This is a genomic window from Acinetobacter brisouii, assembly GCF_008993995.1.
Classification (GTDB): Bacteria; Pseudomonadota; Gammaproteobacteria; order Pseudomonadales; family Moraxellaceae; genus Acinetobacter; species Acinetobacter brisouii_A.
The window spans coordinates 1-45,615 of record NZ_BKNN01000018.1 but is presented as its reverse complement, the minus strand read 5'-3'; the positions used below and the strand labels follow the sequence as shown (position 1 = coordinate 45,615).

The 45,615-nt window shown below is 47.0% G+C and carries 41 protein-coding genes and 1 pseudogene; 32 read left to right on the top strand and 10 right to left on the bottom strand.

The annotated features are described in order from the left end of the window. Positions 1-547 (top strand): annotated as a pseudogene (locus GBN19_RS06800) (IS3 family transposase); the annotation flags it as partial. Between the two features lie 166 nt (positions 548-713). Beyond that, positions 714-1,679 (top strand): oxidoreductase, encoded by a 966-nt coding sequence (locus GBN19_RS06795; RefSeq protein WP_308469260.1) that lies wholly within the window; start codon positions 714-716, stop codon positions 1,677-1,679. A gap of 60 nt (positions 1,680-1,739) precedes the next feature. Here the strand turns inward: GBN19_RS06795 and GBN19_RS06790 are convergent, their stop codons facing one another. The 3 genes from GBN19_RS06790 to GBN19_RS06780 form a co-directional block, all read right to left on the bottom strand. Then, positions 1,740-2,687, bottom strand: coding sequence for a LysR family transcriptional regulator (locus GBN19_RS06790; RefSeq protein ID WP_151777613.1), 948 nt, complete (start codon positions 2,685-2,687; stop codon positions 1,740-1,742). Between the two features lie 184 nt (positions 2,688-2,871). Continuing rightward, a complete protein-coding gene (locus tag GBN19_RS06785) occupies positions 2,872-3,849 on the bottom strand; it encodes an ABC transporter substrate-binding protein (RefSeq protein ID WP_151777610.1) in 978 nt (325 codons plus the stop codon). A gap of 4 nt (positions 3,850-3,853) precedes the next feature. Then, positions 3,854-4,447 carry an ANTAR domain-containing response regulator gene (locus tag GBN19_RS06780; RefSeq protein WP_151708978.1) on the bottom strand — a complete coding sequence of 198 codons (594 nt, stop codon included), beginning with the start codon at positions 4,445-4,447 and terminating at the stop codon, positions 3,854-3,856. Between the two features lie 490 nt (positions 4,448-4,937). On the opposite strand from GBN19_RS06780, the gene GBN19_RS06775 reads away from it, so the two are divergent. The 13 genes from GBN19_RS06775 (at position 4,938) to GBN19_RS06715 (ending at position 20,154) form a co-directional block, all read left to right on the top strand. Then, positions 4,938-6,278 carry an MFS transporter gene (locus GBN19_RS06775; RefSeq protein WP_151708979.1) on the top strand — a complete coding sequence of 447 codons (1,341 nt, stop codon included), beginning with the start codon at positions 4,938-4,940 and terminating at the stop codon, positions 6,276-6,278. Positions 6,279-6,316: 38 nt separating this feature from the next. Next, a complete protein-coding gene (gene nirB, locus GBN19_RS06770; protein ID WP_151777612.1) occupies positions 6,317-8,863 on the top strand; it encodes a nitrite reductase large subunit NirB in 2,547 nt (848 codons plus the stop codon). An 11-nt stretch (positions 8,864-8,874) separates the two neighbouring features. Further along, entirely contained in the window at positions 8,875-10,485 is a 1,611-nt protein-coding gene (nirD, locus tag GBN19_RS06765) for a nitrite reductase small subunit NirD (protein ID WP_151777609.1), read from the top strand. A 120-nt stretch (positions 10,486-10,605) separates the two neighbouring features. Beyond that, positions 10,606-13,383 (top strand): nitrate reductase, encoded by a 2,778-nt coding sequence (locus GBN19_RS06760; RefSeq protein WP_151777608.1) that lies wholly within the window; start codon positions 10,606-10,608, stop codon positions 13,381-13,383. Continuing rightward, positions 13,376-13,990 carry an NTP transferase domain-containing protein gene (locus GBN19_RS06755; RefSeq protein ID WP_151777607.1) on the top strand — a complete coding sequence of 205 codons (615 nt, stop codon included), beginning with the start codon at positions 13,376-13,378 and terminating at the stop codon, positions 13,988-13,990. Before GBN19_RS06760 ends, GBN19_RS06755 begins: the two co-directional genes overlap by 8 nt. Positions 13,991-14,092: 102 nt before the next feature. After that, positions 14,093-15,100, top strand: a complete 1,008-nt coding sequence (gene moaA, locus GBN19_RS06750; protein WP_151777606.1) for a GTP 3',8-cyclase MoaA — start codon at positions 14,093-14,095, stop codon at positions 15,098-15,100. Position 15,101: 1 nt separating this feature from the next. Continuing rightward, positions 15,102-15,353: a MoaD/ThiS family protein gene (locus tag GBN19_RS06745; RefSeq protein WP_151777605.1), complete on the top strand. Its 252-nt coding sequence runs from the start codon at positions 15,102-15,104 to the stop codon at positions 15,351-15,353. A 2-nt stretch (positions 15,354-15,355) separates the two neighbouring features. Next, positions 15,356-15,859, top strand: a complete 504-nt coding sequence (locus tag GBN19_RS06740) for a molybdenum cofactor biosynthesis protein MoaE (RefSeq protein ID WP_151777604.1) — start codon at positions 15,356-15,358, stop codon at positions 15,857-15,859. Positions 15,860-15,883: 24 nt separating this feature from the next. Continuing rightward, the gene (gene moaCB, locus GBN19_RS06735; RefSeq protein ID WP_151777603.1) at positions 15,884-16,807 is read left to right on the top strand and encodes a bifunctional molybdenum cofactor biosynthesis protein MoaC/MoaB; all 924 of its coding nucleotides are present in this window, start codon (positions 15,884-15,886) and stop codon (positions 16,805-16,807) included. Beyond that, entirely contained in the window at positions 16,804-18,033 is a 1,230-nt protein-coding gene (locus GBN19_RS06730) for a molybdopterin molybdotransferase MoeA (RefSeq protein ID WP_151777602.1), read from the top strand. Before moaCB ends, GBN19_RS06730 begins: the two co-directional genes overlap by 4 nt. A 10-nt stretch (positions 18,034-18,043) precedes the next feature. Beyond that, positions 18,044-18,811 (top strand): molybdate ABC transporter substrate-binding protein, encoded by a 768-nt coding sequence (gene modA / locus GBN19_RS06725; RefSeq protein ID WP_151777601.1) that lies wholly within the window; start codon positions 18,044-18,046, stop codon positions 18,809-18,811. 11 nt (positions 18,812-18,822) lie between these two features. Then, positions 18,823-19,509: a molybdate ABC transporter permease subunit gene (gene modB, locus GBN19_RS06720; protein ID WP_151777600.1), complete on the top strand. Its 687-nt coding sequence runs from the start codon at positions 18,823-18,825 to the stop codon at positions 19,507-19,509. Then, the gene (locus GBN19_RS06715; RefSeq protein WP_151777599.1) at positions 19,510-20,154 is read left to right on the top strand and encodes an ATP-binding cassette domain-containing protein; all 645 of its coding nucleotides are present in this window, start codon (positions 19,510-19,512) and stop codon (positions 20,152-20,154) included. Here GBN19_RS06715 and GBN19_RS06710 read toward each other — a convergent pair. After that, positions 20,145-21,365 carry an MFS transporter gene (locus tag GBN19_RS06710; protein WP_151777598.1) on the bottom strand — a complete coding sequence of 407 codons (1,221 nt, stop codon included), beginning with the start codon at positions 21,363-21,365 and terminating at the stop codon, positions 20,145-20,147. The genes GBN19_RS06715 and GBN19_RS06710 overlap by 10 nt on opposite strands. Before the next feature lie 117 nt (positions 21,366-21,482). Here GBN19_RS06710 and GBN19_RS06705 point away from each other — a divergent pair, with 117 nt between their 5' ends. The 17 genes from GBN19_RS06705 (at position 21,483) to GBN19_RS06625 (ending at position 40,821) form a co-directional block, all read left to right on the top strand. Further along, a complete protein-coding gene (locus GBN19_RS06705; RefSeq protein ID WP_151777597.1) occupies positions 21,483-22,412 on the top strand; it encodes a LysR family transcriptional regulator in 930 nt (309 codons plus the stop codon). Positions 22,413-22,559: 147 nt separating this feature from the next. Continuing rightward, positions 22,560-23,330 carry a histidine utilization repressor gene (gene hutC / locus GBN19_RS06700; RefSeq protein ID WP_111894093.1) on the top strand — a complete coding sequence of 257 codons (771 nt, stop codon included), beginning with the start codon at positions 22,560-22,562 and terminating at the stop codon, positions 23,328-23,330. Between the two features lie 443 nt (positions 23,331-23,773). Next, the gene (locus tag GBN19_RS06695) at positions 23,774-25,006 is read left to right on the top strand and encodes a Glu/Leu/Phe/Val family dehydrogenase (protein WP_375707861.1); all 1,233 of its coding nucleotides are present in this window, start codon (positions 23,774-23,776) and stop codon (positions 25,004-25,006) included. Between the two features lie 231 nt (positions 25,007-25,237). Further along, positions 25,238-26,452, top strand: coding sequence for an aspartate aminotransferase family protein (locus GBN19_RS06690; RefSeq protein WP_151708991.1), 1,215 nt, complete (start codon positions 25,238-25,240; stop codon positions 26,450-26,452). Positions 26,453-26,464: 12 nt separating this feature from the next. Next, positions 26,465-27,496, top strand: a complete 1,032-nt coding sequence (gene astA, locus GBN19_RS06685; protein WP_151777596.1) for an arginine N-succinyltransferase — start codon at positions 26,465-26,467, stop codon at positions 27,494-27,496. Position 27,497: 1 nt separating this feature from the next. Next, a complete protein-coding gene (gene astD / locus GBN19_RS06680; protein WP_151777595.1) occupies positions 27,498-28,970 on the top strand; it encodes a succinylglutamate-semialdehyde dehydrogenase in 1,473 nt (490 codons plus the stop codon). A gap of 22 nt (positions 28,971-28,992) precedes the next feature. Beyond that, positions 28,993-30,336, top strand: a complete 1,344-nt coding sequence (gene astB, locus GBN19_RS06675) for an N-succinylarginine dihydrolase (protein WP_151708994.1) — start codon at positions 28,993-28,995, stop codon at positions 30,334-30,336. A gap of 11 nt (positions 30,337-30,347) precedes the next feature. After that, a complete protein-coding gene (astE, locus tag GBN19_RS06670) occupies positions 30,348-31,322 on the top strand; it encodes a succinylglutamate desuccinylase (RefSeq protein ID WP_151708995.1) in 975 nt (324 codons plus the stop codon). 88 nt (positions 31,323-31,410) lie between these two features. Beyond that, positions 31,411-32,889 carry an amino acid permease gene (locus tag GBN19_RS06665; protein ID WP_151777594.1) on the top strand — a complete coding sequence of 493 codons (1,479 nt, stop codon included), beginning with the start codon at positions 31,411-31,413 and terminating at the stop codon, positions 32,887-32,889. Between the two features lie 167 nt (positions 32,890-33,056). Further along, positions 33,057-34,289 (top strand): alanine racemase, encoded by a 1,233-nt coding sequence (gene alr / locus GBN19_RS06660; RefSeq protein WP_151777593.1) that lies wholly within the window; start codon positions 33,057-33,059, stop codon positions 34,287-34,289. 240 nt (positions 34,290-34,529) lie between these two features. Next, positions 34,530-35,810 (top strand): TerD family protein, encoded by a 1,281-nt coding sequence (locus GBN19_RS06655; protein ID WP_151777592.1) that lies wholly within the window; start codon positions 34,530-34,532, stop codon positions 35,808-35,810. A 23-nt stretch (positions 35,811-35,833) separates the two neighbouring features. After that, on the top strand, positions 35,834-36,409 hold the full coding sequence (locus GBN19_RS06650; RefSeq protein WP_151708998.1) for a TerD family protein: 576 nt from the start codon (positions 35,834-35,836) through the stop codon (positions 36,407-36,409). A 13-nt stretch (positions 36,410-36,422) separates the two neighbouring features. Then, the gene (locus tag GBN19_RS06645) at positions 36,423-37,502 is read left to right on the top strand and encodes a DUF475 domain-containing protein (RefSeq protein WP_151777591.1); all 1,080 of its coding nucleotides are present in this window, start codon (positions 36,423-36,425) and stop codon (positions 37,500-37,502) included. A 33-nt stretch (positions 37,503-37,535) separates the two neighbouring features. After that, positions 37,536-38,114, top strand: coding sequence for a TerD family protein (locus GBN19_RS06640; protein WP_151777590.1), 579 nt, complete (start codon positions 37,536-37,538; stop codon positions 38,112-38,114). 94 nt (positions 38,115-38,208) lie between these two features. Beyond that, the gene (locus tag GBN19_RS06635) at positions 38,209-39,492 is read left to right on the top strand and encodes a VWA domain-containing protein (protein ID WP_151777589.1); all 1,284 of its coding nucleotides are present in this window, start codon (positions 38,209-38,211) and stop codon (positions 39,490-39,492) included. Positions 39,493-39,504: 12 nt separating this feature from the next. Next, positions 39,505-40,218 carry a TIGR00266 family protein gene (locus GBN19_RS06630; RefSeq protein WP_151777588.1) on the top strand — a complete coding sequence of 238 codons (714 nt, stop codon included), beginning with the start codon at positions 39,505-39,507 and terminating at the stop codon, positions 40,216-40,218. Positions 40,219-40,236: 18 nt separating this feature from the next. Next, positions 40,237-40,821 (top strand): TerD family protein, encoded by a 585-nt coding sequence (locus GBN19_RS06625; protein WP_151777587.1) that lies wholly within the window; start codon positions 40,237-40,239, stop codon positions 40,819-40,821. 58 nt (positions 40,822-40,879) lie between these two features. Here the strand turns inward: GBN19_RS06625 and GBN19_RS06620 are convergent, their stop codons facing one another. The 6 genes from GBN19_RS06620 to GBN19_RS06595 all read right to left on the bottom strand — a co-directional run. Then, positions 40,880-41,809 (bottom strand): HpcH/HpaI aldolase/citrate lyase family protein, encoded by a 930-nt coding sequence (locus GBN19_RS06620; protein WP_151777586.1) that lies wholly within the window; start codon positions 41,807-41,809, stop codon positions 40,880-40,882. Then, entirely contained in the window at positions 41,806-42,933 is a 1,128-nt protein-coding gene (locus tag GBN19_RS06615) for a cysteine protease StiP domain-containing protein (protein ID WP_151777585.1), read from the bottom strand. The genes GBN19_RS06620 and GBN19_RS06615 overlap by 4 nt, the downstream gene beginning before the upstream one ends. Continuing rightward, on the bottom strand, positions 42,926-43,708 hold the full coding sequence (locus GBN19_RS06610; protein WP_151777584.1) for an HAD family hydrolase: 783 nt from the start codon (positions 43,706-43,708) through the stop codon (positions 42,926-42,928). Before GBN19_RS06610 ends, GBN19_RS06615 begins: the two co-directional genes overlap by 8 nt. Beyond that, entirely contained in the window at positions 43,698-44,819 is a 1,122-nt protein-coding gene (locus GBN19_RS06605) for a phosphoribosyltransferase domain-containing protein (protein ID WP_151777583.1), read from the bottom strand. The genes GBN19_RS06610 and GBN19_RS06605 overlap by 11 nt, the downstream gene beginning before the upstream one ends. 5 nt (positions 44,820-44,824) lie before the next feature. Then, positions 44,825-45,208 carry an ATP-grasp domain-containing protein gene (locus GBN19_RS06600; RefSeq protein ID WP_151777582.1) on the bottom strand — a complete coding sequence of 128 codons (384 nt, stop codon included), beginning with the start codon at positions 45,206-45,208 and terminating at the stop codon, positions 44,825-44,827. Between the two features lie 99 nt (positions 45,209-45,307). Beyond that, a partial coding sequence (locus GBN19_RS06595; RefSeq protein ID WP_151777581.1) for a transposase family protein occupies positions 45,308-45,615 on the bottom strand: 308 nt, incomplete at its 5' end.

The window sequence follows — 45,615 nt, the reverse complement described above, 5'->3', positions numbered from 1 at the left end:
GTATTTTCCCATATCTGTTGAAAAACATGGTCATCGATCACTCTAATCAAGTCTGGTGTACAGATATCACGTATATTCCTATGGCTAAAGGCTTTGTCTATCTGTGTGCAATTATAGATTGGCATAGCCGTAAAGTACTGGCTCATCGAGTATCGATCAGTATGGAAACAGACTTTTGCATAGATGCGTTGCAAGAAGCAATTGTGAAATATGGTTGTCCTGAGGTGTTTAATACAGACCAAGGCAGTCAATTCACAAGCGAGGCATTTTTGAATGAGTTAAAATTGCGAAATATCCGTATCAGTATGGATGGGAAACTTGCGCAGTATACTGCTCATAGATGGATAATGTGATGATTGAGCGTTTATGGCGCAGCGTGAAGCATGAGGAAGTCTATTTGAAGGCTTACGATACAGTAAAACAAGCGAAACAATCCATTGCTGAGTATTTGGATTTTTATAACATGATACGTCCTCATTCAAGTTTGAATAAGGCCACACCGAATGAATTTTATGATCAACATTTACTAAAAGTAATGGCAGCATAATTTAAATATTTAGAGCGGATTTATCACTTATAAAACTGAATTGAGTGGTCTAATTAACGGAACCACATTACCTTTTCAACTTAAAGATGTGACTTTACGCAACCGTATAGCTGTGCCACCGATGTGTTAGTACAGTGCGGTTGAGGGCAAAGTCACCGACTGGCATTTGGCACATTACACCGGTATGGCACGCGGTGGTGCAGGTCTGGTGATTGTCGAAGCGACAGGTGTATCGCCTGAAGGGCGGATTACTCCCGCCTGTTTGGGTTTGTGGAGCGATGAACACATTGAAGGTTTGGCACAGATTGCTCAGGCGATTAAAGCCGCTGGGGCAGTACCAGGCATTCAGATTGCACATGCAGGGCGTAAAGCCAGTGCCAATAGTCCGTGGGAAGGCGATGACCATATTGCCGAAGGTGATCCGCGTGGCTGGCAGCCAATCGGAGCATCGGCGATTGCTTATGGTGAAAACTTGTCGCGTGTACCACAGGAAATGAGCCTTGAAGATATTCAACGGGTTCAGGCAGATTTTGCTGCTGCAGCACGCCGTGCAAAACAGGCAGGTTTTGAATGGTTAGAATTACATTTTGCACATGGTTATTTAGCGCAAAGCTTTTTTTCTAAGCACAGCAATCTACGTCAAGACGAGTATGGCGGTGATTTTGCAGGGCGAAGCCGCTTTTTGCGTGAAACCTTTAGCGCAGTCCGTGCAGTTTGGCCTGAGCGTTTACCCTTAACCGCACGTTTTGGCATGATCGAGTACGATGGGCATGATGAAGAAACCCTGAGCGAGTCAATTGAACTGGTCAAACAATGGCGTACAGATGGGCTAGATTTACTCAATGTCAGTATTGGTTTTAATACGCCTAAAGCCAAAGTGCCTTGGGCTGAGCCTGCATTTTTAGCACCCATTTCTGAGCGTGTACGCCGTGAAGCCAATTTGCCTGTTGCCTCTTCATGGGGAATGGATAAACCTGAAGTCGCGAACCGTTTGGTGGAACAGCAGCAAATGGACTTGGTGATGATCGGGCGTGCTTTCTTGGCAAATCCACACTATGCGCTGCAAGCTGCCAAAGCATTGCAACTGGAAAACCGACGCAGGTATTGCCTACACCGTATGCACACTGGTTAGAGCGTTATTCATCGTAAAGTGATTTATTTTCATTGAAAAGTCAGCCTTGAGCTGGCTTTTTTATGTTGTAACCAATGGATTGTACAGCGCACAGTTATCTGCAAACTGCTCCTCATGCTGACAGGTTTTCAGTATTAACTGACGCAACCAGCGATAACGTGGGTCGTGCTCAGTGCGTTCATGCCACAAGGCAACTTTACTAAAACTTGGAATCTCCAGTGGGGGTTGCACAATCGCTAAATCTTGACGTTTACATACCAGACGTTTCGGCACAGTCGCCACCAGATCACTATTTTGCAAAATCTCAGGCAACAGTAAGAAACTCGACACCGACAGGGTGACACGACGTTGTCGTCCCAGTTGTTGTAATTGCTGATCGGTAATGCCTGAGAAGCTGCCCTGAAAGGACACCAAGGCATGATCCAACTCACAAAAACGATCCAGACTCAGGGGGTGTTGCAATGCAGGATGTCCCAAGCGCATTACGCTGACATAGCATTCATCAAACAGATGCAAATGATGCAACTCACTGCCGCAACTATGTTCAGGTGTAGACAGTGCCAGATCAATTTCACCCTGTTCCAGACGTTGTAGTTCTTTATCGGTCGATGGCAACAGTGCAATCTGCACATGCGGCGCTTGCTGTTTGAGCGCTGCCAAAAAGGGCACCAAAATCACCTGATGGGCATAGTCGGTTGCGGCAATACGCACGGTAAAATCCACTGTGGCAGGGTTAAACTCCAGTGGTTGTAGCAGTAGATCAATTTGCCCCAAAATCTGTTTGATTGGGCAGATCAGTTCCAATGCACGCGGGGTCGGCACAATACCGCGCTGCGAACGGACAAACAGCGGATCATCAAAACTTTCACGCAGACGTGCCAAAATACTGCTCATGGCAGGCTGGGTAATAAACAGGCGTTCCGCGGCGCGGGTTACGCTGCGTTCTTCCAGTAAAATATCCATGGCTTTAAGCAGGTTAAAGTCCAGATGACGCAAGTTTTTGACCATCATTCTCCCCGAAGAGGCAACGTTTTATCTCATGATAACCTGTTCTTAATTGGCGGGGGAATGTCGGGCGAAGCTGAGTGAGTAAAGTGAAGGTTTTTCCCAAAAGTTTTGTCGATAGAACAGCAAATTTTGGGCAGGAAATTGTATGGCGAGCCTAAAGCTCACACATACAGTTTAATGGGAATTAAATGATACAGGCCTGACTAATCTGTTGTACTTCAGTTTCGGTGAGTCCTAACTGATCCCACTGATTCATTTGATTGGTCAGCCAAACAAAATCGGAAAGTTTTGGTGCAGCTGAGTGGGTAACATAATTTTTAATAATGTTGACAATGGCATGGTAACGTTCAACATGCGTGTCGGGTGAACAAGAAAATTGCACAATTTCATAGTGAATCAGCATTTGCCACAGTTCAGAAAAATCCTTGAGTTGCTCAATATCTTGCTGTGCTAAACGCAGTGCCGTTCCTAAAGTCAATAATGTTTCAGGATAGCGTTTTGCCCATTCTGCGGTTACCGCCAAGACTTTATCTGCCACACTGGGCACAACGTCGAGACCTGAAGCGACAATTTGGCTTTTACCCAAAACTTCGCCTTGGGTATTCCATGGTTCACCCACACAAAAGCCATCGATTAAACCACTAGAAATGGCTTCAACCATATAAGGGGGTGGCAGCGTTAGTAATTTAATTTTTTTGGCAAGTGTACTGTCAGCGAGCGCTAACCATTCTCTTAAACAATAATGATGGAGTGAATGTCCAAAGACCTGTGCTAGACGAATCGGCTTATGGTTAAAGCTTGACACCAGTTTTTCAGCAGTCTGAACGGCTGAATCAGTGCTATGGATCTCGAGTTCATAACACAGTTTTTGACTTAAACTGATAAATGCTGAGTTTTGACTGAGTACCAGTGCGGTTTTAAAGGGAATACCCACTTGATCTGTGCCTGCCTGAGAAGCGGGCAACATTGCAGAGAGACAGTGCGCCCCATCTAAAATGCCAAACGCCAAACGATCTCGTAAACTTGCCCATGAGGCTTCTTTGACCAAAGTGACATCAAGCCCAACTCGTTCAAAAAAACCTTTATGTTTGGCCCATAAAATGGCAACTGCATCAAGGAGTGGAATATAGCCAATATTCAGCTGAGTCTTTTCATTCTTCATATCATTAATCCTTGAAAGTCTGATTGAGCAGTTGCTGAGCTTGAATCAGCTGACGCGCCAAATCCCCCATGGAAATCCGAGCGTTCATGGCATTTTTACGTAACAGGCGAAATGCTTCTTCTTCTGAAAGTTGTTGTAATTGCATTATCATGGTTTTTGCTTTTTCAATGTCTTTACGATCTGCTAAGCGTAGTTTAGTTTCTTTTAGATCACTTTCAAGCTGCTGATGCTTTTTATATTGCTCAATGGCAATTTCAAGCACGCTATCTAGACGAGCAGGATCAACCCCATCGACAATATAGGCAGTGACGCCTGCCTGAATCGCTTGTTTAATTGTGTCACGGTTATTATTTTTGGTAAACAGCACAGTGGGCAAATTAAAATGGTTCACAAATGCTTCAATAATGTCACGTTGTGGATGATCCATATCCAGTAAAATCACATCGGCATGCAGTTCTTGTAAATCGTGTGGGGCAATCTCCTGAATGAGCACACAAGCCACGACCTCAAAATCATGTTCAGTCAGGCACTGCTGTAAATAGCTAGCACGCGATTCGTCATCGTCAATCAAGGCGATTTTGAGTTTGGAGGTCAACATAGTGGCTGGCTCAAGGTTAAGGTGGTTTCACTTTCTATTGCAAAGCAAAATGAGTGCCACGTAAAGCGTCTAAATCACAGCATCTGTTGCAATATATGCGGGGCTGTTCTACGGCTTTAGTCGAATATTTTTGAAAAAAACTGAAAAAACAAAAGAGTAAATTGAACAGTGCATCAAAGTGATCGATGCTACTGTTGTGCAATTTGATTTAAATTGCCTAAATTTAGTGCAGTTTTGGCTCAATTTTAGAGATTGTGCAAAAACAGCGCAGTATGAGAAAGTTAAGAAAATGGTCATTTTTTAACTAAGTTGATAAAAAATAATTTATTTTTAGAGTTGGCATGTACTTTGCATTATTCAAAGCAGATCAAAGGCGATCACCTTATATACCAAATATAACGGCCAACGATGTCCGTTCTGATGAATTCTGCTGCTGCATGGGGTTTGCTGTAGTAGGAACGTAATTAACGTATCAGTGCGAGGATTGGCCATGTCTACCAATTTAGATGATCAAAAAGCGACAAAAATAAGCCTATTTAGTTTTTCTACACCTGCAATGCGCGCTTTCCACATGAGCTGGCTGGCATTCTTTGTCTGTTTCTTCGCTTGGTTTGCCTGCGCACCACTCATGCCAGTGATTTCAGGTGAATTCCATCTCACTAAAGACCAAATTGCCAACATTAACATTGCCGCAGTGGCGATTACCATTTTGGTTCGCCTCATCGTTGGTCCATTGTGTGACAAATATGGTCCACGCAAAACTTATACTGCATTGTTATTTTTAGGCAGCATTCCTGTATTTGGGGTTGCCGCAGCCAACAGCTATGAATCATTCCTGTTCTTCCGCCTGTTGATTGGTGCAATTGGCGCAAGCTTCGTCATCACGCAATACCACACCAGTGTCATGTTTGCACCAAACGTGGTGGGAACTGCCAATGCTGCTACTGCAGGTTGGGGAAATGCGGGTGGTGGTGCAACTCAAGTCCTCATGCCATTGCTATTGTCTGCAATCGTGATGTATGGCGTTGAGCAAAGCATGGGCTGGCGTGCAGCATTGATCGTTCCTGGTTTTATGATGCTCATCGTGGGCTGCTTATACTGGAAATTTACCCAAGACTGCCCAGCAGGCAACTATAAGCAACTTCGTGAACAAGGCATTGAAGTTGAAGGCGGTAAAAAAGGCGGTTGGGCGATTATTAAAGAAGCGTCTCGTAACTACCGTGTTTGGATTCTATTTGTTAGCTATGCAGCATGCTTCGGGATCGAAATTTTCATGCACAACGTAGTGACCATGTACTACGTACAAAAATTTAACTTCGGTCTTAAAGAAGCAGGTATGGCTGCGGGGATCTTTGGTTTACTCGCACTGTTTGCTCGTGCATTTGGTGGGATTATCTCTGACAAAGTGGCACTAAAACGTGGTCTAGATGCACGTACTGAAATTTTATTTATGATGATTTTGGGCGAAGGTCTGTTCTTGATGTTGTTCTCGCAAATGAATACGCCTGTTATGGCTATCTTGAGCATGACGTTATTCGGTTTATTCACACACATGGCTTGTGGTGCGACGTATGCGCTGGTGCCATTCATTGACCGTAAAGCATTAGGTGGTGTTGCGGGGATTATCGGGGCAGGCGGTAACGTGGGTGCGGTGGCAGCAGGCTTTATCTTTAAGAGCATGCCTGACCTACAAACTTGCTTATTGAGCCTTGGCATTATGGTGGTGGTGATTGGTTGTGTGGTGTTGTTCATCCGCTTCTCACCAGAACACAAAGCCCGTGAGAAAAAGCTCTTCGAAAAAGCGCTACTTGAACGCAACGAAGCTGTTTAATCCAAATCTCCCAAGAAATTACTTTAAGGATGCCGATGATGAAACTCGTTATGATTGGTCATGGAATGGTTGGGCACAAATTTATTGAAAGTGTCCTCGAACATAACAATGACGACCTCGAAATCACCATTATTGCTGAAGAACCACGTTTAGCGTATGACCGCGTACATTTGACCGAATACTTCTCTGGACGCAGTGCCAAAGATTTATCGCTTGCACGTGCAGACTTTGCAGATGCTTATGGCATTGATTTACATCTCAATACCAAAGCCATTGCCATTGACCGTCATAACCAGACCGTGACCACGGCAACGGGTCAAATCATCGGCTATGACAAACTGATTTTAGCCACAGGTTCTTATGCTTTTGTTCCACCGATTCCGGGCAATGAGCGTCAAAACTGCTTTGTGTATCGCACCATTGAAGACCTTGATGCAATTCGTGCAGCGAGTTTGAATGCGAAATCGGGTGTGGTGATTGGCGGTGGCTTGCTCGGTCTTGAAGCAGCAAAAGCACTGCGTGACCTCAACCTGCAAACTCATGTAGTGGAGTTTGCACCGCGTTTGATGGCAGTCCAGATTGATGATTTGGGCGGTAAAGTACTGCGCCGTAAAATCGAAAACTTGGGTGTGCAAGTGCATACCCAAAAAGCCACCCAAGCCATTGAAGATGGTGAACATGCCGTACATGTGATGAAGTTTGCCGATGGCTCACATCTTGAAACTGACATTGTGCTATTTTCGGCAGGGATTCGCCCACGTGATGAACTGGCACGTAGCAGCGGTTTGGCGGTGGGTGAGCGCGGCGGAATCGTGATTAACGACTATTGCCAAACCTCAGATGACCACATTTACGCGATTGGTGAATGTGCGCTGTGGCAGAACAAAATTTTTGGTCTAGTTGCACCGGGCTATGACATGGCACGTATTGCGGCGAAACATGTCCAACAACAAAACACCGCATTGTTTGCGGGTGCGGACATGAGTACCAAACTCAAACTGATGGGGGTTGATGTTGCTTCGGTCGGTGATGCACATGCCATGACGCCAGATGCCGTTAGCTATTTCTATGCTGACGAAGATGCCTTGATCTATAAAAAACTGGTGGTGGATCAAGCCAAAACGAAAGTTTTGGGTGCGGTGTTGGTCGGTGATGCAACCGAGTACAGCGAATTGCTGCAAATGATGCTCAACGGTTTGCCACTGCCTGAACAACCTGAAAGCTTGATCATGCCGGGCTTTAGCCAAGGTGCAGCCAAAGCAGGCGGCAGCGGTGTGGACTTGCTGCCAGATAGCGCGACCATCTGTTCATGTAACAACGTTTCTAAAGCTGACATTTGCCAAGCGATTGGTGATGGTGCAACTTCACTTGGCGCTTTGAAAAAATGCACCAAAGCGGCAACCGCGTGTGGCGGCTGTGCGCCATTGGTGACTCAAGTCTTGAAAGCGGAGTTGCAACGCCAAGGCGTGACCGTGAATAACCATATTTGCGAGCACTTTGCTTATTCACGCCAAGAGCTGTATCACTTGGTACGCGTGCATGAAATCAAAACCTTCGATGCTTTGATTCAACAATTCGGACAAGGTTTGGGTTGTGACATCTGTAAACCGACTACTGCCAACATTTTAGCGTCTTGCTGGAATGACTTTGTGTTGAAACCAAGCCATGCAGGCTTGCAGGACAGCAACGACTACTACTTGGGCAACATCCAAAAAGATGGTTCTTACTCGGTTGTACCGCGTATGGCAGGTGGTGAAGTCACTCCAGATGGCTTGATTGCTGTGGGTCAGATCGCTAAAAAATATAACCTCTACACCAAAATTACAGGTGGTCAGCGTGTCGATATGTTCGGGGCGCAGTTACATGAATTACCTTTGATTTGGGAAGAATTGATTGCCGCAGGTTTTGAGTCTGGACATGCCTACGGCAAATCATTACGTACCGTGAAATCTTGTGTTGGTAGCACATGGTGCCGTTATGGTGTAGATGATTCGGTGGGATTGGCAATTCAACTGGAAAACCGCTACAAGGGTTTACGCTCACCACATAAACTGAAAATGGCAGTGTCTGGCTGTACCCGTGAATGTGCCGAAGCACAAGGCAAAGATGTGGGCGTGATTGCCACTGAAAAAGGCTGGAACCTTTATGTCTGTGGTAACGGTGGCATGAAACCACGCCATGCTGAATTGCTGGCATCTGATTTAGATACTGAAACTTTGGTGCGTTATATCGACCGTTTCTTCATGTTCTACATTCAAACCGCAGACCGTTTACAACGCACCAGCGTATGGCGTGACAACATGGAAGGTGGCTTAGATTACCTCAAAGCGGTGATCGTGGAAGATTCACTTGGCTTGGCAGAAGAACTGGAACGCCGTATGGCGCATGTGATCGGTACTTATCAGGATGAATGGCGCACTGCTGTGGAAGATCCAACGGTTCGCAAACGCTTCAAAACTTTCATTAATGCCGATGAACAACGTGATCCACATATTCAATTTACTCAAGAGCGTGGACAGATTCGTCCATTGAAAATGGCAGAACGTGATCAAGACCGAATCGCGATGGTTGAAGCACAGGTTTAAGGAGAACAGAGATGACCAATCAGCAAATGCAAGAAATGGACTGGATTGAAATCTGCGACCTTGACGATGTGACAGCCAATACGGGTGTGGGGGCTTTAATCGCAGGTCAACCGATTGCGCTGTTTCGTGTGGGCGATGAAGCGCGCGTGTATGCCTTGAGCGCACGTGACCCGTTCAGCCAAGCCAATGTCATGGCACGTGGCATCTTGGGGGATATTCAGGGTGAACGCGTGGTGGCATCCCCCTTGTATAAACAGCATTTTAGCTTGGCGACAGGGCGTTGCCTTGAAGACAGCACCCAGCATTTGGCGGTGTATCCGAGCAAGGTTGAAGATGGTCGAGTGTTTGTCTGTAGCCAGCCGATGAAAACCTATTTGACCAGCAACGGTCAGCAAGTCGAGAAACAGGCGTTGGTGTTAGTGGGCAATGGTTTGGCAGGCATGCGCTGTCTGGAAGACTTGCTGGATATGGAGCCTGAACGCTACGAGATTACCGTGATTGGTGAGGAGCCATGGGGCAACTATAACCGCATCATGCTCTCGCCAGTGTTGTCGGGTGATAAAAAAATCGAAGACATTATGCTGCATCCGCCTGCATGGTATGCCGAAAAAAATATCCGTTTTATTGCCGATGATCCTGCGGTGGAAATTGACCGTAATCACAAAACCGTGACTACGCAAAAAGGTGAGGTGGTGAGCTATGACCGCCTGATTTTGGCGACAGGCTCGAAGCCGTTTATTCCCCCTGTTGAAGGCAAAGATTTACAAGGCGTGTTGAGCTTCCGTGACATTTACGATGTCAATCAGATGATCGAAAGCAGTCAAAACAAACATCATGCGGTGGTGATTGGTGGTGGTCTGCTCGGTCTTGAAGCGGCCTATGGTTTAAAACGCCGTGGCATGAATGTGACCGTGCTGCATCTGACCTCGCACATTATGGATCGCCAGCTGGATGCCTGTGCTAGTGCCATGCTCAAAGCCAGCATTGAAGCCAAAGGCATTCGGGTGATCACCTCCGCCGTTACCCAGCGTTTGGCGGGCAATGAACACGGTCAAGTCACCCAAGTCGAATTGCAAGATGGCACGATTATTCCTGCTGATCTGGTGGTGTTCGCTGTTGGGATTCGCCCGAATATTGCCTTGGCTCAACAAGCAGGTTTGCGCTGCAACCGTGGCGTGTTGGTCAATGACACCATGCAGACCTTTGATCCAAGCATTTATGCAGTCGGTGAATGTATCGAGCATCGTGGCAGTACTTTCGGACTGGTTGAACCACTTTGGGGACAAGCCTTTATTTGTGCATCGCATTTGGCAGAACATGGCAGCCTGACTTTTGCAGCGCAGCCTGTACCGACACAGCTTAAAGTCAGTGGTTGTGACGTGTTTTCCGCAGGTAACTTTGCCCCTGAAGATGCCTTTGAAGAAATCGTATTACATGACGACAAACGTCAGATTTATAAACGCATTATTATTCAGGACAACAAAGTCGTCGGTGCGGTGTTGTTTGGCGACACCGAAGATGGCGTGTGGTATGCCGAACTGATTGCAGATCAGACACCAATTCATCCGTTTAGAAATAAACTGCTTTTTGGTAAAGATTTTGCATTAAAACAAGCAAGTTAATCGTTAAAACAAAGCTTCTTCATCGCTATTTACACCCTCTTTATATTTCTCCCAGATAGAGAAAAAAGGGATTGATGAAAGAAGCTTATAGAAGTTGAATTCGGCAGCGTGGAACAAGGTATGAACAGCATTCCAATGGTGGAACAGACTCGCCACACCGACAGCACAGTCACTACTGCAAGCACATGCCCGTATTGTGGCGTGGGCTGTGGGGTTGAGGTCAGTGTGACTCAAACGGCACACGGGGCACAAATTGCCGTGCGTGGCGATGCACAGCATCCGTCCAATTTTGGTCGTCTGTGCATCAAAGGCAGTCATTTGGCCGATACATTGGGCATGGAAACCCGTGTACTTGAGCCAATGCAGGGGCGTAAAGCTGCCCGCCGCCGTAGCAGTTGGGATGCCGCCTTGAGCCAGATTGCCGAGCGTTTTCAGGACAGTATTGATCAGTATGGGGCAGACAGCGTTGCATTTTATGTCTCAGGGCAATTGCTGACCGAAGACTACTATGTGGTCAATAAATTCGTTAAAGGCTACTTGGGCACTGCCAATATCGACACTAATTCACGTCTGTGCATGTCCTCTGCGGTGGCAGCGCATAAACGCAGTTTTGGTGAAGACCTTGTGCCAGCAAGCTATGTCGATTTTGAACAGACTAAAATGGTGGTGCTGGTCGGTTCCAACACCGCATGGTGTCATCCTGTGTTGTATCAACGCATCATGCAGGCTAAAGCCGAACGTGATCTGTTTGTGGTGGTGATCGACCCGCGTTTTACCGCGACCTGTGAACAGGCAGATTTACATTTGCCGATTTTACCGGGGCAAGATGTCACGCTATTCAATGGCTTATTGCAATATTTATATCAAAACGGTTATGCCGACATCAGTTTTGTTGAGCGCTATACCGACAATCTGAATGCAGCTTTAGATGCCAGTCAGGGTGAAACCAATTTGGTCGATCTGGCGCAGCGGACAGGCATTCAACTGGACAAATTACAGCTATTTTTTGAGAAATTTGCACAGACTTCACAGGTGATGAGCCTGTTCTCGATGGGGGTCAATCAGTCCTCACAAGGCGTTAACAAAGCCAATGCGATTATTAACTGTCATTTGCTGACAGGGAAAATCGGACGTACAGGCGCAGCGCCATTTTCCATGACAGGGCAGCCGAATGCCATGGGTGGGCGTGAAGTTGGTGGTTTGGCGAATATGCTGGCGGCGCATTTGGATGTCGATAACGCTGAGCATCAGCAATTGGTGCAACAGTTTTGGCAAAGTCCAAACATTGCCACCAAAGCAGGTTTAAAAGCCGTGGATTTATTTGAAGCGGTGGAGCAGGGCAAAATCAAAGCCTTGTGGATTATGGCAACCAACCCCGTGGTCAGTTTGCCCAATGCCGATCAGGTCAAACGCGCTTTAGAAAAATGCGAATTTGTAGTGGTGTCGGATATTTGCCAAGACACAGACACCACGCAATATGCCGACATTTTATTGCCTGCTTTAGGATGGGGCGAAAAAGACGGTACAGTGACCAATTCCGAGCGCCGTATTTCACGCCAACGTGCATTTTTAGGTGCGCCTGCTCAAGCCAAAGCCGACTGGTGGGCGGTGGCGCAAGTGGCAAAGAAAATGGGCTTTTCAGGTTTTGATTTTCAGTCTTCGCATGAGATTTTCCTTGAGCATGCCCGACTCTCTGCCTACCAAAACAGTGATGTAGCAGGGCGTGAGCAGTGCAATACCTTCCGCTACTTTAACTTGGCAGGACTGAGTGACATCAGTGCTGAAGAGTATCAACAACTGCAACCGATTCAATGGCCTGTGTGGCAACAGCCACAAGCGCAAGCCTGTGAGCGCCTGTTTGCACAGGGTCAGTTCAGTTTTGCATCGGGCAAAGCCAAATTTGTGGCAACTGCACCTGTTGCGCCTGTGAATGTGGTGAATGGGGATTACCCACTGATTTTGAATACGGGGCGGATTCGCGATCAGTGGCACACCATGACCCGTACAGGTTTAGCGCCTGCCTTGGCCAATCACCGCGCCGAAGCTTATTGTGAAATCCACCCGCAAGATGCCTTGAAATATGGTATTTCCGAACAGGGTCTGGTGGAAGTATTTTCAACATGGGGCAAGTGTGTGTTGCGGGCGCAGTTCTCGCAAGGCGTGCGCCGTGGGCAGATTTTTGCACCGATTCACTGGACTGAGCAATTTGCCTCCGATGCGCGGATTGGCAAAGTGGTTAATCCTGTGGTGGATGCCATTTCGGGCGAGCCTGAATTTAAGCATACCCCTGTGATGATGCAGCCGTTTCATAGTCGCTGGCAGGGTGTGTGTTTTATTCGCGAAGAATATTTGCCACAGGTGCGTGACTCAATTCAGTCTGTGAGCTGGTGGAATAAAATCACCACGCCCTATGCCGCGCAGTATGAACTGGCAGGACGGCAAAATTTTAATACCGTCACCAGTAATATTAAGGCGTTGTTGGCATTTGATGATGACAGTCTGGAATGGTTAGACCTGAAAGATCAAAGCCAGCAGTTGTGTCATATCGTGGTGCTTAAAGACAACCGTTTGGTGGCGTGTTTATACATTGCAGACAAAGCATTCTTGCCTGATCGGGCATGGATTGCCAGCCTATTTAAGCGTGAGCGCTTAAGTGCGACACATCGTAAAGCCTTGTTAGCAGCAGCACCGATGAATGCGGGCAGCAGTGAAGGCCCACTGGTGTGTAGCTGTTTTAAAGTTGGAAAAAATCGCATTCTTGAAACAATAAAAACCCAAAACATCACCCACGAAAAACAGGTGACAGCGTGCTTAAAAGCAGGCGGTAATTGTGGTTCCTGTCTCCCTGAAATTCGTGGCTTAATTAAATCGTGCCAACAGGAGCTTGCCCATGACTGATGCAAACCATCCCGTTACAGATTTGGTCATTTTAGCGGGTGGTCAGGCCCGCCGCATGCAAGGCTTAAACAAGCTTTTGCAGTGTTTCGATAAACAAATACAACTCTTAAAAATCTCACAACATTTTCGGGGAAAAACCCAACAGCAGTGGATTAGCAGTAACCGTGATCATCGGATTTATCAGCATATGGTGCCGAACATTCGCAGTTTTCAGGACGATGAAACAGGCTTTCTTGGGCCGCTGATTGGAATGAAAAGTGCGTGGCGACATGTTTCAGCCGACTATGTGCTATTTGTGCCGTGTGACGTGACCTATTTGCCGAAATCGGTTTTAAAAAAACTGCACCAAAGTTTGCAACAGCACCCTGAAGCCGAGGTGGCTTATGTCGAAATCAATGGCGCGGCGCTGTATCCATTTTGCTTATTGAAACGCAGCAGCTTACCCGCGTTGAGCGCTCAGATTGAGCAAGGCGAGTTAAGTCTTAAAAAATGCTTCAAATTGATGCATGCACAAGCGGTGAAGTTCCGAAAACATGCACTGATTTTTCACAGCATTAACTCCTTCGATGAATTACAGCAGTACAAACAGTTGAATGTGTTGATTTAGTGCAAAGTTGGAATATTTCTTGCTTCAATAAAGCTCGTAAAATGTGCACCTGAACCGTGTGGCAGGTGCATTTTTCTTCTTCAGGTTTGGAGTGGTTCGTGCATGATGCAGTCCGCCAGTTCATGGATTGACCAGTTTGGTCGTCAAAAACGTAAACTGAGAATTTCAGTGACGGATCGCTGCAATTTCAAGTGTCTATATTGCATGCCTGAACATCCTGAATGGATGGACAAACACAGTTTACTCAGTTTTGAAGCCCTGTATGCCTTCTGCCAGTTTATGGTGGAACGCGGCATCGACAGCCTGCGAATTACGGGCGGTGAACCACTGATGCGTCAGGGCGTGGTGCATTTTATTGAACAATTACAATCGCTGCGCGCATTGGGTCTCAAGCGCATTGCCATGACCAGTAATGGGCACTATTTGCCTAAATACGCGCATGTCTTAAAACAGGCAGGTCTGGACGATCTGAATATCAGTTTGGACAGTCTCGATCCAGTTCTTTTTCAGCAACTCACCCAACGAGAGCTTGCGCCTGTCTTGGCAGGTATCGCTGCGGCACAGCAGGCAGGATTATCCCTGAAAATTAATACGGTACTGATGCAAGGCATCAATGATTCACAAATTTTGCCGCTTGTGGCATGGGCCAAACAGCAGCAATTACCGCTACGTTTTATTGAATATATGCCGCTGGATGGTGATGCACAGTGGCAACGTCAGCAGGTGGTGACCGAGCAACAAATTTTGCAGCAACTGGGTGAACAGTACCAGATTGAAGCCTTGCCACAAGACCATTCGCCTGCTCGTATTTACCGCTTAGACCAAAGCTATGATGTGGGGATTATTTCCACCATTAGCCACACCTTTTGTGGGCAGTGTGACCGTATTCGCCTGACCGCTCAGGGTGAGTTATTTAACTGTCTGTTTGCACCGCAAGGCATTGCGCTCAAGTCCGAGATTCAGGCTTTGGCTGCACATGCCGATATGGCGCGTGAACAGTTACAGCAGCGGATTGGAACTTATATTTGGCACAAGGCTGCGGGCTTTCATGCCATACAGGCTACCCAACATTCCCCTCGCAAAATCAGTATGCATATGCTTGGAGGCTAACATGCAAAAAATTTCCGTGCAGATTGAAGGTTTTGGCGCAGTGACGCGCTGGCTGCCTAGCGATCTTCGACTTGAGTTCGATGCGCCTGTGGCGATTGCGGCCGTGCTCAGTCAACTGGAGCAACAGCATCCCCAAGCACAATCTGCAATTCAGCAATGTGCCTGTGCTATCGGGGACAGTCTGGTGTCACGTCAGGATGCGTTAGATACAGCATGTACTTTGGTGCTACTGTCACCTGTTGCAGGAGGTTAAGCATGGATTTTGCACGAATTCAGGATCAGGATTTAAGCCTCGACTGTTTTGCCCCGATTGAAGATTTCCCAGAGTGCGGTGGGATTGGCAGTTTTGTCGGCGTGGTGCGCAATCACCATGAAGGACGCACAGTCGATGCGCTGTGTTATACCGCTTATGCGCCTTTGGCAGAGAAAATGATTCGGCAGATTGAGCAGGAAGTCGAAGCCAAATATGCAGTGCAGTATGTGCGGGTGGTGCATCGGGTCGGCAAACTGGGCATTGGTGGAAAAGCGATTATTGCGCTGGCCTATGCCGAGCATCGCCGTGAAGCATTTGCGGCTTGTGAAGAAGCCGTCGAGCGTGTTAAACATGAAGTGCCTGTTTGGAAAGAAGAATTTTATAGCGATGGTACGAGCCAGTTCGTGACAGGTTGTTGTATTCGTAAAGACTATAGTGCCGAGGAACAGGCACATTCAGATCATCAACATACACATACGCATAAACATCAGCATTCACATTATTGATTGAATTATTTGAGAAACATCAGCATGAAAAACGTGGCCATGAAAGCAGAGAGTTATCGGATTGCAGAAGCCCAAGCGGTGCTGTCTGCGCCGCCGCATTGCATTGAACTCTTGCGGCAGGGCAATACCGAAAAAGGTGATGCCTTGAAAACGGCACGCATTGCAGGAATTTTGGCTGCCAAACGGACGGATGAACTGATTCCGCTGTGTCATCCACTGCCGATTTACCGTGCCGATGTTGAATTTGAACTGCATGAAGCAGCAGTGACTATTGTGGCCACCGTGGAAACCATCGGGCCAACAGGGGTGGAAATGGAAGCCTTGACGGCTGCCAGCCTTGCCGCATTGACCCTGTATGACATGCTGAAACCGCACTGTGAACCTGAAGATTTGCAGATGGATCAGTGCCGATTGCTCAAGAAAAAAGGCGGAAAATCGCATTTTGTCCGTCAGCTCAAGCGCAGCTTAAAAGCATCAGTGATTGTGCTGTCAGATACCGTTGCCGCAGGCAAAAAGCCCGATACTGCGGGGCAAAGTGTCATGCAAATGCTCGAAGAAGCTAATTTTAGTGAGATTGCCTATCAGGTGATTGCCGATGATCCTGCGGCTTTACTGGCATTGATCGAACAGCAAAAAAATCACTATCCGCTGATTGTGACGGTGGGCGGGACAGGTCTAGGCCCGAAAGATCTCACTGTTGAAACCTTGCAGCCGTTATTGCAACGTGAAATTCCGGGGCTGATGGAAGCGGCGCGTAGCTTTGGACAAAAACGCACACCGTATGCAGCTTTATCGCGTGGTGTGGCGGGTTATATCGACCACAGTCTGGTGATTACCCTACCAGGCAGTCGTGGCGGTGCGAGTGAATCATTGACCGCGATTGTCCCTGCCTTGGTACATCTGTTTGATGTCCAACAAAATATTCCGCATGCAGGGGGCTATCAATGAGTGGCTGTGGTGCAGAACATGGACTGATTTCGATTGATCAGGCTTTGGCACTGATTGCACAAACGGTGAAACCGCTAGCGCATGAGCGTGTGCCTGTCGAGCAAGCTTTACAGCGTGTTTTGGCTGAGGAAGTGCATGCGCCTGTCGACTTGCCAATTTTTTCGCAAAGTGCGGTAGATGGTTATGCGCTGGCAGCCGCGCAGCATCCGATTGAAACAGGACAAAATTTTCAGGTCATCGGTGAAATTCGTGCGGGACAAGTCAGTGACGTCATCCTTGAAGCTGGGCAAGCGGTACGGATTTTCACAGGTGGCAAAACCCCCGAAGGCACAACCACGGTGGCGCGTCAGGAACTTGTACGACTCCACATGGAACAGCAGATCGAACTCACCGAAGATTTGGCTGAACATGCCGATATTCGAGATGCAGGCGAAGAAGTACAGGCAGGGCAAGTGCTCACTACACAAGGACAGTCTTTGGGTGTTGGGGCGATTGCTGAACTGTGCATGGCAGGTGTGCAACGGGTTTCAGTTTATCGCCAAGCCAAAATTGCGGTGGTGGTGACGGGGGATGAGGTCGCCAGTCATGTCGATGAATTACAGCAGGGCAAAATTTTTGATGCCAATACTCCGATGCTCAAAGCTTGGTGTCAGCAACAGCGCTTAGATGCAGAGTTTTTTTTGGTCGCTGATCAGGAAACTGCACTGACCGAGCTGCTACAGGATTTGCAATTGCGTTTTGATTTGATCATTACTACAGGCGGCGTATCGGTTGGCGACTACGATTTTGTCCGACCTGTGGCACTGAACTTGGGTTTTGAGCAGGTGTTTTGGAAGGTCAAGCAAAAACCGGGTAAACCGATGTTTTTTGCCTGTGCTCAATTGGCTAAACATCGCTGTTACTTGCTCGGCTTACCGGGAAATCCTGCCGCAGTCTATGTGGCGTTGCAAGTCTATGTCAGCAGTTTGTTACGTGGTTTGCTCGGGCAAAGCGTCAGTCCTGCATGGGTCAGTGCTGTGCTGCAACACGAGCTCAAGTCTGATCGCCGTGAGCGCTTTTTAAGAATGTCGGCTCAGGTCGAACAAGGGCAAGTTCAAGTCACAGCCCTGAAAAAACAACAGTCACACATGCTCAGCAATTTATTTGACAGTAATTTCTTGCTGCGTGTACCTGCCGATACGGTGCTGAGTGCAGGCACTGTATTGAACGGACTTTATTTGGATTAGGATAATGAACATGCGCGTTATTTCTCAACTCAGTCTGCTCGTTGCAGGCACATTCACAGCGCTATGTGTGCAGGCAGGGGAAGTCAAAGTCTATGCCGCAGCCAGCCTCACCAATGCCGTGACCGAGATTGCAACTTTGTATCAGAAACAATATCCGAAGACCAAAGTGGTTCCTGTGTATGCGGCATCATCTACACTCGCCAAGCAAATTGTGGCAGGTGCGCCGAGTGATATCTTCTTTTCAGCCGATCAGGACTGGATGAAATATTTACTGCAAAAACAGCAAGTCAGCCCTCAATACATCAAGCCTTTACTGCGCAATCAAATCGTACTGATTAGCCCGAAAAACCTGAAGATTAAGGTTCAACCCAATTCTCATTTTGCCTTTGCGCAAGCCTTTTCAGGCAAGTTGTGTACAGGGCAAATGGAATCTGTCCCTGTCGGAAAATATGCCAAGCAAAGCCTGATCAAGCTGAACTGGTTCAACAGTTTACAAGGTCGAATTGTTGGAACGGATGATGTCCGTGCAGCGTTGACCTTTGTGGAACGGGGTGAGTGCGATGTCGGGATTGTCTATAAAACCGATGCCTTGGTCAGTCAAAAGGTCAAGATTATCGGAATACTGCCTGATAATTCACATGATGCCGTGATTTACCCTGTAGCGCTGACCAAAGTCGGTGAGCAAAACCCTGAAGCCCAACAGTTTTATCGTTTTATGAGCTACAGTGTACAAGCTCTGGCGATTTTCCAGCGCTATGGTTTTCGCATCAACCGCTGATCAGGTGCAGCATGCTTTCCCCTGAAGAACTCAGTGCTCTGGCACTGTCCGCCAAAGTCGCATTGTGTGCAACCTTGCTGTGTTTGCCTTTTGCGATTGCTGTGGCGTGGAGTCTGGTGCATCTCCAGTTTCGGCTGAAATTTTTACTCGAAGCCTGTTTACAGTTGCCAATGGTCTTGCCGCCTGTGGTGTTGGGTTATGGCTTGTTGGTGCTATTTGGTAATCAGGGCTGGATCGGGCACAACTTGCAACAGCTTGGGATTCAGCTGGCTTTTAACTGGAAAGGTGCGGTACTGGCCTCAATGGTGGTGGCGTTTCCGCTGATGGTACAGCCGATCAAACTCTCGTTTCAGTTGATCGATCAGCGTCTTGAACATGTGGCGGCAAGTTTGGGTGCCAATCCGTGGCAGGTGTTTTATAGCATCAGTTTGCCGATGGCGATTCCGGGCATGATCATTGGCAGCATTTTATGTTTTAGCCGCAGTTTGGGTGAGTTCGGTGCGACGATTACCTTTGTCGGGAATATCCCCGATGAAACCCGTACCGTACCGATTGCGATTTATTCGCTGCTGCAACAACCCGATGGTGAACAGATGGCACTGCGTCTGGTGATGCTGTCGGTGGCTTTGGCATTTACGGCACTGATTGCCAATCATTTGATTTTGCAAAAATATCAACAACGTTTGGGGCGGATGTAAATGCTGAACTGTCAGTTTGAATATCGTCAAGCCGATTTCGGTTTGCAGGTTGATCTGCTAACCCAAACGCCTGTATTGGGGATTGTTGGGGCATCAGGTGCAGGAAAATCCAGTTTTTTTAAATGCCTTGCAGGCTTACTGCAACCACAACAGGGCAAAATTCAGCTTAATCAGCATGTGCTTTTGGATAGTCAGCAGGGCGTGAATGTCCCTGTGCATCGGCGCAATATTGCCTTTATTTTTCAGCAAGCCTGCCTGTTTCCGCATCTCAATGTTTTGCAAAATATTGCTTATGCCCAGCGCTGGAAAAAATCCGCAACACCGAAATTTTCCAGTGCTTATATTGTGGAACTACTGGGTTTGGTGCCGCTATTAAAGCGCAAAGCCCATCAGCTTTCAGGCGGTGAAGCCCAACGCGTGGCGATTGCACGGGCGCTGTTATCATCGCCCGATTTATTGCTACTGGATGAACCGACCACGGGTTTGGATCTGCAACTTCGCCAGCAGTTACTGAGTTTTTTAAATACCATTCAACAAGAACTGGCGATTCCGATGCTGTACATCACCCATCATTGGGAAGAACTGGAACAACTCAATGCCCCACAGCTTCATCTGACTGAAGGGCATTTACATTATCAGGATTGAGTGGAGAGGCGTTCGACTCGTTGTAAGCGGCGACCTTCGATCCAGCGAATGGCTAAACTGATCAATCCCATGATTGCTGCCAGCGTTACCACCGCTTGCCAACCTGCCATGGCATAGGCTTTGCTGCCGAGCCATGAACCCGATGCCATGCCTGTGAATACGCCTGTAAATAGCACCGCATTTAAACGTCCGCGCGCAGTCGGTTCTAGGCTATACACCAGCGTTTGATGCGCCACCAAACTGGCTTGTAATCCTAAATCAAAGCCAATCGCAGCAATCGCAATCAACAGCAGTTGGGCATGTATCGACAGCATTGGTAACACCCACATCGTCGCAAATGACAGCATCACCAAAGCTGCACCCAGTTGTGTTACCCGATGCGAGCCATAACGGTCAGACAATGACCCTGCAATCGGTGCAGCTAAAGCCCCTGCCGCACCTGCAATCCCAAAACCACCTGCTGCTGCACTACCCAAGTGATAATGTTCCGCGAGCATGATTGCAAGGGTTGACCAAAAAGCACTAAAAGCAACCGAGAGCAGCCCTTGAGCCAGTGCTGCACGGCGTAAAGCAGGATACTGTTGCCACAAATGTCGCATTGAACCAAGTAAAGCAAAGTAGCCGAGCTGCGCATGTGGTTGAAAGCGTGGCAGTACCCGCCATAAACCGATTGCCACCACAAAGACACTGATGGCTGCCAGTTGGTACATGGCACGCCAGCCCCAGTAAGCTGCAATCACCCCACTGACGGTTCGAGATAATAAAATCCCCAATAACAATCCTGTCATGACCGTGCCGACAAATTTACCTTGTTGCCCCGCAGGTGCGAGAATTGCTGCTGTCGGAACAATGTCCTGTGCCATAGTTGCGGTAATACCGACCACCAGACTAAACAGCAGTACACTGTAGAGCCCCTGACTCAGACTCAGTACCAATAAAGACACAATCAGCAACAGGCTTTTGAGCAGAATTAGCACACGGCGGTCGTAACGATCTCCCAGTGGAATCAGAAAGAAAATTCCCAAGGCATAGCCGATTTGAGTCAGCATCGGAATCAGCCCCAAATCCCCGACTGCAACATGCAAGTCACTGGCAAATAAAGGCAAAATGGGTTGGGAATAATACAGGCACGCCACAGCAATACCTGCACCTGTCGCCAGCATAAACACCAATAAGGATGAAACGGATCGGGTGGGGGCAGCAGTCGTCATAACGGCAATCTCTTGAACGGGGCAGGAACAGATGGCTATTTTGGGACAAATGGCAGATTCGTGGTAGCAGGCGTCATGGTAAAATAGTTATACGTCCAACGTATAGCCAGAACACAAATGAAATCTCTTGAACGTATAGATCGGCTGGAATTGCTACATACCCTGATTCGGATTGTCGAGGCAGGTTCACTGTCAGGGGCGGCACGTCAGCTTGAAGTCTCGCAGGCAACCGTCAGTCGGCGTTTAAGTACCCTTGAGCAGTTGCTTGGGGCAAAATTGCTGCTCCGCACCACGCATGCCACCAAGCTCACCGATGATGGTGAGCGCTGCTATCAGCATGCCAAAAATCTGATTGATGACTGGCTAAATCTGGAAGATGAGCTGAAACAGGTGGCAGATGAAGCTGTCGGTTTATTACGGGTACGCGCTCCACATGCTTTTGGACAACAGCAACTATTACTGCCTGTTTTGGATTTTTTAAAGCGCTCTCCTGCGTTAAATATCGAATGGCGGCTCAGTGACGCTGCACCTGATTTTTTGGCTGATCATATCGACTGCGCCATACATGTTGGTTTTGAGCCTGACCCGAATACGGTGGCAATTTTACTGGCGGAAGTGCCACGCATTATGGTGGCGAGTCCTGAGCTGTTGGCACGATTCCCTGAGATTGAAAATATTGAGGATTTACAGTTATTTCCTTGGTTAGAACTCAGTACTTATTATCGACATGAAATTCAGTTAAATAACCAGATAACCCAAGAAATGCAACGTGTGCCGATCCAATCGCGACTCAGCACAGACAGTTTATTTGTCCTGAAAAATGCCGCATTGCAAGGCTTGGGGATTGCCGTGATTTCTAGTTGGCTGGCGGCGGATGCACTGGCAGATGGAACACTGGTCAATATTCTACCTGAGTGGCAAGCAGCGCCTTTGCCTGTGTATTTGGTCTACCCTTGGGCGCGTTATTATCCTGCACGGTTACGCCAATTTTTAAGCCTGATGCGCGAGGTGATGCCGACCATTTCGGGGATACGACAACTGAAATAAACGCAAAAACAGCGATTTAAAACTGGCAATCCTACTAATGATTTATGCTATTTTAGTAAAACTTTTACCCACTCTTGGGTAAATGAATTCATTTTGTTGGCCTATGCCCGCGCATTTTATTATTTATTGATTTTGTTCGAGTTGATCATGACTAACCGTGTTTCTAACCCACAGCAGCAAGCAGAGTTATCGCCACTGCACGACAGCCCGTTGCCGTTGTATGAACAAGTCAAACAACTGATTATTAAAAAAATCCAAGACGGAATTTGGCCTGCCAACTATAAAATTCCCTCGGAAATGGAACTGGTCAAGCAGCTCGGCTGTAGCCGCATGACCATTAACCGCGCCTTACGTGAACTGACTGAACAGCGCTTTTTGACCCGTATTCAGGGCGTGGGCTCATTTGTGGCAGAGCGACAAAACGAAGCTGCATTATTCCAGATTGACAATATCGCCAAAGAGATTGAAAGCCGTAACCATCGCCATCGTTCCGAGATTATTTTGCTCGAACAGATTCGTGCGAATAAAGAACAATGTCTGCAAATGCAGGTCGCGATTGGGCAGAAACTCTATCATTCAATTTTGATTCATTTTGAAAATGATATTCCTGTGCAACTTGAAGACCGCTTGGTCAATGCTGCGCTGATTCCCAATTATATTCAGCAGGATTTTACCCAAATCACCCCGAATGATTATTTGGTAAAACGTGTGCCGATTAGTCAGGGCGAACACATTGTGGAAGCGATTTTAGCCAATGCCAAAGAATGCAAATGGTTAGAAATCAGCAAAACCGAGCCATGTCTTTTGCTGAAGCGTCGGACTTGGACAGGGGAGCATATCGTGTCGAGCGCCCGCCTGATTTACCCAGGTAGCCGTTATTATTTGAAAGGTAAATTTACCCCAACCACGCGTTATTAACTGGTCTAGAAAATGGGTGAAGTTGTACAAGTGATTTTGGGTCTGCACTAAAAAAATACCTTAAAAAATCGATAAATGAGCCATTTTAGTGCATCTAAAAACAGCGTTTTTTGCCTAAAAAATGACAGTATAATGACATTAATCATAAAAAATATTTTTATAAAATAATACCTTATTGAATTTTTATAAAAATTTTAGCCCTTTCTCTATTTTTTTAAAAAAAACTGATTTATATTTCGACTTGTATATACAAGTTTATACATGCACAGGATGTAAAGAGCGCCATTTTGATGCGATCTTATAAAGCGAAACGCAACGGTAGCGAGTAAATACACGTGGGAAATATGATTTCGGAACAGCTTAAAGCTGAAGCAAACCACAACAAACAGGATTTTGCAGTGGAGACTCATCTCTCCTATGCACAAGAAAATAACAGTGCATGGATGACTTATCTCGCACAGATTGAACGGGTGAAACCGTATCTGGGCGACCTCACCAAATATATTGATACTTTAAAAAATCCAAAGCGTGCGCTGATTGTGGATGTGCCTGTGGTGATGGATGACGGGTCGATTCGTCATTTTGAAGGCTATCGGGTACAGCACAACTTGTCTCGCGGCCCTGGTAAGGGCGGGATTCGTTTCCATCCCAATGTCGATCTCAATGAAGTGATGGCGTTGTCGGCATGGATGACCATTAAAACTGCGGTACTGAATTTGCCGTTCGGTGGCGCAAAAGGCGGTATTCGCGTTGATCCACGCCAGTTGTCAGATGCCGAGCTTGAGCGTTTGACTCGCCGTTATACCAGTGAAATTGGTCATATTATTGGCCCGCAAAAAGATATTCCTGCACCCGATGTCGGCACTAATCCGCGTGTAATGGCATGGGTCATGGATACCTATTCGATTGAACAAGGGCATACCGTGACAGGTGTGGTGACAGGTAAACCTGTGCACTTGGGCGGTTCTTTGGGTCGTGTCAAAGCCACAGGTCGTGGTGTGTTTGTCACAGGTTGTCAGATTGCACAGAAAATTGGTTTGTCGGTTGCAGACAGCCGTGTTGCTGTCCAAGGCTTTGGTAATGTCGGCAGTGAAGCCGCGATTTTGTTTGTTGAAATAGGCGCCAAAGTGGTGTGTGTACAAGACCACACGGGCACCATTTTCAATGAAGCAGGTTTAAATACTCAAGCTTTACAACAGCATGTGCAGCAGCATGGTGGCGTGGCAGGATTTGCCGATGCGACTGAAATTGAAGCGGAAGCATTTTGGGATGTTGAAGCAGAAATCCTGATTCCTGCGGCACTCGAAGGTCAAATCACCGCAGAACGTGCAGAAAAATTACAGGCACGTTTGGTCTTGGAAGGCGCCAATGGCCCAACTTACCCAGAAGCGGATGATATTTTGCATCGCCGTGGGATTATTGTGGTGCCAGACGTGATTTGTAATGCAGGCGGTGTGACCGTGAGTTACTTCGAGTGGGTACAGGACATGTCGAGCTTCTTCTGGAGTGAAACGGAAATTAATCAGCGTCTGGATACCATCATGCGTGATGCGGTTGCCGATGTCTGGAACAAGGCACAAGAAAAGAGCTGCAATTTGCGGACTTCAGCCTACATTTTGGCGTGTGAGCGCATTCTCATGGCACGTAAAGAACGCGGGATTTACCCAGGAAAATAATTGAATGCAGATTGTGCCCAAGTGGTGCAAACTGGAAATGGACTCAGTTTGAATAGGGGTGAAAATTTCCCCCTATGCATCATCTGATGGCAGGTAAACTTGCCGTCAGACCTCTATGAACAGGGTGCTAAGTGGTTTAGCCCCACATAGAACAAACGCGACACAGTGCTGCCGTGGCTTGCTTGATGCATAAAATGAAATTGGCTATTTTTCAATAAATTAGAGGTTAATATGAATCAGCCAATGACGATTACCCGTAATGACTTTAACCAGTGGATGGTGCCTGTATTTGCACCTGCCAATTTTATTTTGGTGCGTGGCGAAGGTTCACGTGTCTGGGATCAGCAAGGTAAAGAATATATTGATTTTGCTGGGGGAATCGCGGTCAATGCATTGGGGCATGCCCATCCTGTTGCGGTACAGGCATTGACTGAACAAGCACAAAAGCTTTGGCATATTGGTAACGGTTATACCAACGAGCCTGTTTTACGTTTAGCCAAACAACTGACCGATTCAACGTTTGCCGAAAAAGTCTTTTTTGCCAATTCAGGCGCGGAAGCCAACGAAGCGGCACTGAAACTGGCACGTAAATATGGCAATGACAGCGGTGTTGAAGGCAAAAACCAGATTGTGGCGTTTAACAATGCCTTTCATGGTCGTACTTTATTTACCGTGACTGCGGGCGGTCAACCGAAATATTCACAAGATTTTGCGCCATTGCCAGAAGGCATTCAGCACGTTGCTTATAATGATTTAGATGCCGCGGCTGCGGTGATTAATGACAAAACCTGTGCGGTGATTGTTGAGCCAATTCAGGGTGAAGGCGGTGTGTTACCTGCCGATGCTGAATTTTTAAAAGGCTTGCGTGAACTGTGTGATCGTCACAATGCCTTGTTGATTTTTGATGAAGTACAAACAGGCGTTGGTCGTACAGGTGCGCTGTATGCTTATATGAATACCGAAGTTGTTCCTGATGTGTTGACCACAGCCAAAGCGTTGGGCGGTGGTTTCCCAATTGGTGCCATGCTGACCACTGATGCTTTGGCAAAAGTGCTGACCGTGGGTTCACATGGTACAACTTACGGTGGCAATCCACTGGCTTGTGCGGTTGCCAATGCAGTGTTTGGCTTTATTAATACACCAGAAGTGCTTGAAGGCGTGAAAGCGCGTCATCAGCAGTTTGTGGCAGGCATTGAAGCGATTAATGCCAAATATCCTGTATTTAGCCAAGTGCGTGGCGAAGGTCTGTTGATCGGCTGTGTGCTTAAAGATGAATATGCAGGTCAAGCGAAACAAGTCACCAATCTGGCTGCCGAAGAAGGATTACTGGCGTTGGTGGCAGGCACAGACGTAGTACGTTTTACGCCATCGCTGATTATCCCTGAAGCGGATATCATTGAAGGATTACAACGTTTTGAACGTGCTGTTGCCCGTCTCGTAAAATAAGGATATTGCCCCATGATGATCGTACGCCACGCCGAGCACCGCGATTTAGACGACATTTATCAGCTTGCCACCAAGGCAGGCACTGGCTTGACTTCCTTGCCACCCAATAAAGAGATCTTGTCGGCACGAATCGAACGTACCCGTAACACCTTAAACGGTGAAGCCAGCAAACATGAACAGGGTTATCTGTTTGTGCTGGAAGACCAGTCCAATGGACGTGTGGTTGGGGTCAGTGCCTTGGAAGTCGCGGTTGGTCTGACCGAGCCGTGGTACAACTTCCATGTTGGTACGCAGGTGCATGCGTCGAAGGCGTTGAATGTCTATAAAGTTTTGCCAACACTGTTCTTAAGCAATGACCATACGGGTTATAGCGAACTGTGTACCTTGTTTCTTGATCCCGAGTATCGGCATAGCAACAACGGCAAATTCTTGTCGAAAATCCGCTTCTTGTTTATTGCGGCATTTCGTCAGTTTTTTCAACAACATCTACTCGCAGAAATGCGTGGGGTATCCGATGAGCAGGGGCGCTCACCATTTTGGGATGAGCTGGGCAAGCACTTCTTTAATATGGACTTCTCTACAGCGGATTATTTAAGTGGTATCGGGCAAAAAGTCTTTATTGCTGAACTGATGCCGCGTTATCCGCTGTATGTGGACTTGCTGCCTGAGAGCGCACGCAATGTGATTGGCAAGGTGCATCCGCATACGTTGCCTGCCTATCGCGTGCTTGAGGCTGAAGGTCTGCGTTATCAGGGTTATGTCGATATTTTTGATGCAGGGCCGACCATTGAAGCTGAACTGGATGACTTACGTGCTGTCAAGGATAGCCGTTTGGTCAGCGTCCGCATTGGTGCAGTCGACAGCAAAAAATCCCGTTCCCATTATTTAGTTGCAAACGAAGCGTACTACGACTATCGCGCCTTGCTGATTCAAGGTCAGTTGCACGATGAAACGCTGTATTTAACTGCCGAGCAGGCACAGCAGCTTGAAGTGATTGAAGGACAGTCAGTACGTATTTTGGCACTTAATCCATTGGAAAAATAACATGTCAGAACAGGCTTTATATATTGCAGGAACATGGCTGCAAGGGCGAGGTATGTCCTTAGAAAAAACCAATCCTGTGACCAATCAGTTGATTTGGAAATCAAATTCAGCAAATTCAGCCGATGTGGATGCTGCCTGTCAGGCAGCCCGCAGCGCATTTAAACACTGGGCGCGTCAAAGCTTGGGCGTGCGTGTTGAAGTGGTACAACGTTTTGCCAGTTTGCTGGAACAAAACAAAAAACAGTTGGCGGAAGTGATTAGCCAAGAAACCAGTAAACCATACTGGGAAACCTTGACCGAAGTGCAAGCCATGATTGGTAAAGTGGCGATTTCGCTACGTGCCTATGAACAGCGTACAGGTGAGAGCAGCACGAGCATGGCAGATGGCGTGGCATCGTTACGTCACCGCCCACACGGCGTACTTGCTGTGTTTGGCCCGTACAACTTCCCTGGGCATTTACCCAATGGACACATTGTCCCTGCATTGATTGCAGGCAACAGCATTGTGTTTAAACCGAGCGAACTCACCCCGTGGACTGCCGAAGAAACTGTGAAGTTATGGCAACAGGCAGGTTTACCTGCGGGTGTCTTGAACTTGGTGCAAGGTGGTCGTGAAACAGGTGAAGCCCTTGCACAACACGCTGAAATTGATGGCTTATTGTTTACAGGCAGCGCCAATACAGGTTACCAGTTAAACCGTCAGTTGGCAGGTGCACCTGAGAAAATCTTGGCACTTGAAATGGGCGGCAACAACGCGCTGATCGTGGAAGATTTTGAAGATGTCGATGCTGCGGTGAATGTCGCAATTCAATCGGCCTTTATTTCTGCGGGACAACGTTGTACCTGTGCCCGTCGTATTTTGGTGAAACGTGGCGCACAAGGTGATGCCTTCGTTCAGCGTTTGGTTGAGGTGGCTGGCAAGCTCCAGATAGGCGCTTGGGATGCTGAACCACAACCCTTTATGGGCGGCGTGATTTCATCGGTTGCGGCTGAGCGCATGTTACAGGCACAGCAAGCTCTTATTGATTTGGGTGCAACCTCATTGCTTACCATGACCCGTTTACAAGCCGACAGCAGCTTACTCAGCGCAGGCATTTTAGAAGTGACAGACGTTGCGAATGTGCCTGATGAAGAATATTTCGGCCCGTTAACTTGTATTCAGCGTTATGAGGATTTTGCACAGGCAGTAGAACTGGCGAACAAAACCCGTTTTGGCTTGGCGGTGGGTTTGATTGCAACGCAACGCGTCTTGTTTGATGAGCTGTTGATTGAAGCGCGTGCAGGGATTGTTAACTGGAACAAACCATTAACAGGTGCATCAAGTGCTGCACCGTTTGGCGGTGTCGGTGCATCGGGCAACCATCGTCCAAGTGCGTTCTATGCAGCGGATTACTGTGCATGGCCAATGGCTTCACTGGAAACAGATAGCCTGAGCTTACCTGAAAAATTAACACCAGGGTTGGTGTTGGAATAAGCCACGGAAATTGGAGAAGAAAATGTTAGGTTACGAAGTCAATTTTGATGGTTTAGTTGGCCCCACTCATCACTATGCAGGGTTGTCGTTTGGGAATGAAGCCTCAACCAAACACCGCAATCTGGTGTCAAATCCAAAACTTGCAGCCAAGCAAGGTTTAGCAAAAATGAAAGCCCTCAGTGATTTGGGCTTGAAGCAAGGCGTGTTGGTACCGCATGAGCGCCCACATTTGCCGATGTTACGTAAACTCGGTTTCCGTGGCGATGATGCCAGTGTATTAGCACAGGCGATGAAGTACGCACCGCAACTGCTTTCATCACTGAGTTCGGCATCCTGTATGTGGACAGCCAATGCTGCAACCGTGTCACCGTCTGCGGACAGTGCCGATGGTCGAGTGCATTTCACCGCAGCCAACCTGAACAACAAGTTTCACCGTTCGATTGAAGCCGACACCACTTCACAGGTTTTAAAGGCAATTTTCCGTGATGAGCAGCATTTCGCGCATCATGCAGCGTTGCCACAAGTGGCACTGTTTGGTGACGAAGGCGCAGCCAACCACAACCGTTTGGGCGGGAGCTATGCGGATCGCAGTGTGCAGGTGTTTGTCTATGGACAGCAGCATTTCAATGGTGAAGCAGGGCCAAAACGCTATCCAGCGCGTCAAACCCGCGAAGCCAGTGAAGCGATTGCCCGTTTGCATCAGTTAGATGCCGCGCACACCGTTTTTGTGCAGCAACATCCTGACGTGATTGATCAGGGCGTTTTCCATAATGACGTGATCGCGGTGAGCAACCAGCAAGTGTTGTTCCACCATCAACAGGCATTTTTACATCAGGCACAAGCCCTCGATGAAATCCGCCGCAAAATGGCGACCATTGAGCAAGAACTGATCGCGATTGAAGTGCCGACTCAGCGTGTTTCGGTGGATGATGCAGTCGCGACATATCTGTTTAACAGTCAGATTTTGACCCGTCCTGATGGAGGTATGAGCATTGTGGTGCCTGAAGAATCTCGCAAAAATGCGGCAGTTTGGGGCTACCTCAATGACATGATTCAAATGGGCACACCAATTGACGACATTAAGGTGTTTGACCTGCGTGAAAGTATGCAAAACGGCGGTGGCCCTGCCTGCTTACGTTTACGTGTGGCATTGAATGAACAGGAATTACAGGCGGTGAATCCGAAAGTGTTGATGAATGAACAACTCTTTACGGCACTGAATCAATGGGTGGATCGTCATTACCGTGACCGTTTAACCCAAGCCGATCTGGTTGATCCACAGTTGTTGATCGAAAGCCGTCAGGCACTCGATGAACTGACGGTGTTGATGAATTTAGGTTCAATCTACCCATTCCAACAAATTTAGGCGGGGCAGTGATGCAGGATTTCTTGGCGATGACGCTCAGTGGACAATTCCCTGAGCCACAGCAGGGGCAGCAGCACGGTTTTACTTGGCATTGGCTGGCTGAAGGCGTACTGGAACTGACCCCAGTACAGGGCTATCACAAGGTGGTGGTGCTTTCGGCAGGCATTCATGGCAATGAAACTGCACCGATTGAATTGCTGAATCAGCTTTGTTCTGATTTGTTTTCGGGCAAGCTCAGCTTGCAGGTGCGTTTGCTGATCATCTTGGGCAATCCAGACGCGATGCGTCAGGGCAAGCGCTACCTCACGGCTGACCTGAACCGTATGTTTATGGGCGGGGTCAGTGGCTTTGCGGAAAGTGCTGAAACTGCACGTGCCAAAGGCTTAGAGCAACTGGTGCAGCATTTCATGCAGCAGAGTGACCCACAGGCGACTCGTCTGCACTATGACTTGCACACCGCCATTCGTGCATCACTTTTCCCGACCTTCGGTTTACTGCCTTATAAAACCGAAGCGTTCGATCCTGAATTTTTAAACTCGCTAGAGGCTGCCGATCTGGATGCCTTGGTTCATCACCAAAGCCTTGGACGCACCTTTAGCCAGTTGACCGCAGAAACCTGCCAAGCCTCTAGCTGCACGCTGGAGCTGGGCAAAGCCTTGCCATTTGGCTGCAATGACCTGACTCAGTTCCAAGCAACGGATGCCATGTTACGCAGTGTGGTGGCAAATCAACCTTTACCACGACGTGGTAAAACCAGTGCGATGCGTCAGTTCAATGTGCAGTATTCACTGCTCAAACAACATGACGACTTTAAGCTGTACCTCAGTGATGATGCCCCGAATTTTACTGTGTTCGAGCAGGGAGACTTATTGTGTACCCAGCAACAGCAGGAAACACGGGCGCAGCACGCCAAAGAATGGATTTTATTTCCTAACCCACACGTACAAAAAGGATTACGTGCAGGGCTGATGCTGACAGAGGATTGAGGGGCTTAGCCCCCAACATCGAACAGCACAGAAATGAATGGATATCATGACCAGTTGACAATAGCGCAACGCTTGCTTAGGAGTGGCGATGAATCGGGAACATAACGATAATCACGCATTAATGGGGGATGGTGATCTGATTGGTCATCATCATTTGGCAGAAGAACCGCATCTTGACCGTGCCTTAACCAACCGACATATCCAGTTGATCGCCATTGGCGGTGCAATCGGGACGGGGCTGTTTATGGGTTCGGGGCAGACCATTTCTTCCTCGGGAACCTCGGTCTTACTGACCTATATGATCGTTGGCTTTTTCTTCTTCTTTGTCATGCGTGCCATGGGAGAATTGTTGCTGTCCAACACCAACTATAAGTCATTTGTGGATTTTGCCACTGCTTATCTAGGCCCGTGGGCAGGCTTCTTTTTAGGTTGGTCGTACTGGCTAGGTTGGATCGTCACCGCCATCGCCGATATTATTGCTATTGGCGGTTATATGCAGTTCTGGTATCCCGACTTGCCTGTCTGGTTGCCTGCCTTGGCGACGGTCACTGTTTTGACCACACTCAATTTGCTGACTGTGAAAATGTTTGGTGAAACCGAGTTCTGGTTCGCCATGATTAAGATTGTCGCGATTGTTGCCTTCCTTATTTTGGGGATTAGCTTGGTGAGCATCGGCTTTGTTTCACCGAATGGCGTGAAAGCATCGCTGTCACATGTCACCAATCCAGATGCCTTTTTACCGCATGGTGTGACAGGCTTCTTGGGTGGCTTCCAAATGGCGGTATTTGCATTCTTGGGGATTGAGCTGGTTGGAACCACCGCAGCAGAAACCAAAAATCCTGAGCAATCTCTTCCAAAAGCCATTAACTCGATTCCTTGGCGGATTCTGTTGTTCTATATCGGTGCTTTACTGGTGATTATTTCGGTGATGTCATGGCAGCATGTTGACCCAGGTCAAAGTCCATTCGTGGCGATGTTCAAACTGGTTGGACTGACTGCGGCAGCGTCTGTGGTGAACTTTGTGGTGATTACCTCAGCGATGTCTTCGGCAAACAGCGGTATCTTTGCCACCAGTCGTATGTTGTATGGTTTGGCAGTTGAAAAAGATGCACCGCAACGCTTTAAAACCTTGTCGAAAGGTAAAGTTCCTGTGCAAGCGATTTTATGTTCAATGGGCTGTGTGGTCGCAGGAACACTGATTCTGTTTGTGACCCCAAATGTCATGACCGCCTTTAATATTGTGACGGCATTTACTTCGATTTTAACGGTATTTGCCTTTGCCATGATCTTGCTGTCGTACTTGGCTTACCGCAAACAACGTCCTGATTTGCATGAACAGTCGGTTTATAAAATGCCAGCAGGGATTTTTATGAGCTGGGCAGGCATTGCATTTATGGTGTTTGTGGTGGCGATTCTGTGTCTTGATCATGATACGCGTATTTCACTGTTCGCTTCACCAATTTGGTTTATCGGACTATTGATTGCTTATAAGCGCCGTGGTCGTAAAGACAGCGAACGGGCTTGGATTTTGGAGAATGGTCGTCGCATTGAAGCTGAACAAGAATAAAACATAAAACCGAACCATCAGCAACTGCCTTGTTTCAGGGGAGATGGGCAGTTGCTTCCCCTAAAAATATCAATATTCATCCGCAATACACCTGACTCGGTTTTGCACGGGGTCGGGATAACAAAATCAATCTATTAAAAATATTTATTATTTACGGGAACATCATCATGAACAAAAAAATTGTACAACTGACGTTAATGCTTGGGTTTGCCTGTTCTAGCCTGCAACCTGTCCTCGCAGCCTTACCGCTGACCAATCAGATTTCCGCACAGCAAACCATCGCACCACAAGCCAATGCATGGGTGGAAATTAACGTACAGGCCTTTGAGCAAAATATTCAGACTTTACAGCAGCAGTTACACGACAAAAGCCAAATTTGTGCGGTAATGAAAGCCGATGCGTATGGGCATGGCATTGCTTTACTGATGCCGAGCATTATCAAACTGAATGTACCTTGTGTCGGAATCACCAGTAATGCCGAAGCCGCAGTGGTACGTCAAAGTGGTTATACAGGACGCATTTTGCGCTTGCGTGCCGCTACCGATCATGAGATTCAAAATGCCGCATCGCTGCATGTTGAAGAATTATTGGGGAACTTTGAACAGGCACAGCGTTTATCTCAATGGGCAACGCAACAAAACCTGACTTTAGCCTATCATTTGACATTGAACTCAGGCGGTATGGATCGTAATGGTTTAGATTTGCAAATGCCTGAAGCCAAGAAACAGGCACTTGCCATGACCAAATTGCCGCATTTAAAACTGGTCGGCATCATGAGTCATTATGCGGTGGAAGATCAAAATTATGTGCGTGAACATTTGGCGATTTTCAATGCACAAACCAACTGGCTGATTCATGCCGCCAAGCTTGACCGTAAGCAGTTGACTTTACACACCGCCAATTCTTTTGCAACTTTGACTGTGCCTGAGTCACATCTGGATATGGTACGGGCAGGTGGTGTGCTGTATGGCGACAGTATTCCTGAACGTACCGAATACAAAAAAATCATGAGCTTCAAGACCCAAGTGGCAGTGGTCAATCATTATGCCAAAGGCACAACGGTGGGTTACGACCAGACCTATACCTTAAAGCGTGACTCGTACTTGGCTAACTTGCCTGTAGGTTACTCTGACGGTTATCGCCGTGCTTTTAGTAACAAGGCGTATGTGTTGATTCGCGGGCATAAAGTGCCTGTGGTTGGACGAACCTCCATGAATACCACTATGGTAGATGTCACTGACTTTCCAGATATTCGTGCTGAAGATGAAGTGATCCTGTTTGGACGACAAGGCAATGCTGAAGTCAAGCAGAGTGATCTTGAAGAATATAACGGTGCGCTACTTGCCGATGTCTACACGATATGGGGGAACTCCAACCCGAAAGTTGCGGTTCGCTATTAATGCTACATTGAATTAATTTAATACATATTTCTCCCCCAACACCCTCAAAGTTATGGCAACTTTGGGGGTGTATTTTTATTGCAGATGATTGAGAGAATTCATTCTGAATCTGTGATATAAATAAAATCGCTTTTTATAATTAAATTCTATATAAAATATTGTTTTTCTATAAAGATTTATATTGAAAAGCCAAAATATTATTTTTAGACATCAAATCGAACCTATTTTTAAAGGTGTATCATGCAGCAGCTTATCGCAGGTGCAAATACGGTTTTAGCGACCCCGTCAGTCGAGCTCGTGATCCGAGCGCGTATTCCCCAAGCCATAGATCTAGACATTACTGCCTATTTGCTGGCGCAGACCACGCAAAAAGTCCGTGGCGATGCCGACATGATTTTCTATGGACAAACCCAAACCCCGAATCAAAATGTGCAATTGTTTGAAGTGGGGAGCAAACCCGATGTTGTAACCCGCATCCGCATCAACACCGCATTGCTCGACAGTGCGATTGGTAAGATCGCGATTTGTGCCACGCTCAGCGAGTCTGCCCATATTCGCGATGTACAGCAACTCAGCATTGATTTACTCAGCGATGGTCATGTGGTTGCAACATCCGAGATCAATACTCAGAGCAAAACTGAAAAGGCACTCATTTTGGCGGAAGTGTATAACCACAATGGTCGTTGGAAATATCGTTTTGTCGATCAGGGCTTTAACGGTGGCTTGAAACCACTGGCAGAAAATTTTGGCGTCGATGTCGCTGAGCCATCGGCAGCGCCTGCACCACAGCCAAGTCCGAGCGTTACGCCGCCAAGTTCAAACCCAAGTAGCAACCAGAATATTTTTGGTCAGCCTGTCAGCTCGACCACAGCAGCACCAAGTGCCCAACCAACACCGCCACCGAGTTCGATCAATTTGTCCAAGATTCGTTTAGACAAGCCCAATTCATCGATTAACCTGACCAAGCACAACGGTTCATTTGGCAAGATTGAGGTGAATCTAAACTGGAACCACTCAGGGGGCGATCGCAGCAAGAGTTTCTTCCGAAAACTCAGTGCAGCTCAATCGGTTGATCTGGACTTGGGCGCGATGATTGAGATGCAAAACGGCGCAATTCATATTGTTCAGGCGCTTGGCAACCGTTTTGGCAGTTATGAAAAATCGCCTTATGCCGAGTTACAAGGCGATGAACGCACAGGTTCATCCTTAAACGGTGAAAATCTGTGGATCAATGGCGAACATTGGGATCAGATTAAACGTATTGTTATTTATACATATATTTACGAAGGCGCAGCAAACTGGGCGGCAACCGATGCTATTGTAAACATGAAGCTTCCCAATCAGCCTCCGATTGAAGTGCCTGTCAATGAAGGCGGCTACCTCAATACCTGTGCCATTGTGGAATTAAAAAATGTCGGTGGGCAAATTCAGGCCAACCGCCAAGTGCAATACTTTGATGACCAGCAAAAGCTCGACGAATTCTATGGCTTTGGCTTTAGATGGACCGTTGGGCGTAAATAGTTGAAATAAGAGGAAACAATAAAATGGCAATTACACTAAATAAAGGCGGCAATCTTTCACTCAGCAAAACTGATCCGTCATTGACCCAAGTGCTAGTGGGTTTGGGTTGGGATGCACGCGCAACCGATGGCGTGGACTTTGACTTGGATGCTTCGGCATTTTTATTGGGTGCGAACGACAAAGTACGTGGCGAACACGATTTTATCTTTTATAACCAACCGCGTTCACCTGAAGGTTCAGTCGAACACACAGGCGACAACCGCACAGGTGCGGGCGATGGCGATGATGAAAGCCTCAAAATTGATTTAACCCGTTTACCTGCCGACGTACAAAAAATCATTTTCACCGTGACCATTCACGATGCTGAAGCGCGCCGCCAAAACTTCGGTCAGGTGCAAAATGCCTTTATCCGTATTGTGAACAATGTATCGCAACATGAGATTGTGCGCTTTGACTTAAATGAAGATTACTCGACTGAAACCGCGATGGTATTTGGAGAGTTATACCGCCATAACGGTGAATGGAAATTCCGTGCGGTCGGACAGGGCTATGCGGGCGGGTTACGCATGATGTGCCATCAATATGGCATCAATATCTAACTGAGCAGGCTGAATGAAACATTTTCGTTTTTCAATTATTTTTACCGTCATCTGTTTGGCACTGTCTGCGTATTGGGGGTTTACTCATGGCGCAGAAGCTGGACTGATGACCATGTTCAAGGCATTAGCCATCACGGGGATTCTCGCCGTGATGGAAGTGTCATTGTCTTTTGACAATGCAGTGGTCAATGCTTCTGTGCTCAAAACATGGAACCATTTCTGGCGTACCCTGTTTTTAACGGTGGGGATTATCGTTGCCGTATTCGGTATGCGTTTACTGTTCCCGTTGTTGATTGTGGGCGTCACCGCCGATATGAGCATTGTCGATGTTGCGCAACTGGCACTGAATGACCCGAAAAGCTACTCAGAAAAACTCATGGCCCATCACCCTGAGATTTCTGCTTTTGGTGGCATGTTCTTGTTGTTGGTATTCCTCAACTTCTTGTTTGACGATGAAAAAGACTCACACTGGTTTCATTGGCTTGAGTCCAAACTGGCGAATTTAGCGAGTATTCCCGCAGTTTCCGTGTTTTTGGCACTGATTTCTTTGTTGGTGATGGCGCACTTTGTCGATGTAGACACCAAACTTGCTGTGGTGGTCTCAGGGATCTGGGGCATCGTGGTCTATGTTGGGGTACAGGTGATTGGTCACTTGCTCGAAGGTGGCGAAAGTTCAGATGAAGAAACCGAGAACAATCAACAAGGTACTTCAGTGGGTGACACTGTTGCAACCGTTGCCAAAGGGGGGATTGGAGGCTTCTTGTATTTGGAAGTTTTAGATGCTTCATTTAGTTTTGACGGGGTGATCGGCGCATTTGCAATTACCAATGATGTGGTGATTATCATGCTCGGTTTAGCCATCGGTGCAATGTTTGTTCGATCTATGACGGTTTTCCTGGTTGAAAAAGGTACGCTGGATGCCTATATATTCTTAGAGCATGGCGCACACTATGCGATTGGTGCGTTGGCATTCATTATGCTCGCAAGTGGTACAGGTGTGCATGTGCCTGAAGTGGTCACAGGCTTGATCGGGATTGCCTTTATTGTCTGGGCGGTTTTATCTTCGATCTCTTATAGTAAAAAACAACAGTAATTTAATTTGATACAGCAGAAGGAAATTTGAATCATGGCGATTAACCTATCTAAAGGCGGCAACATTAACTTATCGAAAACTGCACCAACCATGAATCTGGTTGACCTCGGTTTAGGCTGGAACCCACGCGTCACTGATGGTAAGGCATTTGACCTTGATGCAGTTGCGTTCCTTGTGGGTGAAAATGGTAAAGTGCGCCGTGATAGCGACTTCATTTTCTTTAACCAAAAACAGTCAGACTGTGGTTCAGTGACCCATAAAGGTGACAACCGTACAGGTGAAGGTGATGGTGATGATGAAACCGTTGCAGTAGATTTGGCAAAAGTGCCTGCGGATGTGGCAAAAGTGATTTTTGCGGTGAACATTCACGAAGGTCAGCAAAACGGTCAAAACTTTGGTCAGGTCGACCGTGCTTATATCCGCGTCATTAACAAAGACAATGCCAATGAAGAAGTGGCACGTTTTGACTTGTCAGAAGACGGCAGCACAGAAACTGCGATGATTTTTGGTGAATTGTACCGTCACAATGGTGAGTGGAAATTTAAAGCAGTCGGTCAGGGCTTCAATGGTGGCTTGGGCGCATTGGCTGCGAGCTATGGCGTAGCGGTATAACCACCCCGTCACGGTGCTAAAAGAGTAATCTTTTAGCACTTGAAAAGCTGTCTAGCCGCAGTTTTTCAAGTGCTAATCGACAAGACCAATACACATGGAACTCATCTCAGGGCAAAAGCTCCCGCTGAAAAATTTATTCGAACAACAGCAATTCCGTTTACGTGTTCAATTCAACACGTCACACCATCTTGATTTGTCTTGCTTTGCTTTAGACCAGCAGGATCGACTGATTCATGATGATTACATGGTTTTCTATAATCAACCGAATTCGCCAAACAAAGAGGTTGGTTATAGCCAAGCAGCTAGTATTCATGAATTTCAAATCGATTTAGCCAAAACCAACCCCAATACCGTTTCCCGTCTGGTGTTTTGTGCCACATTGGACAATCCACAGCTGAGCATGCAAGACATTCAAAGTGGTGTGGTGGAATTAATCAACGCGAAGTCTGAAGTGGTCGCTAGTTATCGCTTGTTAGGGACAAGTTTTCGTCAAGAAAAAGCGCTGATGCTGATCGAGATTTATTTTAAAAATGATTTATGGCGTCTGGCTGCGATTGGTCAAGGCTTTAGCGGGGGATTACAGGCACTGGTTGAACATTTTGGTGCAGAAGTGAGTGCAACGCCAAGTCCTGTTGAGCCGACCTCCGTGTTTAAAGTCGATTTACGCAAAAAAGCCATTTTGGACAAGGTACAGGCAGATGCTCCCCATTTGCTGGATTTAACCAAAAAATCCCTGATCAGTCTGGAAAAAAACCAACTGATTGGTGTGCGGGCACGGGTGGCGTTGGTACTGGATTATTCAGGTTCAATGCTGGGTCAGTATCGCCGTGGTGATGTACAACGTGTGTTAGATCGGGTGATGCCATTGGCGATCAACTTTGATGATGATGCCAATTTTGAATGTTGGGCATTTGCTGAACGTCCTTTACGTTTAAGTGATGTGTCCTTGCACAATCTTTCCGATTTTATCAATCGTGAACAAGGCGGTTATAAAAAATGGAAGGCAGGGGCATGTATCAACAACGAGCCTGCGGTGATGCAGGACGTGGTGCAATATTTCCTCAAAGAACAGCCGAGCGACTTACCTGTTTATATCGTGTTCATTTCCGATGGTGGCGTCAGCAGTGCAGCACAGATTAAGCGCTTACTGCGTGAAAACTCCAATCAGCCGATCTTTTGGCAGTTTATCGGGATAGGCGGACGGAGCTATGGCATTTTAGAAAAGCTCGATACCTTGACCGATCGGGTGGTCGACAACTGCAATTTCTTTGCGATTGATCAACTCGATAGCCTGTCGGAGTCAGAATTGTATGACCTGATGCTGCAAGAATTTCCACAATGGCTCGAGCAAGCCAAAGCCAAACAAATTTTAAATTAAGAGGATTTCAACATGGCTGAATTTAATCTGGTCGGTAGCCCTGAACCATTTTTACATGTGTCAATGCGTCAGGGTGAAAAGGTTTATTGTGAATCGGATGCCATGGTCATGATGGAATCCAATTTGGAACTAGGCGGTCAGTTACGTGGCGGCTTATTCCAGTCTTTTGTGCGTAAATTCACTACAGGTGAATCGTTATTTCAACAAGAAATCAAAGCTTCATTTGGGGCAGGAGAATGTTTATTGTCTCCAAACCTCGATGGTGACATGCAGATCTTAAATATCGGTCAGCAGCAATATGTACTGTCCGATGGGGCATTTGTCGCATCGACTGAACAGGTCAATGTCAAAGCCAAAATCCAGACCAATTTGGGGGGGAGTCTGTTTGGGGACAATGGCGGTTTTGTGGTGATGGAAACTTCTGGGCAAGGACAACTGTGTATTTCAGGTTGCGGTACGCTGATGGAAGTCGAGGTCAATTCACAAAATGGCGAAACCGTGATTGATAATGGGCATGTGGTGGCATGGGATTCATCGCTCAGTTACAACATCGGCATGCCCAGTTCCCGAAATCGTGGCATGTTGGGGAATTTGTTAAATAGTGTCACCAGTGGCGAAGGTATGGTCTTGAAATTCCAAGGCTATGGTAAAGTCATCATTTGTTCGAGAAATCGCAACAGTTATATTACTTGGTTGGCGTCAGTACTCAATTTAGGTCAACGATAAACAATAGGAAAAAATAAAATGAGCATTAGCTTGGTGAAAGGTCAGAAAATCTCACTGGCGAAACAAGATGGTTCAAGCCTGTCTAAAATCTTTTTAGGTGCAGGTTGGGACGTTGCTAAAAGTGGCGGCATGTTTGGTCTGTTTGGCGGTGGCAATAAAAGCATTGATCTCGATGTTTCCGTCATTACTTTCGATGCCAACAAAAAACAGTTAGATAATGTCTATTTTGGACAATTACGTAGTCGTGATGGCAGCATTGTGCATTCAGGTGATAACTTGACAGGCGCAGGTGAAGGCGATGATGAAGTCATCCATGTTGATTTGAGCCAAGTGCCAAGCAATGTACAGTCAATTGTGTTTACGATCAGCAGTTTCCGTGGGCAAACCTTTGAAAAAGTAGAAAATGCTTTCTGTCGTTTGGTCGATCAAACTACCAATCAGCAAATTGCTCACTATAACTTATCTGCAAAAGGCAACTATACCGCGCTGATTATTGCCAAAGTGTATCGTCATGACGGTGCATGGAAAATGTCAGCACTCGGTGAAACTTGTAACGGTCGTACCTTGCATGAGATCGTGCCACATATTGTGAATTATCTCTAAGCACTCGCAGCTAAACCATTGAAAAATCCTGAGTATTACTCAGGCTTTTTTATTTGTATTAAATAATTTTCAGTGTGGCAAATGCAGGCTCATGTGGCGCAGGAATCACGCCATAGTGCTGTGCCCGCAGCACAATACGCTGTGCCCAATTGCGATGGGTGGCAGGTTCGAGCATAGAGCCATTCGATTTAAAAACACTTTTGGCATCGTGCTGTAAAATCTGCTCTGCATCTGCCAGTTCATCATGCCGCACCCGATAAGCTTGATGAATCAAACGGACCTGAGTCGGATGAATTGCGGTTTTGGTCAGTAAACCATGCAAGGTATCGAGTTCCAGTTCTTTTTCGAGTAGTTCAGGTTGTTCAATATGTTCAAATACAGGCGCACTGAGCTGAAAGCCTGCAGGAATGAACATGCCTAAAATCTGCTGCATCAGTTGAGCAATCGGGGTGTCATATACTGTGACATGCTTCGGACGGCGCAAATGCAAACAGGACAACAGATCATTGGCCCCGATTCTTAAGCACAGCACAGGTACGAACTCTTGCTGCAAATACTGTTTAGTTTCGAGTAAATAGCCTGTATCGAAATATTCGGCAGTTTCCAAGGTTGGCATGTATTGCAGCTCGGCAGGTAAAATTTGCTGCCAAGTCTGTGCGGTATGCAGGGTAAATTTTGGCAGTACAAAACCGCAAAAGCTGCGATTCAATTGCGATGCCAGTACTTTTTCCGCAATTTCAGTATTGCGTGGACGAATGAATACATGTACAGGATGCTGTACATCGGCAAATTGGGTCTTGAGTAAAAACTGTTTCAGATTCAGCAGAGCACGTTCTAAGTCCTGTTCTAAAACAGCATCTTCCAGACAAATCACCATCGACTTCAGTTCGGGATAGAGCATGCCTTGTGCAATCTCCCAAAGTTTGTTGTGGGTCGCAGGCACATACAGTGTCGCACCCAATTCAATCGCATGTTGTAGTTTCATCATGAACAATCCTTGGGCATGGTTTTAATCAGGGTCACGGCTTGATAAGGGCCAAGCTGCTCACCGAGCACGTCGATGGCAACTTGCTGTTGCTCTGCAAAATGGCGTAACAGTTGGGTCGATGGATGATCAGCATCTTTCAGTAAAATCCGTTCAGGCACACGTCTTAATACTGCACGCGTCGCTTCTGCAATGCTTGGTTTAATATGATTGACCTGCTCAACCCGATAATGCTGCATCAGCCAGTCAATGGTCTGCTGGCTTTGCTGTTGCTGTTGTTGACGCTGAGTATTGCCCCACAGACAGCTTTGTTGCTCAGGTTGTTGTTGAATGTGGCTACGAATCTGCTGAATAAACGAGTTGGACAGATCATGTTCGGTAAGCGTGTGGTATTGAATACAGCCATGCCATGTGCCTTGCTGTGCATGTTCAGGCAAAACACTACGTGAAATCAGCCCTGAAATGATTGAACCCAGTACGCCCGAAGGAATCAGCCAGTCATCCTGACTGGCAGCTAACCACGCACAGCCTGCCAAATCGCTCAGTACCAGTAAGCGCGGTAAACCACTTTGGGTATCCCACAGCTCGGGATAGTCCTGCAAACTCCTGCTCAGTTCACGGGTAATTGCGCCTTTACCCGTCCAACCATCCACAAATACAATGTTTTTAGCACCATGCAGGCGAATGATTTGATCCAGTGCGGCATGATCAATGCCACGATCACGGATGATGCTCACTCCATAATGATAACAAGGCACTTGTGCTGCCAAATAATCACGCAGCAATACACCCAAAGGGACACCCGCACGCACCAAACTCACCAAGACAATTGGCTCAGGGGCATACAGTTCAAGCAGCCGATTTCCCAGTTGTTGCACCTCTTTGGCCATACGCGCCGCCCCGAGTTGCATGGCTAAATCATAATGCTGCAAATGGGTGGCAGAGGGCGGATGTTCGGCGCTGAGCATACTCGAATAGTGCTTCTTACCCGATTGAATCAGTTGTTCTTTTTCCTCAATATTGGTCGGCTGCATCTGCAAAATATTCAGCAGAAAGCGGACTTCATGGGCAGGATATGAACCTGAAAATCCGAGTGTTTGGGAGAGATCAGTAGCAGCATTAGTCATGACCAAAAAATCCTTTTTGTTGATAATCCTGTTGCAAGGCCTGATGCGTAAAGCGGTTGAGCTGGCTGTTTTTTGGCATACCAAACCAGTCGCAAAGTTGCAGAAAATCAAAATCGGACAGGCTATCACCAAAGCCCAAATACACACGCTGCTCCTCGGGATCGAGCTGTTGTAACAGGTATTCTACAGCGCGACGTTTCGATACTGTTTTGGGAATAATGGCGAGATTATGACCATTGATATGTAAGTAAAAATCTTGCCAAAGTTCAGCAGGCAGTCGAGTGGTCAAGCTATGTAAAAAAGGCGCTTCACTGTGATGTTGCTTAGCCACCACATAAATATGCTGCTGATCATCTTGCTCCGTCCATGTACGGACTGTACCCAAACCTTCGGCATGCTGTTCTAGTTCATCACAAAGCTGTTGCATACGGTCTTGTAGGTGTGCCAGTTCATTGCGCTGCTGCTGTTGCCAGTGGCGATCAATTTCTCCATTGCTGAGTACAATCGCCCCACCATTTAGGCAAATAGCCCCATGTGGAAATGGCATTTGTACCCGTAATAGAGATTCAACCGAACGAGCGGTAACGGCAATGAGTTCGCTATGTGCCATGAGCCAGTCCACCATGAGTTGCTGCTTACCCGACATAAATGCAAGAGGCTTGCCATGTCGGTCTAAACTGGCGACACGGTCATGCTGTTCAGGTGCGCGACGTCGATAGGTCTGGAACAAGGTATCATCCAAATCGACTAAAATAATCGGTTGTTTAGGCAACATAACTGACCACCTCCAGATTTGGAATCTGTTGCAACAAGGCAGGATCTACACTTTCATGCCCAGTTTCAATGACTAAAATCACACGGTCATAGGCGTTAGCATCGACGTTATAACTAAAGTTGGGAATGTTCATCCCATAGTTGTCACGAAACTCTAAACGCTGCTGAATCGCATGACCCTCTGCAATCGGGGAGCGGGTGGTGGAGCTGAAATAAACTTCAGCGCCTTGCTGTTCGAGTGCTTCTGCCATGAGAAATGGAATCCACGTAAATTCACATGAGCCAAGCACTAAAATTTTCTCTCCTGTAGCACGAGGCTGTAAGCTGTGCCACGCCTGCCCAAGTTGATAGGTGGGTTCACGCCCCCACGTATTTGGGGCAATCACCGCATGTTGACCTTGTGCAGTAATATTCACGTTCGGCATGTTGACGGCTTTGGGGTCAAGTGCATCTTGCCATGCCCAACGCCCTGACATCAGGCTAATGGAATGATTGGGAATGTTGGCAATCTGCTGAATATCTTGATCGCCCGTCCAGTCCACCAAAGAAATACTGATCACCTGTTCAATCTGCTGCATACCCGCAGCCTGTAAACTACTGACTAAGTTGGCAATGGTTTTGCCTGTGGAAATTTCATCATCCACCACAATCAAGGTTTTGGTATTGAGTAAATGCTGATGCTTGACGGCATCGTGACTGGAGTGAATCAGTTGATCTTGCGCATGGCTATGTTCTTCTAAAAAATCTCCAAAAATCGGTAAGTCACTTTGGATATGACGGGTAGTTGTCGCAAACAAGCAGGCACTGGCGCAGTGCTTTTGATATTCACGGAAAATTCCTGCACCAAGTCCAACCGCCGTTTCTGCCATCGCAATCATGGTGACAGGTGCCTGAGGCGCAGGTGGAATAAGTGCAGCTAAATCCTGATAACTTTTTTGCATTTGGCTCGGCTTTACAGGAATGTGTTTTCCTAAGACCCGAGAAACAAACAAAAATGCCCGCTTGGGGTTAATGCGTTCAGCAAAATCCAGCAGGCTGTGCAGTTGCCAATCGGCATGACTGCGAAGAGGACTGACAGTTAAAGTACCACGTTGTAATTGTACTTGGTGCATCGTGATTATTTTCCTTCGATCACGGTTGTAATAGGGCGAACTGAAATATTAGGTTGATCAATCTGCCGTTGAAATGGCAAGTTCAGTTTATGAGAAATCAGTTCTGCAATTAAATTCAAGCCTGTTGGGCGTGAGTAGGCGAAACCACCTGCAGGACGTGAGTTAATTTCTAAAATAAACCACTGCTGTTGATCATTCTGTTTCAATTGGATATTGATTAAACCATCGAGTTGAAAGAGTGTGACCAGACGCTGGCAAATATCATCACAAGGTCCATCTACAGTAATGTCTTGATAACCTGTACGCTTAATGCGAGTGGCATGAGCCAAAACCTGACCTTGACTACAGGCAATATCGACTGAACATTCTTCACCTGCCAGAAATGGCATGACCAAATAAGGAATAGGGACAGCAAGCGCTGCATATGCTTCACAGAATTGCCGTAAGGTGGTTACAAAGGGATATTTATATTAGACCTCTTGCGAAAGTTAATTTAAGAGCATCCAATTCATCATTCCAGCAATTAAATTCATTCTTAGACCAAAGCGTTTCCGTCTATTTCTATAGCGTTCTGTTAATATCCGAAAATGTTTAAGTTTGCCGTTGATATGTTCAATTGTGATCCTACGCCGACTGATTTCTTGGTTGATCTGTTTTGCTATTTGGGGTAATGACAAATTCTTAGGTTTCTTGATTGGAATGAGTAACTTACTCTTAATCTGATGAAATCCTTTATAGGCTAAATCTGCCATAATACAAGGATAAATGACCATCTCCTTCAAATACTTACGCGCAA

Bases quoted from the DNA above. Each gene is read 5' to 3' on its own strand.
- GBN19_RS06690 (WP_151708991.1), top strand. From the start codon at position 25,238: ATGAATCAGCCAATGACGATTACCCGTAATGACTTTAACCAGTGGATG.
- moaA (WP_151777606.1), top strand. From the start codon at position 14,093: ATGATGCAGTCCGCCAGTTCATGGATTGACCAGTTTGGTCGTCAAAAA.
- astB (WP_151708994.1), top strand. From the start codon at position 28,993: ATGTTAGGTTACGAAGTCAATTTTGATGGTTTAGTTGGCCCCACTCAT.
- GBN19_RS06740 (WP_151777604.1), top strand. From the start codon at position 15,356: ATGGATTTTGCACGAATTCAGGATCAGGATTTAAGCCTCGACTGTTTT.
- nirD (WP_151777609.1), top strand. From the start codon at position 8,875: ATGACCAATCAGCAAATGCAAGAAATGGACTGGATTGAAATCTGCGAC.
- modB (WP_151777600.1), top strand. From the start codon at position 18,823: ATGCTTTCCCCTGAAGAACTCAGTGCTCTGGCACTGTCCGCCAAAGTC.
- astE (WP_151708995.1), top strand. From the start codon at position 30,348: ATGCAGGATTTCTTGGCGATGACGCTCAGTGGACAATTCCCTGAGCCA.
- GBN19_RS06645 (WP_151777591.1), top strand. From the start codon at position 36,423: ATGAAACATTTTCGTTTTTCAATTATTTTTACCGTCATCTGTTTGGCA.
- GBN19_RS06710 (WP_151777598.1), bottom strand. From the start codon at position 21,365: ATGACGACTGCTGCCCCCACCCGATCCGTTTCATCCTTATTGGTGTTT.
- GBN19_RS06695 (WP_375707861.1), top strand. From the start codon at position 23,774: ATGACTTATCTCGCACAGATTGAACGGGTGAAACCGTATCTGGGCGAC.
- GBN19_RS06755 (WP_151777607.1), top strand. From the start codon at position 13,376: ATGACTGATGCAAACCATCCCGTTACAGATTTGGTCATTTTAGCGGGT.
- modA (WP_151777601.1), top strand. From the start codon at position 18,044: ATGCGCGTTATTTCTCAACTCAGTCTGCTCGTTGCAGGCACATTCACA.
- GBN19_RS06760 (WP_151777608.1), top strand. From the start codon at position 10,606: ATGAACAGCATTCCAATGGTGGAACAGACTCGCCACACCGACAGCACA.
- nirB (WP_151777612.1), top strand. From the start codon at position 6,317: ATGAAACTCGTTATGATTGGTCATGGAATGGTTGGGCACAAATTTATT.
- GBN19_RS06775 (WP_151708979.1), top strand. From the start codon at position 4,938: ATGTCTACCAATTTAGATGATCAAAAAGCGACAAAAATAAGCCTATTT.
- astA (WP_151777596.1), top strand. From the start codon at position 26,465: ATGATGATCGTACGCCACGCCGAGCACCGCGATTTAGACGACATTTAT.
- GBN19_RS06715 (WP_151777599.1), top strand. From the start codon at position 19,510: ATGCTGAACTGTCAGTTTGAATATCGTCAAGCCGATTTCGGTTTGCAG.
- GBN19_RS06640 (WP_151777590.1), top strand. From the start codon at position 37,536: ATGGCGATTAACCTATCTAAAGGCGGCAACATTAACTTATCGAAAACT.
- GBN19_RS06790 (WP_151777613.1), bottom strand. From the start codon at position 2,687: ATGGTCAAAAACTTGCGTCATCTGGACTTTAACCTGCTTAAAGCCATG.
- moaCB (WP_151777603.1), top strand. From the start codon at position 15,884: ATGAAAAACGTGGCCATGAAAGCAGAGAGTTATCGGATTGCAGAAGCC.
- GBN19_RS06650 (WP_151708998.1), top strand. From the start codon at position 35,834: ATGGCAATTACACTAAATAAAGGCGGCAATCTTTCACTCAGCAAAACT.
- GBN19_RS06730 (WP_151777602.1), top strand. From the start codon at position 16,804: ATGAGTGGCTGTGGTGCAGAACATGGACTGATTTCGATTGATCAGGCT.
- GBN19_RS06785 (WP_151777610.1), bottom strand. From the start codon at position 3,849: ATGAAGAATGAAAAGACTCAGCTGAATATTGGCTATATTCCACTCCTT.
- GBN19_RS06665 (WP_151777594.1), top strand. From the start codon at position 31,411: ATGAATCGGGAACATAACGATAATCACGCATTAATGGGGGATGGTGAT.
- GBN19_RS06745 (WP_151777605.1), top strand. From the start codon at position 15,102: ATGCAAAAAATTTCCGTGCAGATTGAAGGTTTTGGCGCAGTGACGCGC.
- alr (WP_151777593.1), top strand. From the start codon at position 33,057: ATGAACAAAAAAATTGTACAACTGACGTTAATGCTTGGGTTTGCCTGT.
- GBN19_RS06600 (WP_151777582.1), bottom strand. From the start codon at position 45,208: ATGCCATTTCTGGCAGGTGAAGAATGTTCAGTCGATATTGCCTGTAGT.
- GBN19_RS06615 (WP_151777585.1), bottom strand. From the start codon at position 42,933: ATGACTAATGCTGCTACTGATCTCTCCCAAACACTCGGATTTTCAGGT.
- GBN19_RS06625 (WP_151777587.1), top strand. From the start codon at position 40,237: ATGAGCATTAGCTTGGTGAAAGGTCAGAAAATCTCACTGGCGAAACAA.
- GBN19_RS06610 (WP_151777584.1), bottom strand. From the start codon at position 43,708: ATGTTGCCTAAACAACCGATTATTTTAGTCGATTTGGATGATACCTTG.
- GBN19_RS06635 (WP_151777589.1), top strand. From the start codon at position 38,209: ATGGAACTCATCTCAGGGCAAAAGCTCCCGCTGAAAAATTTATTCGAA.
- GBN19_RS06780 (WP_151708978.1), bottom strand. From the start codon at position 4,447: ATGTTGACCTCCAAACTCAAAATCGCCTTGATTGACGATGACGAATCG.
- hutC (WP_111894093.1), top strand. From the start codon at position 22,560: ATGACTAACCGTGTTTCTAACCCACAGCAGCAAGCAGAGTTATCGCCA.
- astD (WP_151777595.1), top strand. From the start codon at position 27,498: ATGTCAGAACAGGCTTTATATATTGCAGGAACATGGCTGCAAGGGCGA.
- GBN19_RS06630 (WP_151777588.1), top strand. From the start codon at position 39,505: ATGGCTGAATTTAATCTGGTCGGTAGCCCTGAACCATTTTTACATGTG.
- GBN19_RS06620 (WP_151777586.1), bottom strand. From the start codon at position 41,809: ATGATGAAACTACAACATGCGATTGAATTGGGTGCGACACTGTATGTG.
- GBN19_RS06705 (WP_151777597.1), top strand. From the start codon at position 21,483: ATGAAATCTCTTGAACGTATAGATCGGCTGGAATTGCTACATACCCTG.
- GBN19_RS06605 (WP_151777583.1), bottom strand. From the start codon at position 44,819: ATGCACCAAGTACAATTACAACGTGGTACTTTAACTGTCAGTCCTCTT.
- GBN19_RS06655 (WP_151777592.1), top strand. From the start codon at position 34,530: ATGCAGCAGCTTATCGCAGGTGCAAATACGGTTTTAGCGACCCCGTCA.